The sequence below is a fragment of the Aeromonas piscicola genome, from assembly GCF_000820005.1.
Lineage (GTDB): Bacteria > Pseudomonadota > Gammaproteobacteria > Enterobacterales > Aeromonadaceae > Aeromonas > Aeromonas piscicola.
Genome location: NZ_CDBL01000055.1, coordinates 48,935 through 106,605, shown reverse-complemented (window position 1 = coordinate 106,605; position 57,671 = coordinate 48,935). Strand labels below are relative to the sequence as shown.

Sequence of the window (57,671 nt, the reverse complement as noted above, 5' to 3'; positions counted from 1 at the left end):
CGTCCCCCAGCACGCCGGCCGTCTTCTTGGCAGCAACCTTGGTCATCAGCGCCACGTCATCGAGCACGCTGGCAATATCATCGAGCAGGGCCAACAAACTGGTTCCGGCCATATCAGGCATTCCTCATATCAGTGAAAACATCCCCTCGGGCACGCAGGCAATCTCGCCGGGCAGACGCCACAGGCGAATGCCGATCAGAGGGGGGTTAAAAGATGGCACAGTGTAACGAGAAGCCGTCCGTTAGGCAGCAACCACATCAGGGTCAATTGGCCTTGTTTCAGCCCGAGCCCCCCGGCTCAAAGAGTTCCCATGCAACCCTGGCAATCTCTGCTCGATTTCTGGTTTGGCGATGACGCCGCCAGCGGCACTCTGGCCCGCAGGCCCGGGCTCTCTGCCTGAAGGGCTTGTCGCTCTGGGGGCAAACAAGGCCTCTCGCCGCTGGCACGGGTCTTCTTCTACCTGCCGCTGGAGCACGCCGAATCGCGAGAGCAGCAAGTCCACAACATGACCCTGTTCGAGGCGCTGGCGGCCGAGCAGTCCGGCAGTCCGGCGCAGGCCACCTTCGAGGACTTCGCCGATTTCGCCCGTCGCCATCAGGTGATCATCGAACGCTTTGGCCGCTTCCCCCATCGCAACGCCATCCTGGGTCGCACCAGCACGCCGGAAGAGGCCGGTTGTTGCAGTAACCGGGCTCCGGTTTCTAAAACGCGCCATATAAAAATCCCCGCCAGATGACTGACGGGGAGAGAAGGTAGATAACGGCAAGTTGGATTTACTGAATACGGTAGCGGGATATCTGCTGATGGATGCTCTCAGTGGTGACATTGAGCTCCTCGGCGGCTGCCGAGGTCTCTTCGGCGGTGCTGCTGGTCTGCTGCACGACTTGGGCAATATTCTCCACCTGATGGGCAATCGACTCTGCGGCGGCACTCTGCTCGCGGATCGCATTGGTGATCTCGCCCACCTGCTCCATCACACGGTGCGATGCACTCCTGATTTCGGAGATAATGGCGCCGCTCTCCGTCGCCATGGCAACCCCCTGGCTCACCTTCTCCTCCACCAGATTCATGCGGGATACCGTATTATTGGATTCCTGCTGGATCGCCTCTACCGTGGCTGATATCTCCTGAGTGGATTGCGCCGTACGCTCTGCCAGCTTGCGCACCTCATCCGCCACCACGGCAAAGCCACGACCGGACTCACCGGCCCTCGCCGCCTCAATGGCCGCATTCAGCGCCAGTAAATTGGTTTGCCCCGCCACATCGCGGATCACGCTGACCACGCCACCAATCCGCGAAATTCCCTCACCCAACGCAATCACCTCTGCAGAAGCCTGCCTGATGGAGTCAGCAATCTCGTTAATAGCTCGGACGGTGCGATCTATGGTCTTGCCACCTTCAGTTGCTAGCTGGCCTGACTCATTGGTAATGCGGCTCGTCTCCTGAGTGCGTTGTGAGATATCTGTGATACTGACCGTCATCTCTTCGACGCCAGCTGCGATCAGACTTGTGGCATCATTTGCCTGACTGGCCGAGCTGGCAAGGTGTTGTGCCGCCTGGGAGAGTGACTCGGCTGTGCTCTTGATCTGCAAACTGCCGACGGAAAACTCGGTGAATGTTTGCTGCAACGTATCGAGCAGACGATTTACGGCATTGAGGGTCAGGCCAATCTCATCTTGCTGTTTGACATCGGCTCTGAGGGTAAAATTGAGCTCGCGCTGGATCCGGGTGAGGGTATCCATGGCAGTGCGTAGCGGGCTGGCAACCTGCATGAATAGCCAAGTAAATAATCCCAAAGTTAACAATCCGGTACCACCGGCAATAAAGATCAGGGTTTCCAGACTGTTGTCGTAGTTCTCCTTGCCTTGCGCCTTGAGTGCCAACCCTAAATCGATATTGAAGGTGACATGGAGCGCTATCGCCTTGGCGAACTGCTGATACAGCTTGATGGCCTCCGCCGCCAGCATATCTCTGGCTTCCTCGTTCTTGTTTTGGCGCGACAGCAGCAGAACCTTGTCTATCTCCTGATAATATTGCGCGACAATCCGCTGGTCATCGTCGGTCAGGCGCCGATCTTCATCGTTGGAGAGCAGCTCGCCTTTATATTTGTCCAGCAGTGAATTGATCTGTCCCCGTCTATCGGAGATGTCCGTTTCGATCTGCTGCATCTTGCCGGTGTCGGTATTGAGCACATGGGTTTGCACCAGCGAATGCAATTCATAGAAATCGGCCTGTACCTCCTTGATAAGAGTAATACTTGGCACCGTATTGTCCGTTACATAACCCAGATCCCGGTTGGCCGAATCGAGGCGGTTGATACTGAACCAGCTGAGAAAAATGAGGGCAAGGATAACCAACAGAGCTATCAGTTGAAGCCGACGAGCAATATTCATAACCATACACTCCAGATGTAAACTATCTAGCAGTGTAGACGACACATAAACAACAACGGCCCGCTTTGGCGGGCCGTTGTTGTTTATTTTTCATGACGTTGTGATCAGGCCTTGGCCGGCTAACTCTCGCCCAGCGCGTCGGTTTCACCCAGACTGTCTTCGGTCTTGGCAACCACACTGGCAGCGATGGCGGCAGGCATCAGAATAAGCTTGTTGCACCAAAGCTCGGCCAGCACACCGGATAGATGCCACACGCGGAGGCCGGCAAGAAGGGGGTCCTTATTTCAGGCAAAAGATGGCACAGTGTAACGAGAAGCCGTCCGTTAGGCCGCAACCACATCAGGGTCAATTGGCCTTGTTTCACCCCGATCCACCCGGCTCAAGGAGTTCCCATGCAACCCTGGCAATCTCTGCTCGATTTCTGGTTTGGCGATGACGCCGACGACGCCACCCGCGCCAAACGGCAAGCCCCGCTCTGGTGGGGAAAAAGCAGCGAAACCGATACGCTGATAGCCAGCCGCTTTGGGGCGCTGGCTGAAGCCGCCGCCACCGGCTCTCTGGCCCACTGGGCCGAGGTGCCCGTCGGCCGGCTGGCGCTGATCCTGCTGCTGGATCAACTGCCACGCAATATCCATCGCGCCACGCCCGGCGCCTTTGCCCAGGACCCGCTGGCCCGGGATCTCTGTCTGAAGGGCTTGTCGCTGGGGGCAGACAAGGCGCTCTCGCCGCTGGCACGGGTCTTCTTCTACCTGCCGCTGGAGCATGCCGAATCACGCGAGCAGCAAGTCCGCAGCGTGACCCTGTTCGAGGCGCTGGCGGCCGAGCAGGCCGGCGGTCCGGCGCAGGCCACCTTCGAGGGCTTCGCCGATTTTGCCCGCCGCCATCAGCTGATCATCGAACGCTTTGGCCGCTTCCCTCACCGCAACGCCATACTTGGTCGCACCAGCACGCCGGAGGAGGCCGAATTTTTGCAGCAACCGGGCTCCGGTTTCTAGGCCAGCCGCAGAGACAAAAAAACGGGCCCGATGGGCCCGTTTTGCATGCAGGGAGTGGACAAGGGGCATCACGCCGCCTCTGCCAGCTCCTCCTCTTTCTTTTGGTAGGCCTGGGGCGAGAGACCCAGCAGCTCCTGCACGGTGGAGGCGACCGTGATGGAGGAGATGGTCCCCACCAGGATGCCGGCAAACAGGGTGAAGGCGAAGCCGTAGAGGGCATCGCCGCCGAACAGCAGCAGGGCGCCCACGGTGAACAGGGTGGTGCCCGAGGTGATCATGGTGCGGCTGAAGGTCGCCTTGATCGCCACGTCCGAGCAGTCATGGATGGAGAGCTTGGTGCGTGAGCTCAAGATGTCCCGCAACCGGTCCGAGATGACGATGCTGTCGTTGAGGGAATAGCCGATCACCGCCATCAGGCCGGCGATCACGTTGAGGTCAAACTCGATGTTGAACAGCGCCAGCAACCCCATGGCCACCAGGCCGTCGTGCAGCACAGACACCAGGATGGCGATGGCCTGACGCCACTCGAAGCGCACCGCCAGGTAGGCGGAGATGGCGAGCGACGCCACCAGCACCGCCAGCATCCCCTGCTGGAACAGTTCGGCACCCACCTGAGGGCCGACTATGGTGGTGCGCAGCAGCTCCACCGGCAAGTTGAGCTGTTGACCCAGCATGACAGCCAGCTCCTCGGCCGGCCAGGGCAGCTCGTGGGGTGGCAGCTTGATGAGCCACTCCCCCGGGATGCCGGCGCCGCTCAGCTCGACCGCCCCTGCCAGCGGGGCGCTCAGCAGGGCGTTCAGTTCATGGGCCTCTTTCAGGGTCTGGATGCGAAACTCCAGCAGTATGCCGCCGGTGAAGTCGAGCCCGAGCGACAGCCCGTTGATGGCCAGCACGGCTATGCTCGCCACCGTCAGCAGCACGGAGATCCACAACCCGATGTAACGCCAGCGGGTCAGCCCCATGGCAACGATCATTCTCAACATAGTTTTATCCTCGACAACAGCTGACTCGGGCTTCCCGCTGGGAAGCGCGTGGCGCAGGCGCGGAGCAGGCTCGAACGCGCGGCGCTATGGCACAGAGTGAATGCAGGGGTCACGGTCACACCCTCAGCAGCTTGTCGCTGCGCTTGCCCCACAGGGGGTTGATGATGGCGCGGGTGCCCCAGATGCCGGTCACCATGCTGGAGATGAGACCCAGGATCAGAGTGATGGAGAAGCCCTGCAGCGGGCCCGAGCCGATGGAGTAGAGCACCACGGCGCAGATCAAGGTGGTGATGTTGGCATCGAAGATGGTGCGAAACGCAGAGCGATAGCCAAAGTCGATGGCGTTGGCAAGGCTCCCCCCCTCCCGCAGGCGGTCCTTGATCCGCTCAAAGATCAGCACATGGGTATCCACCGCCATGCCGACCGTGAGCACCAGACCGGCGATCCCCGGCAGGGTCAGCACGGCCCCCGGCAGCACGGCCAGCATGCCCACCTGCATCAGCAGGTTGGCGATGAGCGCCGTGATGGCGACCCAGCCGAACTTGCGATACCAGGCCATCATGAACAGCATCATGCCCGCCATGCCGAACGCCAGCGCGATGAAGCCCGCCTCTATGTTCTGCAAGCCGAGGGTCGGGCCGATTGAGCGCTCCTCCAGGATCTTCAGCGGCGCCGTAAGGGCACCGGCCCGCAGCAGCATGGCCAGCTCCTGGGCCTCTGGCAGACTGCCAATACCCGTGATGCGGAACTGGTTGCCAAGGGCGGTCTGGATGGTCGCAACGTTGATCACCTCGCTCTGGGCCCGCAGCTTGCCCTGGGCGTTGGTCTTGTATTCGGTGAAGACGGTAGCCATCGGCTTGCCCACGTGCTGGCGGCTGAACTGGTTCATCTTGCTGCCACCCAGGCTGTCGAGCACGATATTGACCTGGGGTTGGCCCATCTCGCCCATATTGGCGCGCGCATCAACGATGTGCTCACCGCTCAGCACCGGCTTGCGGGCCAGACCGACAGCCTGACCGCTGCGATCCGCCATGAAGAAACGGCTGTCGGCCTGGGCCTCGTAGAAGGCCAGCGATGCGGTGGCGCCTATCACTTCCTTGGCCTGCTTGGGATTGTGCACCCCGGGCAGCTCGATGCGGATGCCATCCTGGCCCTGACGCTGGACCGAGGCCTCGACGATGCCAAGCTCGTTGATCCGCTTTTTCAGGATCGACAGGTTCTGGGTCACGGCGTTGTTGGCCAGCAGGGTGCGCTCGGCCTCGCTCATCACCAGCCGCAGCTCGTTGCCGCTGCGATTGAGTTGCCACTGATCCTGCCGGGTACCGGCGGAATCCTTGATGATGTTGAGCCAGGGCGCCTGATCGGCCACCTCAGGCAGCGTGACTCTCACCTCCCCTTCGCTCACCCGGGCCACGTTGGCGCCCCGCAGGCGCGCCTCGCGGAACTGGGTACGCAGCATGTCCACCAGGTTTCTGGTCTGGTTGTCCACCACGAAGCTGAGATCGACCCCGATCAGCAGTTGGGAGCCGCCGCGCAGATCCAGCCCGAGCTTGATGGGGGCGGCGCCGAGCTGGCTGATCCAGGTCGGCGCATTGGAGTAGAACTCCAGGGTCAGGGCTGCGCTGTCATAGCCCTGCTGCTCCAGCAGCTGCTTGGCCCTCTGCTGTTCGGACTGGCTGTTGAACACCAGCTCGACCCGCTCTTTCTGTTGCACCTGTTTGACCGGCGTTATCTGGTTGTCGGCCAGCAGGGTACGCTGCGCCTCGGTCAGACTGGTCTGGCCGTGCAGGCCGAGTGACGGCTGCTCACCAAAGAAGGTGGGCAGGGAGTAAAACGCGAAGGTGAACAGCATGAGCAGCAGCAGGGCATACTGCCACATGCTCATGCGGTTCAGGGTGGTACGACTCTTTTTTCTCATGGCAAAAGCCTCTGTCAGGAGAAGGCGGCGCGCTCGCCACCCATGGCGGGGACGACACGCAAGAAAATACAAATGAGACTGGGCGCCCGTTCACGCGCGGTGAGCAGGCTTTACAGGAGACGATGAGGCAGTGCAGCAAGGCCGACCCCCATCGGGGTCATGCGAGATAACTCTGGGAGAAGCGGTATTGCAGGTGTTGGCGTTGCAACCTGTGCCGGTGAATGGTGGCAAAGCGGTCGCGGAAGCTGTTTTTTGGGTAGAAGAGCGCCGCGTAGAGCAGCAGGCCGCACAGCAGCAGCAGGATCGCCTGCTGCGACCAGCTCATGATCAGCTCGTAGACGACGCTGCCTGGCTGATGATCGCTGCGCAGAGAGTGTTCGAGCCGCAGCAGATGATTCTGGTGGGAGCCGACAAACTTGACGACACCGTCGTCGCTGTCACTGGCGCTGTGGATCACCAACACGGTATCGGACTGATCGCCCGTGCCGGCATCACTCATCACCTGGCCATGCTGGGACGCGGCCTGAGGCGCGGATGCCTTGAGCCCCTCCACCGAGATGGTAGAGAGCAACAGAGTGAGCGAGATGAGCAGTGTCATCAACGCCAGTTTCACTTTGTCCAGCAGGCTCAAAAAGTTAATTCCCAAATAATAGAAAGGGCAAACTACCACAAGCACCCAACAAGGACAAGGGCGGCAGGGCCATCAAGCCTCGCACGGCGCCCGGCCGAAAACGAAACTCACCCCTGCGACATCTGCCTGAAATCGCGGGCATAGCCCTTGAGCAGGGTGTAGAGATGGGCGCGCTGGGAGATGTCCAACGACTGGCTCAGGGCGCTCAGCCAGTTGACGGTGCGCTGGCGGGATTGATCCGTGTAACCGGTGAAACGGCCATCCATGAGTCCATCCCCCTGCTGCAACAGGGCGGTGAGCTGGGCGCCGAAGTCCGGGCTCTGGCGTTGCTGCATCAGCCTGTCCAGCTCCCTGGTCCAGGCGGTCTGAAACTCCAGCCAGGGGGCCTGCAGCTCGTATTGCCACTCCACCCACTGGGCCACCAGCGGCGCCTGGGCCGGCTTCACCTCCCCAATCCAGAACACCAGCCGCTCGTTCATCTTGCCGGTGAACTCCTTGAGCAGCTCGGCCTTGGGCTGGCGGGCAAAATCCTGCTCCCGCTCGGCCTGCCGGCTGAGCCTGTCCTTCATGAACATGGCCACCTGCTCCTCGGTCAGGGTACGCGCCAGCCGCACGGCGCGGGGAACCGTGTTCTCCAGGGTGCGGGTCAGGCTCTGCTGGGCCGCATTGAGATGAAGCGAGACCTCAGCCGGGCTCATGGGACTCGCCACCGCCTTGGCCAGCGCGTCCAGATCATCGGCGTAACGGGGCACCTCATACTGGCGATGCCAGGCCATCAGCCCCTTCACCTCGTTGTCCAGCAGCCGCTTTTGGCTGCGATCCAGCGAGAAATAGTCATCCAGCTGCCAGACGATGGCCACGTCCAGCCAGTAATAGACCACCCGGGTGGAGCAGCCCAGCAGCAGACAGATCAGCAGCAGGCTCCAGCTGCGGGGCTGACGCCAGGAAAAGGAGGTCACCATGCACTACTCCAAAGGTTGACGAGTTGATGATTCATATCGATCTGATCCTGCCCAGGCCAGCCGTTGCTGCGTAGGCGATTCGTGTCGAGCGGCGCCTGACAACCCCGCCACCGGCCTTACTCCAGCAGTTGACGATTCGTGTCGATCAGGGCCTGGTAATCGGGCCCGGGGACTTGCTCGGCCATCAGCAGCGCCCACAGCAGCCCTATGTAGTCGACCCAGGGCAAGAAGGCCTGACTCTGAAAGCCCTTTGCTCCCAGCGTCCCCCCTGCCCGTTCAAGATAGCGCTGTTCCAGCGCTGCTCGCCGCTCGTCATCCCAGCCGTGGGTGCGCTGTATGCTGGCGACCTCGAAACCGGGGTGACCGGCGGCGCCATACTCCCAGTCGATGACCCAGGGGCGCGACCCCAACAAATTAGCCGGATTGAGATCATGATGGCAAGGGAGCCTGCAATCGGCCGGCTCGCGGCTGGCGAGCAGCCCCCGCTCCAGCGCAGGCAGCCATTCAGGGATCCGGGCCAGGCGGCCGCGATAACCGGCGGCATGAGCCCGCACCGCCATCACCACGGCGGGCACCGGCAGCCGGTGCAGTCGCACCAGCACCTCGGCCAGCAGACCGGGCTGCTCGGGGGGCGGCGGGGGCGCCTCGGCCCAGTTGGGTTCATCGCACCAATCCAGCAGCATCAGGCCGCTGGCGAGATCGCTGTGATGGCAGGGCAGCGCCAGCCCCTGACCCATGGCCCCCCGATAGAGCTGCCACTCGGTCGCCCGATCGATGCCGAGCCGCGTCGGATCCGGATGACCGAGCCGCAAAAAATAACTGCGCCCCGAGGGGAGGCGCAGTCGATAGTTGCAGTTGGTCAGGCCGCTGGTCAGCGCTTCCAGCCGCCCCGAACGCCAGGGGGCCGGCAGGCTGGCCAGCAGCTCCAGCTCCGCCAGATCACCAGCCAAAGGTGGATTTCTTCGCCTGTTTGCGGATCTCTTTCTGATCGGCCCACAGCAGTTCACCGTTTTGCAGATCCATCAGGTTCATGGTCATCTGGTAGTAGACATCCTTCACCTTGCCGTTGTCCTTGACGATGCTGGCGAGGTTGCCATAGACCATGTAGCGGGCACCGGTCTGCTTGCCCAGACGCACCATGGAGGCGGGATCCACCATGCCGCTGCTCTGCTGGTATTCAAGCTGCTGCTTGACCGCCGCCACCTTGCTCATGTCGACGAAGCGGAACTTGCCGGCCCGCAGCAACTTGGTGCGAATGGTGTCCGTGATGGCCTCGGTATCTATGTGCTCCGAGGTCTTGTTGCGGATGGAGTCCATGAACATCACGGGACGACCGCCTGCGGTGATCTCGCTGGTGGCCGGCGAGGCGAGCATGGAGTCCGCCATCTTGTCGGCGATGGCCTGCAGATCCGATGAACCGTAGTCCACTGTCACCGTCTCGGTTTCGGTCGGATCGCCATAGCTGACGGTGGTGCTGGAACAGCCGCCAAGCAGCAGGGCGCCGGTCAATATCAGCAGGGCATGATTCATTTTCATCAGTAGGATTCCTCAATCACTTCGCGTACGTAAATCCGGTATCCCCGGGCGGCCGGGCTCGGCGCCAGGGCAGAGAGGGTGCGGCTCTGATAGCCGTGCAGCTTGATGGGGGTCCAACCACGACCATCGCTGGCCACCTCCTGCCCCGCCTCATCATACCAATAGAACAGATATTGCAGCTTGTTGTCGCCGCGCTGGGTACTGGCCGCCGCCACATTGACCTGCAGCAGGCCGTTTTGCTCGCGCCGGCTCAGCTCGGTCAGAGTCACATTGACATTCTGATGCTGCTCCTGCACGGGTGCCGCACCCGCCGCACCATAGAGTGCCACGCCGGACGTATTGGTGGCGCAGCCGGTCAGCAGCATAACCAACCCCAGGGCCAACCCGTATGCTTTCATCTCGATCTCCTTAGCCGGCGGCCACAGGGGCCCAACCGATCAGTCATGGGTGTCATTGTCGTTTGAGTGGGTGCCTAGAGCGGCATCACCCGGGTCGTCAGGCCTGCGCCGAGCCGCTGCACCCACACCAGGGTGGTACGCCCGCCGTGAACGGTGAGCGGCAGCGTGCGCATGGCGCTGCCCGCTCCCAGGGTGAGCTGCACCTCGCCTGCCGGCAGCATGCTCTGCCAGCTGGACGCCTGGGCCGGCAACGTAAGCCAGCTGCGGGTATCGGCCCGCTCCGAGAGGGTATTGAAGATGCCGACCAGAATATTGCCCACATCGCCCCCCTCCTTGGCGGCGGTGCGCCTCAGCTGCTCCTTGGTCACCAGCCGCAGCGCCTGACGGGTCAGCATGCCCGGCAACCGCTCCTGCAGATCCTTGGCGGCCAGCGCCTCCAGCCGCACCAGCTCGCTGGTCTGCTCAACCCGTTTGCCCACCGACACCGTCAGCGGGCCCGTGTTGCTGGCCCGGTTGTCGTAATAGGGCACGGCCACGGTAAAGGTACGAAAATCGCCGCTGGAGGTGGAGATGGGCAGCGGCAGGAACAGCTCGCGCCGTGCCGGGATCAGCCCATCTTCAAACAGCACCACCAGCTGCCCCTGATTCCTGGTTAAAGGCGGCGCCTTGCGACCCAGCTTCTTCTCGGTCTCCTTGAGCTCATCGGGAGAACCGCGCAGCCGCGCCAGGCGCAGCAAGGCATCCTGCAGGCTCTGGTTGTCCGGCGCTATCTGATAGCCGCGCTGATAGTCGACCCAGGCATCGTTGAGATCCCCGGCTGCCTCATAGAGCACGCCGGAGAAATAGAAGGTATAGGCGTTCTGGAAACCGTTTTTCACCTGGCCGATCAGCCGGTCGAGATCCGGTGCCCCGCGCGACATCAGCTGGCGCATCTCCCGCTCTGTACTGGCTTTGGCCCCTTTCTCTCTGGCTTTGCTTACCTCCCCCGCCCGCGCCTTGAGGGCCTGCTCCTGCACCTGATTGGCCCGGCGCACCTCCACCAGGGCGCCGTCGGCGTCTCCCCGCTGCAAGTAGTTGAGGGCCAGATAGTGATGCAGCATTGTGCGCTCATAATCCGGCGTCAGGTAAGCCATGCTCTGATCGTTGGTGAGCAGGCTGCCCGCCTGACCCAGCCCCTGGCTCAGCCGGTATTCGGCCTGATTGTCTTCCCACTCGAGGCGGCTGTCGGCAGCGGCAAAAGCCTGCTTGCTGCCCGCATCCTGGCCGGCCAGCCAGGCGATGCGGCCCTGCTCAAGCCGGTCCAGCACATAGGTGTCGTCCCCCAGGGTGGACTCGCGCACCTCGGGCAGCGCCTCGGCGGCGTGCCCCAGCAGCAGCTGGTTGCGCAGCGGCACCATCTGATCGGAATAGGAGACGAACATGTCCTGCCAGTGGGAGGCGCAGCCCCCCAACAGGGCACTGGCCAGCAGGAGGCCGGCCAGACGGGGAAACCGGTGCATCACAGGCAGAGCAACGGCCCGAGGGATTGACCCCCTACCAGATGCATGTGGATGTGATAGACCTCCTGCCCGCCGTGGCGATTGCAGTTCATGATCAGGCGATAGCCATCCTCGGCGATCCCGGCCTCGCTGGCCAGCTTGCGCGCCACCGTGAACATGCGACCGAGGGCCAGCTCATGTTCGGCTTCCACGTCGTTGACCGTGGGGATCAGTACGTTGGGAATGATCAGGATATGGGTCTTGGCCTTGGGCTGAATGTCCCGGAATGCGGTCACCAGATCGTCTTGATAAAGGATGTCGGCGGGGATCTCTTTACGGATGATTTTGCTGAAAATGGTTTCTTGCGCCATGGATAACTCCTTTATATGAAAAAGAAAATTCAACACCAACCTCAAGCGGCTCCCGAGGCAGCCATCAGGGCCCGTCAAGTGTGACACAAGCCGACATTTGACACAGCCGTTGTCCCATTCTCTTCAGTTATTGTTAAAAATACCGATAGCCGGAAGACGTCAGATGGCGTCGCTCGCCCAAGGTGGTAGCAGGGTATCAAATGGACGGGGTATTCAGGCAAGGGACTTTTGCATATACAGCGGGACAATAATGAAACAAACAATGTCAGACCTCTCCATCTTGCAGAGGGTCTATTTAGGCTTTGCCATTCTGGTGGCCGTGATGGCGGCCACCTCGGTACTCACCTTTCGCAGCCAGAGCGAGCTCAATCAGGCGCTGGATCAGGTCACTCGGCAATCCATGCCGCTGGTGATCGCCAGCAGTCAAACCCAGATCAGCCTGCTCAGCGCCAACAAGTGGCTCACCGACGTGCTGACCGAGCAGGATCCCAAGCAGATCCCGGCCGAGGTGGCCGAGCTGCAACAGGCCAAGGCCCAGGTCGACAAGACGCTCGCCACCCTCGCCCGGCAGGCGGCGGCACACCCTGAGCTGCAGGGGGAGATGGCGGCACTGAACAAGCTGGTCAGCGACTATCTGCAGCTGACCGGCACCCTGCCCACCGAACACCAGGCCCTCCTCACCCGCTTGCACAAGGTGAACCAAGCCAAGGGGCAGTTCCAGGTCAGTCTGCCCCAGTTCAAGAAAAACCTCGGCGACATGATGCTCACCATTGACGACAGCTTCATCAAGATGCTGTCAGAAACCCTGACCACCAAGCTCTCCGCCATCGAGCTCTCCACCATGGATGCGCTCAACCAGACCATACCCGCCCCCATCGAAGGGGCGCTCAAGCGCAACAAGATGCAGATCGAGGGGTTCAACAGCACCATCAAGGATCTGCAAGGGGAGCTCAAAAACTTCGACAATGACATGGGCCACTACGTGCACGGCTTCGTGCGCGATACCACCGCCAGCGAGGGGGTGCTCTCCCAGTACCTGGCACTGATGCAGCAGCAGGAGCAAATGCGTGAGCAGAGCAAGCAGGCCAGCAAGCTCATCGTCAGCATCCAGAGTAAACTGGAGGGGATCACTGACCAGAGCCAACAGCTGATGAACGCCAGCATACGCGCCTCCGGCAAGGTGCAGGCCCAGAGCACCCTCACCCAGGGGATCAGCATCGCCATCGCCATCCTGGTTGCCATTCTGGTGGCCTATACCCTGGGCAAAGCGATTCGCCGCCCGCTCAAGGAACTGCTGCGGGTGCTGACCGAAGTGACCCAGGGCGACATGACCCAGCGCATCGGTTTTCGCAGCAAGAACGAGTTTGGTCAGCTCGGCAGCCAGATCAACCTGCTGATCCAGCAGATGGGGGACGTGCTGACCCAGCTCTCCCAGGCCTCGACCCAGCTCAACGCCGCCGCCCACGACAACCGCCACACCACGGAATCGGTGCGGGCGGATCTGGAGACACAGCGCCAGGAGACTGCCTCGGTCGCCGCCGCCATGACCCAGATGGAAGCCTCGGTGCGTGAAGTGGCGCAAGCGGCCAACCAGACCCTGGAGCGGGTGCAGGACGTGGAGAAAGCCTCCGAGACCGGTCGCAAGGTGATGGCGGGCAACATCACCACCACCCATCAGCTGGCGGGCAAGTTGCAGCAGACCGGCAAGGTGATTGGCGATGTGAGCGCCATGAGCAACCAGATAGGCAACATACTCGATGTCATTCGCGGCATCGCCGAGCAGACCAACCTGCTGGCGCTCAATGCCGCCATCGAGGCGGCCCGGGCCGGCGAGCAGGGCCGGGGCTTTGCGGTAGTGGCCGACGAGGTGCGCAGCCTGGCGGGGCGTACCGCCCAGTCCACCAGCGAGATCCAGACCATGATCGAAAACCTGCAGCAGGGGGTCGCCAAGGCGGTGACAGTGATGCAGGAGTGCTCCCGCGAGATGGACAGCTGCGTGGATCAGAGCTCCCACGCCAACAACGCCATGGAGGAAGTGCAGGGAATAGTGGTGCTGATCAGCGACATGTCGAGCCAGATAGCCTCCGCCGCCGAGCAGCAGCAGGCCACCAGCGCCGACATTGCCACCAACCTCAACCGCATCTCGGATATCTCGGATCTCAACTATCAGGGCATAGCCCGGGTGGCCGAGACCAGCCAGCAGCTCGACTCCCTCGCCGAGCAGCAGGAGAGCCTGGTCAAGCGCTTCCGGCTCAGCGCCTGATGAGGTAGTCTGTTTTTCCATTGCCCTGACACGACAAGGCCCCGCAGATGCGGGGCCTTGCTTATTCTGGCAAGAATCGCGGGATCAGGCGTAGGCGATGGCGCCCTTGCCCACCCCTTCATAGGCCACGATTTTCACGAACTTGTCGCCCACCGCCTTCTTCACTTCCCGGGCGATATAGCAGGCCAGCAGCTCTATGGTGGTGTCGGTGTCGATCATCTCCACCTCCCCCGCCGGCATGGCAAGCTGGAACAGCCCCTGAGGTGCCACGTACTTGAAGCCGAGGTAGTGCTCGCCCGGCTGCGTGTTGGCCGCATCACTCAGGGTGCTCCGGGCCAGCTCGCTCAGGCTCAGCTCGCCGAGGGCCACCTTGTCCTCTTCGGTGCCGAGGTAAATGTCGGCCCAGCGCTCGGCCCAGTTCAGCTCCAGCTCACCGTCACGCTCACCGTCCAGGTGGATCTCGATGGGAGAGCGATGGCCGTGGGCGATGCGCTGGCAATTGCCATCGTGCTTTTTCAGGCCGTGGCTGTAGTGGTAGAAAGCGCCATCGATCTGCTCCTGGCGCAGGGTCAGCGACAGATCCTTGATGTTGCCGGGCAGCCGCTGGGCCAGCACCGCCAGCAGATAGCGAGTGACGGACTCCTTGTCGATCTGGGGCGCCGGGATGAAGGCAAAGCCCTGAGTGGGGCACCGCAGGTGAATGGAGCGACCCGGACGCAGCAGATCGACCGTGCTCTCCTCTCCCTCCAGATGGGCCACATGGACCAGAGCGCACTCGGCCGGCACCAGCAGCTTGTGATCCACCTCTTCATCGATGATCGACTTGATCAGTTTTTTCACCCGACCAAAGTCCAGCAGCATGCTCATCTCGTTGAGCTCGCCGCTCATCTCGACATCCACCAGCCAGCTCTCCCCTACCATGCCACGGCGTTCACACAGGTAGCTGGAATCGATCACGGTCAAATCTCTTACAAATAACTTCATCAGTCAGGCCTTGCTACAGAGAAAGTGCAGTTTGCGATATTATGACCCGCGATCACTGACAAAGGAACTGGACTCCCCCATGAACAAATTGCTTATCAAGAATGCCTCCCTGGTCAATGAAGGCCGCATCTATGCCTCGGATGTATTGATTGAAGGGGAACGGATCGCCCGGATCGCCCCTCACATAGAGGCGCCCGATGCCGTGGTGATAGATGCAGCCGGTCGTCACCTCATCCCCGGGATGATCGATGATCAGGTGCATTTCCGGGAGCCGGGCCTGACCCACAAGGGGACCATCGCCAGTGAATCCCGGGCCGCCGTGGCAGGAGGCACCACCAGCTTCATGGAGATGCCCAACGTCAATCCCCAGACCACCACCCTCGATGCCCTCGAAGCCAAATACCAGATAGCCGCCAACTCCTCCGCCGCCAACTACAGCTTCTATCTCGGTGCCACCAACGACAACCTCGACGAGATCAAGCGCCTCGATCCCAAGCAGTCTTGTGGGGTCAAGGTGTTCATGGGCTCCTCCACCGGCAACATGCTGGTGGACAACCAGGAGACACTGGCGGCGATTTTCCGCGAGAGCCCGGTGATGATAGTGACCCACTGCGAGGACACCCCCTCCATCAAGGTGCTGGAAGACGAGGCCCGCGCCAAGTGGGGCGAAGATGTGCCTATGCGCGAGCACGGCCGCATTCGCAATGACGAGGCCTGCTACAAGTCCTCCAGCATGGCGGTGGGTCTGGCGAAAAAGTACGGTGCCAAGTTGCACGTGCTGCATCTGACCTCCGCCAAGGAGCTGTCGCTGTTTACCGCCAGCCATGATCTCAGCGAGCTGAAAGACAAGAACATCACCGCCGAGGTGTGTGTCCACCATCTGTTCTTCAACGAGGCGGACTACGACACCCTGGGCAGCCAGATCAAGTGCAATCCGGCGGTGAAGACAGCCGCCGACCAGCACGCCCTGCTGGATGCGGTGCGCAACGACGTGCTGGACATCATAGCCACAGACCACGCCCCCCACACCTGGGAGGAGAAGCAGAACAGCTACTTCAAGGCGCCGTCCGGCATCCCCCTGGTGCAGCACTCCATGCTGGCGCTGCTGGAGCTCTACCACAACGGCGTGTTTTCGCTGGAAACCATCGTCAAGAAAACCTCCCATGCGGTGGCCGAGCGCTTCCAGGTGCAGGATCGCGGCTACATTCGCGAGGGCTACTTCGCGGATCTGGTGCTGCTGGATCTGGGCAAGCCCTATGTGGTCAACGACAGCAACCTGCTTTACCTGTGCGGCTGGTCACCCTTCAACGGCTACCGCTTCCACAGTACGGTGGAGATGACCCTGGTCAACGGCCAGATCGCCTGGCAAAACGGCCAGGTCACCGATCAGGTGCTGGGCAAGCGGCTGACCTTCAACCGCTGATCCGCTCATCGCTGATGCAAACGGCCGCCTCCAGGGCGGCCGTTTGCATGGTGGGTTGAAAAGGGCGTAGAAAAAGGCCCCTGACATGGGCCCCCGATGGCCGGAGTTAGCCGCTGCGGCGGTAGTTTGAGCGCCAATTGCTCGTAAAGCAGGCAAACAGTCTCAGAGTGGGATTTCCCCTGTTGACAGGGTCGGGTCATCTCCATAAACTCAGCCCCCGTCAGCCGAGCTGACTCCGTCGGTGTGTAGCGCAGCCAGGTAGCGCATCTGCATGGGGTGTAGAGGGTCGGAGGTTCGAATCCTCTCACACCGACCAAATTCCCCGGTAAAGGCCTTGTCAAACGACAAGGCCTTTTCTTTTATCCCCGGGCCCGACTCAGCCATAGGTCACCCGACCGGCGATTGTCTCACGGATCGGTTTGTGCTGTAGTGATGAGGTGTTTCGCCAAGCGGCCCTCACGATGCAACGTCTGCTCCCCCTCTCTTTCTGCTCCCGTCGCCATGCGGGACGATTTGCCAGTCTGTCCGGCTTTGGCACCCGTCTGCCTGAGCTGTTGCTGGCCTGCCTGCTGAGTGCCCTGCTGCTCGGCTGTGCCACCCCTTATCACAGCGAAAAATCATTCTGGAACAGCCGGACGGGGTTCTCCCACACCCGGCTTGCGCCGGACAAGTGGCAGTTGGAGTTTGTCGGCAACGAGCTGATCGATAGGGAGACGGCCCGCAAGTATGTGCTCAAGCGGGCGGGCGAGATGGCGCAGAGCCAGGGTTACGAGTGGGTGGAGGTGAACGAGCTGACCCTGTCGCGGGATGCGGTCAGAGTCACCCCCTCCCATCCGGTATTCGGCTTTGATGCGGACGAGCAGGACCCCTTTCTGGCGCAGATGCAGGTGCAGCACACCACCTCGGCCCTGCTGATCTTCACTCTGTCTCATCGGTCATTAAACGAACGATGCATGCAAGCCAATTATCTCGCCAACATTAAAATAAACAGCGATTAATATAGGTTAAATGCAAGATCCATATCACATACAACTAATGACAGAATAAAATTCTGCCACAAGGCTCTGGATTTACCCCCCCGGATTAGGCATGCTGCCAGCACACCGGCTGTCAGGAATCTACGGCCCGGATCACAAAAACGGACTGAAGTGGCACCCCTGCCACCCTAAACGCTTTGCACTTATCAAAACTGGGACCCCCCCCATGAAAATGAATAAATTGACGGTTGCCATCCTCATCGCGATGCTGGTTGGCATCCTGACTGGTCAAGGCTATCGCATGTTTGCCCCGGATCAGGCCGCTGGCTTTGCCAGTGACATCACCATACTGACCGACATCTTCCTGCGCCTGATCAAGATGATCATCGCTCCTCTGGTCTTCACCACCCTGGTGGTCGGTATCGCCAAGATGGGCGATACCCGCACCGTGGGCCGCATCGGCGCCAAGACCCTGGGCTGGTTCATGCTGGCCTCCCTGCTCTCCCTGACCCTGGGTCTGGTGATGGTCACCCTGATGCAGCCGGGTGTGGGACTCTCCCTCTCCCTGCCGGATGATGCTGCCAGTTCCGGTGTGGTCGCCAGCGCCATCTCCCTCAAGGACTTCGTCACCCACGCCATCCCGAAAAGCGTGGTTGAGGCCATGGCCACCAACGAAATCCTGCAGATAGTGGTGTTCTCCCTGTTCTTCGGGCTAGCCGCCGCCGCGCTGGGCGATGCCGCCAAACCCGTGGTCAAGCTGATGGCCAGCGCCGCCGAGATCATGCTGAAGGTGACCGGCTACGTGATGAACTTCGCGCCGTTCGCCGTGTTCGGTGCCATCGCAGCCATGGTTGCCAAGGAAGGGCTCGGCATCCTCGCCACCTATGGCACCTTCATGGCCCAGTTCTATCTGGCCCTGGCCTGCCTCTGGCTGCTGCTCATCGCCATGGGCAGCCTGTTCATTCGCCGTCGCGTGCTGACCCTGCTGGCCATGATCCGCGAGCCCATACTGCTGGCCTTCTCTACCGCCAGCTCCGAGGCTGCATATCCCAAAACGCTGGATCGGCTGGAAAAGTTTGGCTGTGACAAGCGCATCGCCAGCTTCGTGCTGCCCATGGGCTACTCCTTCAACCTGGACGGCTCCATGATGTACTGCACCTTCGCGGTCATGTTCATCGCCCAGGCCTATGGCATAGAGCTCTCCCTGGCCCAGCAGATCACCATGCTGCTGTTGCTGATGGTCACCTCCAAGGGGATGGCCGGCGTGCCGCGCGCCTCTCTGGTGGTCATAGCCGCCACCCTGAACCAGTTCCATATTCCGGAAGCAGGTATCCTGCTGCTGCTCGGCATAGACCACTTCCTCGACATGGGTCGCTCCGCCACCAACGTGCTGGGCAACGCCATCGCCGCCAGTGTGGTAGCCAAGACTGAAGACAGCCTGGGCGAAACCGAGCCGCTGGGTGAGGTGGATACCGCCAAGGCGTGATTTATCCCGCCAGCAAGATATAAAACGGCCCGCTGATGCGGGCCATTTTTTTGGCTTGTGCCTGCCCTTTCAGGCGAGTTCAGCACCAGCGGCGTACCCGCCGGCAGTACTCTGCATACGCCTCGCCGAAACGCGCCCGCAGCGCCCGCTCTTCCGGCACGATTTGGAAGCGATCGAGCCAGCCCCACAACAACAGTGGCCCAAGCCAGATGCTCGTGCCCCCCAGATAGCAGGCCAGCGCCATCATCCAGCAGACCAGCCCCAGGTACATGGGGTTGCGACTGAAACGGTATAGCCCGCCCGTCACCAGCGCGCTGGCCTGCTCCGGCCGCATCGGACTGACGGTGGTGCCCTGGCGGCGAAAACGCAACACGGCGCCAAACCCGAACAGCCCTCCCAGCAGTACCAGCAGCAGCGCCGGGACGGGCCACCCCTCCCCGGTTCCGCCCCACGCCACCATGCCCAGCACCACTATGCCGAACAACAGCACCGGCGGCACACGACACTCCAGATCTATCATCTATTGACTCCCATGACAGGTGCCACAATCGACACCTTGCGATACACTTCCCACGGGAAAAATACCGCAGGAAATTGACAAAGTTCATAACAATAACAATGCCTTGGCTACACTTTATCCCATCTGTATGACAAAGACCGAGATCAGGTCGTCATGCACCTAAACCCCAACAATAAAAAAGGAACCACCTCATGCACAAGAAGACACTGCTGGCCACCTTGATCCTGGGCCTGCTGGCCGGTCAGGCCGTCGCCGCGCCCTACCTGCCGCTGGCAAACGATCATCGCAATGGCGACGTACAAACCGCCAGCAATGCCTGGCTGGAAGTCGATCTCGGCGCCTTCGAGCACAACATCCAAACCCTCAAGGATCGCCTCGGTGACAAGGGCCCGCAGATCTGCGCCATCATGAAGGCTGACGCATATGGTCACGGCATCGACCTGCTGGTCCCCTCCGTGGTCAAGGCCAATATCCCCTGCATCGGCATTGCCAGCAACGAAGAGGCTCGCGTGGCGCGCGAGAAGGGCTTCACCGGCCGCCTGATGCGAGTGCGTTCTGCCACTCCGGACGAAGTGGAGCAGGCCCTGCCCTACAAGATGGAAGAGCTGATCGGCAGCCTGGTGAGCGCCCAGGGCATCGCCGACATCGCCCAGCGTCACCATACCAATATCCCGGTGCACATCGGTCTCAACTCCGCCGGCATGAGCCGCAACGGCATCGACCTGCGTCTGGCGGACTCCAAGGCCGATGCGCTGGCCATGCTCAAGCTCAAGGGGATCACCCCGGTCGGCATCATGACCCACTTCCCGGTGGAAGAGAAAGAGGACGTCAAGCTGGGGCTGGCCCAGTTCAAGCTGGACTCCCAGTGGCTGATCGAGGCGGGCAAGCTGGATCGCAGCAAGCTCACCATCCACGCCGCCAACTCCTTCGCCACCCTGGAAGTGCCAGACGCCTACTTTGACATGGTGCGCCCGGGCGGCCTGCTCTACGGTGACTCCATCCCCTCCTACACCGAATACAAGCGGGTCATGGCATTCAAGACCCAGGTGGCCTCGGTCAACCACTACCCGGCCGGTAACACCGTCGGTTATGACCGCACCTTCACCCTCAAGCGCGACTCCTGGCTCGCCAACCTGCCGCTGGGATACTCCGACGGCTACCGCCGTGCGCTCAGCAACAAGGCCTATGTGCTGATCCAGGGTCAGAAGGTGCCTGTGGTCGGCAAAACCTCCATGAACACCATCATGGTGGACGTGACCGATCTGAAAGGGGTGAAGCCCGGCGATGAAGTGGTGCTGTTTGGCCGTCAGGGTGAGGCCGAGGTGAAGCAGGCGGATCTGGAGGAGTACAACGGTGCCCTGCTGGCCGACATGTACACCATCTGGGGCTACACCAACCCCAAGAAACTCAAGCGCTGATAACGCGATATGAAAAAGGGCTCCCGCGGGAGCCCTTTTTATTGGTGCAGCGTTTAAGCCACTTTTTTACGGGTCACAAACAGACTCAGCCCCATGGACGCGAGCAGGATCAGGGCCACAACGCCCAATGCAATGCCGGTCGGGATCTTGAACACATCCAGCAGCAGCATCTTGACCCCGATGAACATCAGGATCAGCGCCAGACCGTATTTGAGCAGAGCGAAGCGCTCGGCCACTCCTGCCAGCAGGAAGTACATGGCACGCAGGCCCATGATGGCGAAGATGTTGGAGGTCAGCACGATGAAGGGATCCGTAGTCACCGCGAAGATGGCCGGGATACTGTCCACCGCAAAGATGAGATCGCTCACCTCCACCAGCACCAGAATGAGCAGCAGCGGGGTGGCATAGCGCACACCGTCACGCCAGACGAAGAACTTCTCCCCTTCCAGGGTCTCGGTCACCTTGAAGCGACGGCGCATCCAGCCCAGCAGCGGGTTGTTGGCAAGATCAGGCTCCTTGTCGGCCGCCCACAGCATCTTGACCCCGGTCAGCAACAGGAAGGCGCCGAACAGATAGAGGATCCAGTGGAACTGCTCGATAAGCCAGCTGCCCGCGAACACCATGCCGGCGCGCATGACGATGGCGCCCAGCACCCCGTACAGCAGTACCCGGCGCTGCAGCTCGGCTGGAATGGCAAAGTAGCCAAACAGCATCAACCAGACGAAGACGTTGTCCACCGCCAGAGCCTTCTCGATGAGATAGCCGGTGAGGAACTCCAGTCCCTTCTGGTTGGCGATCTCGCGGCCTGCACTGTGATCCAGCCAGAACCAGATGGCCAGATTGAAGAGCAGCGCCACGCTGATCCAGATGAGGGACCAGACACCGGCCTCTTTGAGGGACACCTTGTGCGCCTTGCCACCACCGACAAAGCGGATGTCAATCCATAACAGGACCAGCACTATGCTGAAGAAACCGGTCCACATCCACCATTCACCCATTTTTCACCTCTCCCAAAAACGACAAAACCCACGACCGAGAGGCGTGGGTTTGCGTTTGGAGCAGATACACCTTGCCTCTCGGCAAGGTCTCACTTACAGCTGACTTGCATCAACTGCCCGGCTGCCGGGTGCACTGCAGGATATGGGTGCACCGTAATGACGACAAACCAGCGAGAAGTTACTCCCCTTGTTGGGCGGATAGTAACAGCGACCAAAGATAACGCCAAGAGGCATCTTCACCTCTTGCCAAAATTAATCGGGGCACCACCAGGGTGCCCCGCAAACGCGTTCAACAAACCAGCATCAAAGCGGATCGGCCTTGAGGCAGGAGACCGCATGGTCGAAATTGCCCTCCAGCTGGGGCCGGGTCTTGGCACACTCGGGACCCGCCACCGGGCAGCGGGTGCGAAACACGCAGCCGGACGGCGGATTCATGGGCGATGGCAAGTCCCCTTCCAGGATCTGGATGACCTTGCTGCGCTCCAGATCCGGATCCGGAATGGGCACGGCCGACATTAGCGCCTTGGTGTAGGGATGCAGGGGGTTCGCGAAGATCTCCTTGCGAGTGCCCAGCTCCACCGCATTGCCCAGATACATCACCAGCACCCGATCCGAGATGTGTTTGACCACGGACAAGTCGTGGGCGATGAAGATGAGCGACAGCCCCATCTCCTTCTGGATAGCCTTGAGCAGGTTCACCACCTGAGCCTGGATGGAGACATCCAGCGCCGAGACAGGCTCGTCACAGATGATCATCTTGGGTTCCAGGATCAGCGCCCGGGCGATGCCGATACGCTGGCACTGGCCGCCAGAGAACTCGTGCGGATAACGGTTCACCAGGTTGGGCAAGAGGCCCACCTTGGTCATCATGGTGCGCACCTTCTCCTTCACCTGCTCTTTGGACAGGTTCGGATAGAAGGTGATGAGCGGCTCGGCGATGATGTCGCCTATGGTCATGCGCGGATTCAGGGAGGCCAGCGGATCCTGGAAGATCATCTGGATCTCCTTGCGCTTCTCCCGCAGCGCCTTCTGGTCAAGCTTGGTCAGATCGTTGCCCAGCCACACCACCTTGCCGTCGGTGGCCGGCACCAGGCCTATCAGGGCACGGGCAAAGGTGGATTTGCCACAGCCTGACTCCCCCACCACCCCCAGGGTTTCCCCCTCGTACAGGCGCAGGGTCACCCCGTCTACCGCCTTCAACGCCGAGGGCTTGGCCCAAGGCCAGGCCCTGTCACTCTTGATGCTGAAGTGGACCTTGAGGTCGGACACTTCCAGCAGCAGTTTCTTGTCAGTACCCATTTAATTCGCCCCCTTGATCATGGCATCCGATACCCAATGGCAAGCCCGCTCGCGGCCGTCGTTGCACGGCGTCAGAAGCATGGAGGATTGCTGGCCGCATATCACAGCATTCATACGCTCACCTCCTTGGCATTGATGGCATCAGACACCCAATGACAGGCCCGCTCACGGCCGTCGTTGAACGGCGTCAGAACGGGTGACTGCTGGCCGCAAATCTCGCTGACCCGGTGGCAACGCTCCTGGAAGGGGCAGCCGGTGGGCAGACGCAGCAGGTTGGGCGGATTGCCCGGAATGGTAGGCAGCTCTTCCCCTTCGGTGTCGAGGCGGGGAATGGCGCGCAGCAAACCTTCGGTATAGGGATGGCTCGGGCGATAGAAGATGTCGTTCACCCGGCCGTACTCCATGGTACGACCGGCGTACATCACCAGCACCTTGTCACAGATGCCCGCCACCACGCCAAGATCGTGGGTGATCATGATGATGGAGGTGTTGAACTCGCGCTTGAGCTCGTTCATCAGCGTCATGATCTGGGCCTGCACCGTCACGTCCAGCGCCGTGGTCGGCTCATCGGCGATGAGCAGCTGTGGCCGGCACAAGAGGGCCATGGCGATCATCACCCGTTGACGCATGCCACCGGAGAACTCGTGGGGGTACATGTTCATCCGCTTGCGCGACTCGGGGATCTTGACCGCATCCAGCATGCGTACCGACTCTTCGAACGCTTCGGCTTTGCTCACCCCCTTGTGCAGCATCAGCACTTCCATCAGCTGATCCTTCACCTTCATGTAGGGGTTCAGCGACGTCATGGGGTCCTGGAAGATCATGGCGATCTTCTCGGAGCGGATCTTGTTGAGCTTGTGCTCCGGCAGATTCAGGATCTCGTCGCCCTGAAACTTGGCCGATCCCGTGATGATGCCGTTCTTGGCCAGCAGCCCCATGATGGCAAAGGCCGTCTGGGACTTGCCGGAGCCGGACTCGCCGACGATCCCCAGGGTCTCGCCAGCCGCCAGGGAGAAGTTGAGGTCGTTGACCGCCACCACATTGCCGTCCGGGGTCTTGAACTCGACCCGCAGATCTTTTACATCCAGTAATTTCATAAAAACTCCTTATCGATCCTTAGCCGCTCTTGTTATCGATCCTTCGGATCGAGTGCGTCACGCAGACCATCCCCGAGGAAGTTGAAGCAAAACAGGGTCACCACCATGAAACCAGCGGGGAACAAGAGTTGCCAGATGGCTACTTCCATCGACTTGGAGCCTTCATCCAGCAGGGCACCCCAGCTGGTCATGGGTTCCTGGACGCCGAGGCCCAGAAAACTCAGGAAGGATTCAAACATGATCATGCCCGGCACCAGCAAGGTGGCGTAGACGGCCACGATACCGAGTACGTTCGGCACTATGTGACGGGTGATGATCTTCCACTTGGAGACGCCACAGACATGGGCCGCCTCGATAAACTCCTTGCTCTTGAGGCTCAGGGTCTGGCCTCGTACGATCCGCGCCATGTCGAGCCAGCTCACGGCCCCGATGGCGATGAAGATGAGCGCCAGATTGCGACCGAAGAAGGTCACCAGCATGATCACGAAGAACATGAAGGGGAAGGCGTTGAGGATCTCAAGAATGCGCATCATCAGGCTGTCAACCCGACCACCGATGAAGCCGGAAGCCGCGCCATACAGGGTGCCGATGACCACGGCCACCATGGCGCCCATGATGCCGACCATCAGCGAGATGCGGCCGCCCAGCAGGGTACGCACGAACAGATCTCGCCCCAGACTGTCGGTCCCGAACCAGTGGCCGGTTTCCATGTCAGGTGCGGCCTGCATGGCGCCCCAGTCCGGATCGTCAAAGGTGTATTGGGACAGGTGTGGCCCCACTATCACCGCCAGACCGATAATGGTCAAAATGATGAGGCTGGTCAGCGCCGCCTTGTTGCGCAGAAAACGGCGACGGGCATCCTTCCACAGGGAGCGTCCTTCCACCACTTCCACTTGCTGTGCGAACGCCGCTATGGCTTCGCGTTTCTCAGTTGTGACAACCATGATGTACTCCCGGCTTAGTAACGGATCTTGGGATCGATAAAGGCATAGAGAATATCGACCACGGCGTTAAAGGTGATGGTGAGGGCGCCGACCAGAATGGTCAGCCCGAGCACCATGGAGTAATCACGGTTGAGGGCACCGTTGACGAACAGTTGACCTATCCCCGGCAGGCCGAAGATGGTCTCGATCACCACGGAACCCGTGATGATGCCGACAAAGGCCGGGCCCAGATAGGAGACTACCGGCAGCATGGCCGGACGCAGCGCGTGCTTGAGAATGATGTGACGCAGCGGCAGGCCCTTGGCGCGGGCGGTGCGGATGAAGTTGGAGTTCATGGTCTCGATCATGCTGCCGCGCATGATTCGCGAGATGGCGGAGATGTAGTACATCATCATGCCAAATACCGGCAGTACCATGAATTGCACCCCTCCCCCCTGCCAACCACCGGCCGGGAACCAGCCCAGATAGATGCTGAAGAAGAGCACCAGCAGGGGTGCCAGCACGAAGCCCGGGATCACCACCCCGGCCATGGCCGACGACATCAAGAGGTAGTCGATGATGGTGTTCTGTTTCAAGGCCGCTATGGTGCCGAAAGTGACCCCCAGCAAGACGGCAAAGACGAAAGCCGCCGTCCCGATCTTGGCGGAGACCGGCAACGCCTGGCTCACCAGATCATTGACGCTGAAGTCCTTGTATTTGAATGAAGGCCCCAGATCACCCTGCACCAGGTTGCCAAGATAGGTGAGATATTGCACGCCGATGGGCTTGTCCAGGCCGTACTTGGCCTCGATGTTGGCCAACACTTCCGGCGGCAGGGAACGTTCGCTGGTGAAGGGGTTACCCGGTGCGAAACGCATCATGAAGAAGGAGACGGTGATCAAGACCAGCAGAGTCGGGATCGCTTCCAGTAGACGTTTAAGAATGAATTTCAACATAGACAATTCCTGTCCTGTACTGCTTCCAAAGGGTCGCGGTTGTAATAAAGGCCCGCCGTCCGGCGGGCCTGCTTGTTATGCGACTTGTTATTTTACTCAGTGAGCAATGATATACATGTCTTTGCTGTAGAGGTTGTCCAGCGGGTTGGCCGGGTAGCCGCCCACATAGGACTTGACCATGCGGGAGGTCACGTACTGGTAGATGGGGGCAATCGGCATGTCCTTGGCCAGGATCTCTTCGGCCTGGACATAGAGCTTGTTGCGGGAGGCTTCATCCACCTGATCGCGAGACTCTGTCATCAGCTTGTCAAACGCCGGGTTGGAGTACTTGCCGTCGTTGTTGCCGTGAGTGGTCTGCATCAGATCCAGCATGGAAGAGGCTTCGTTGTAGTCGGCGATCCAGCCGGCACGGCCTATGTCAAACTGACCCTGCTTCTTGGTCTCCAGGTAGGTTTTCCACTCCTGGTTCACCAGGCTCACCTGCACGCCCAGCTTCTTCCACATGGAGGCAACGGCAACCGCCACCTTCTTGTGGTTGTCATCGGTGTTGTAGAGCAGCTCGAATTTCAGCGGCTTGCTGGCATCGAAACCGGCCTCTTCCAGCAGGGCTTTGGCCTTGGTGTCACGCTCCGCCTGGGTCATCTTGGACCACTCGGGGGCCACCGGCTTGAAACCGTCCACGAAGTCAGGCACCAGCGTGTAGCCTGGCAGCTCACCCTTGCCCATTACCTTCTCGGCGATCACGTTGCGGTCGATGGCGTAGGAGAGTGCAGTCCGCACGCGCACGTCATCAAACGGCTTCTTCTTGAAGTTGTACTGGTAGTAGTAGGTACCGACGTAACCACTCACCTTCAGCTCATCGGGCTTCTCTTTTTTCATCTGCTTGAAACGTTCGATGGGCATGTTGTAGGTGAGATCCACTTCACCGGCCAGATAACGGTTCAGCTCGGCGTTGGTGGACTGGATCGGCAAGTAGGTGACGGTATTGATCACCGTCTTGGCGTTGTTCCAGTAGTTGGGGTTGCGCTCGACGTCCACCCGCTCGTTCACCACCCAGTCTTTCAGCTGATAGGCACCGTTGGATACCATGTTGCCGGGCTGGGTCCATTTGTCACCAAACTTCTCTATCACCTTCTTCGGCACAGGGTAGGTGGTGGTGTGGGAGAGCATGCTGACGAAGTAAGGGATCGCTTTTTCCAGCTGCACTTCGAAGGTGTAGTCGTCAACCGCCTTCACACCCAGGGTGTCAGACGGCTTCTTGCCGGCGATGATTTCGCTGGCATTGACTATGGTCGGGATCTCCAGATACCAGGAGTAAGGCGACGCAGTCTTGGGATCCACGGCCCGCTTGAAGGCGAACTCGAAATCGTGGGCAGTCACGGGATCCCCATTGGACCACTTGGCATCTTTGCGCAGGTGGAACACGAAGTGTTTGTTGTCCTTGGTTTCCCAAGACTCGGCCACGGCAGGGAGTACTTCTCCCTTGGGGCCTGAGGCCACGAGACCTTCGAACAGGTCACGCAGAATATTGGATTCAACCGTTCCTTCGGTTTTGTGGGGATCAAGCGTTGCCGGCTCGGAGCCATTGCCTTTCACCAACTGCTGAACATCAGCCAGCTTGGTGCCTGCGGGAACATCAGCGGCTTGCGCCACATTGACACCGCCAAACAGAGCTGCCACCAAGAGGGTATTAATCATTGTTTTTTTATGAGTCATTTCCATACTCCAACAAGAACATTCCATGCATTTGTCCATCAACGAGATAAGTACCCCGCTGCCAGCATAATTCCCTGACATTTCTGATAATGCAATAGATATCGTCAGGCAAGGCTGGACTTCATGGTTAAAAAAACAACTTTTAGCCAATTATTCAGCATTTAAATATAGCGTTGCGGACGTTTTTTATACAAACCCGCTCGATTCTAGGAAATGGCCGACAAAAAAGAAACAATAAAAAGCCGGTCACGAGGACCGGCTCCGACAAAACAGACCTGAATCACATCAATCCGGGGAAGACCCCCTTGATCCCCGCCACCATGATCTCGATGCCGAGCGACATCATGATGAGACCCATGATCCGGGTGACCACGTTGATGCCGGTGTTGCCCATCACCTTGAACAGCAAGGGAGCGGCACGGAAGATGAGCCAGGAGCAGAAGGCAAACACCATCACCACCAGCGACATGCCCAGCATTTGTGACCAGGTGCTCTGGCTGGCATAGACAATAGAAGAAGAGATGGCACCCGGGCCCGCCATCAGCGGCAGTGCCAGCGGCACCACAGCGACAGATTCCCGCGCGGCCAATTCCCCTTTCTCCTGCTTGTTATGCTTCACCTCCCCCAGCTTGCCCTGCAGCATGGACCAAGCGATCAGGGTGATGAGCGAACCGCCAGCGATGCGAAACGACGCCAGCGAGATGCCAAAACCGTCCAGGATCAGCTGCCCCATATACATGGAGACCAGCAGGATAATCATCACCGCGATATTGGCAGTGGTGTTGGTCTTCATTCGCTCTTCCGGCGTTTGATGGCCGGTCAGACTGACAAAAACCGGCAGCAATCCCAGCGGATTGATGATCGCGAACAAACCGATGAAAAACTTCAGATATAAAGAGACGTCAATTGCTGCCATAGGCGCCATCCAGAAATAAGCAAAGCCACACGGGCCACCCCGATAAACCGAGCGTAAATTTACACCATGCCCTCAACCTTCACCAATCAAATAATCTCACCCTTTTCGTGGCTTTTCAGTTAGTTCCTCTAATGTATCGCCAAAATTCAACATATTGATTTGTTAATAAACATTGTCGCCATTTAACACTCTGGTAAAATCGCTTCGAGTTTTATGCGGCCACGGAGTTTCGGCGCAATATTTCCTCTTAGCAAACAAGGATTTTGTAATGATTGATACGGACATCAAGTTGCAATGGCACCTGGATTCGCTGCCGGCAGGTACGGTTGACCCCCTGCTTGGCTTTTTTGACCGGCTGCCGCTCGATCCCTATATCCAAGGCACCTTTCGGGAGCGCCGCTATGGCCGCGTCGAGAAAGAGGGCTCACGCTTCTTCCCTCTCGACAATGGCGTCTTCTTTCAGGCAGCCGCCATCAACAAGTTCCTCGGGGATGTGCCCAGAACCTATGCCGAGCTGGATCCCGCCTTCGTTGCCCACCCCGCCTTCCAGCTGATGCTGACTCGCTTTGCCCGCCATATTGGCTTGGCGGATGGCAAGGCGATCGGCATTCACCAGATGCGCATTACCACGGGCCAGGGCGAGAGCGTGCCCCCCGCACCGGAAGGCGTCCATCAGGATGGTTTCGACTTCATCGGCGTGTTCTTTTGCGGCAGCGAGGGCGTCAGTGGCGGCGCACTTCAGCTCTATCATGGATTAAAAGAACAACCATTTTTTCAACAAGAATTAAACGCTGGTGGGTATCTGATCCTGGATGATCGCCGTTTCTATCACAATGCAGCCCCCATACTACCCCTGGCCCCTACCCGGGGACACTGGGACGTAATAGTGCTAACTGCTTGAAAAATGGTGCGTGGCGCCCTGTTCACGCACCATTCAGCTCGCTTTTGCTCCACTCTACATTCGCGTAACATCCGGAAAACATGTATTGTGAAACAAAATTTCTTTTGTTCTTTTGTTACACATGATCCAGATCAAGTTTTTCTGAGTCAGCCCCGCTCTATAATCGACTCAGAAAGCAATTTAGTAAGGCATGTAAATACCCCCTTGTAGTGATTCTCGCCTTGACAAGGCGACTATAATTGCCGGGCATTGCCAAGCTCTTACTAAACAGTTTTCAAATCATCAGGAGATAAACATGGCAGTAACCAATTTGGCTGAACTGGATGCACTGGTCGCCCGCGTCAAAGAAGCACAGCGTGAATTCGCCAGCTTCTCGCAAGAGCAGGTAGACAAGGTTTTCCGTGCCGCCGCCCTGGCCGCCAGCAATGCCCGTATCCCCCTGGCCCAGATGGCCGTGGAAGAGTCAGGTATGGGTATCATCGAAGACAAGGTTATCAAAAACCACTTCGCCTCCGAATACATCTACAACGCATACAAAGACGAGAAGACCTGCGGCATCCTGAGCCAGGATGACGAGATGGGCACCATGATCATCGCCGAGCCGGTAGGTATCATCTGCGGTATCGTTCCGACCACCAACCCGACCGCTACCGCGATCTTCAAATCTTTGATCTCCCTGAAGACCCGCAACGCCATCATCTTCTCCCCGCACCCCCGCGCCAAGAATTCCACCAATACCGCTGCCAAGCTGGTACTGGATGCAGCCGTTGCGGCTGGCGCACCGAAAGACATCATCGGCTGGATCGACCAACCGTCTGTTGAGCTGTCCAATGCGCTGATGAAGCACAACGACATCAACCTGATCCTGGCCACCGGTGGCCCGGGCATGGTGAAAGCCGCTTACTCTTCCGGTAAGCCTGCTATCGGTGTAGGTGCCGGTAACGTGCCGATCGTCATCGACGAAACCGCCGATGTGAAACGTGCCGTCGCCTCCATTCTGATGTCCAAGACCTTCGACAACGGTGTGGTTTGTGCTTCCGAGCAAGCTGTTATCGTCGTGGACGCCATCTACAACCAGGTGAAAGAGCGTTTCTCCAACCACGATGGCTACATCCTGTCCAAAGATGAAGCGGACAAGGTACGTAAAGTGCTGCTGATCAACGGTGCGCTGAACGCAGATATCGTCGGCCAGCCGGCCACCAAGATCGCCGCCATGGCTGGCGTGACAGTGCCTGCCACCACCAAGATCCTGATCGGTGAAGGCCTGGAACTGTGCGCTGAAGATGAGTTCGCTCACGAGAAGCTCTCTCCGACTCTGGGTATGTTCCGCGCCAAGAACTTCGAAGAAGCCGTCGAGATGGCCTGCACCATGGTCAACATCGGTGGTATCGGCCACACCTCTGGTCTGTACACCGATCAGGATCGCAACCAGGACCGTATCAGATACTTCGGCGACAAGATGAAGACCGCCCGAATCCTGATCAACACCCCCTCCACCCAGGGTGGTATCGGTGACCTGTACAACTTCGCTCTTGCTCCTTCCCTGACCCTGGGTTGCGGCTCCTGGAGTGGTAACTCCATCTCCGAGAACGTCGGTCCCAAGCACCTGATCAACAAGAAGACAGTCGCAAAACGGGCAGAAAATATGCTGTGGCACAAACTTCCGAAATCCATCTATTTCCGTCGTGGCTCCCTGCCGATCGCCCTGGGCGACCTGGAAGGCAAAAAGCGTGCAATGGTCGTCACCGACCGCTTCCTGTTCAACAACGGCTATGCCGACGACGTGGTTCGTCTGCTCAAGAAACTGAACATGGAAGTGGAAGTATTCTACGAAGTAGAAGCTGACCCGACTCTGTCCATCGTCCGCAAGGGCGCCGAGATGGCGAACTCCTTCAAGCCTGACGTCATCATCGCGCTGGGTGGTGGTTCACCCATGGATGCGGCCAAGATCATGTGGGTCATGTACGAGCACCCGGATACTGCGTTCGAAGACCTGGCCATGCGCTTCATGGACATCCGCAAGCGTATCTACAAGTTCCCGAAAATGGGTGTGAAAGCCGAACTGGTCTGTATCACCACCACGTCCGGTACCGGTTCTGAAGTCACCCCGTTTGCGGTCGTGACCGACGACGCCACCGGCATGAAGTACCCGCTGGCCGACTACGAGCTGACCCCGAACATGGCCATCGTCGATGCCAACCTGGTCATGAACATGCCCAAGTCCCTGTGCGCCTTCGGTGGTGTGGATGCGGTCACTCACGCCATGGAAGCCTACGTTTCCGTACTGGCCAACGAGTACTCCGACGGTCAGGCGCTGCAAGCCCTGAAACTGCTGAAAGAGTACCTGCCGTCCAGCTACCAGAATGGTGCCAACGACCCGGTTGCTCGCGAGAAGGTGCACAATGCTGCCACCATCGCCGGTATCGCATTCGCCAACGCCTTCCTGGGTGTGTGCCACTCCATGGCTCACAAACTGGGTGCTGAATTCCACATTCCGCACGGTCTGGCCAACGCCCTGCTGATCAGCAACGTGATCCGCTACAACGCCAACGACAACCCGACCAAGCAGACTGCGTTCTCCCAGTACGACCGTCCGCAAGCTCGCCGTCGTTATGCCGAAGTGGCTGACCATCTGGGTCTGAGCGCAGCCGGTGACCGTACCGCAGCCAAGATCGAGAAGCTGCTGACCTGGCTGGACGAGCTGAAAGCCACTCTGGGCATCCCGGCCTCCATCCGTGAAGCTGGCGTGAACGAAGCCGACTTCCTGGCCAAGGTTGACCAGCTGGCGCTGGAAGCCTTCGATGACCAGTGCACCGGTGCCAACCCGCGCTACCCGCTGATCACCGAGCTCAAAGCCATCCTGATGGATACCTACTACGGCCGCCCCTTTACCGAGGAAGCGCGAGTAGCAACCAAGGTGGAAGCCAAGGTTGAGACCAAGGTGGACAACAAGAAAAAATCCAAGGCCTGATAATCGGACTTGAAGTAGAGAGCCCGCGCACATGCGCGGGCTTTTTTGTTTGTCTATCTCTCTAATTTTGCTAGCTTGTTGTTAGGCATTCATGAAATGCGAGTTAGCACATGGCGCTAATACAAGCCTCGATAGAACAGTTACGGATCGGCCACTACATCCATCTCCCCACGGGATGGACCAACCACCCTTTTATGTTCAATGCCTTCAAGATCAAGGATCAGCAGCAACTCGATATCATTCGCCATCTCGACCTCAATCTGTTGATGGTGGATCCAGACAAGAGCGATCTGCCCATAGAGCCTATCTTGCGCGGCGATATTCCCTCAGCCGGCCCCGATCTGTCGATCATCGACGAGGTCATAGACACGGGCCCGCCTCCCTTCGACGAAAAAGCCTTCCGCCGCTCCATGCGCGCTGCCGACAAGGCCTTTGGCCAATCCATGTCCGAGCTGCGCGATGCGCTGGGCGCCCTCAATCTCAAACCTGACGAGGGGCTGGCCAATACGGCGCAGATAGTGCGCAACGCCGCCGCCCGCATCAGCGAACACCAAGGGCCACTCGGCCTGCATCTCATTCGCAGTCCACACACCGACATATTGCTGCAGCACAGTCTGAACGTGGCCTTCATCGCCATGCTGATGGCTCGCGAATTGGGCATGAATCCCATCGAGATCGAGGAGATGGGGCTGGCAGGTCTGGTGCATGATATTGGAGAGCTGAAAATACCGAGCCAGATCACCCAGAAACGGGGGGATCTCAACAAATCAGAGCAGAACTTTCTCAACATGCATCCCCAATACGGGCTGGAGATGCTGACCCAGTTGCAGGCATTTGAGCCCAAGATCCGCCAGGTGGCCCATCTGCATCACGAGCGGCTCGATGGCAGTGGCTTCCCCCTCGGCATCAAGGGCGGCGAGATCCCGCCACTGGCACGGATTATCGGACTGGTGGACTACTATGACGAGCTGCTGCACCCGCGCAGCAGCGCTACCCCGGCGGCCCCAAGCCAGGCCATCAGCCAGCTCTACAAGCTGTCCCAGAAGAAGTTCGATCAGGATCTGGTCAAGCTGCTGATCAAGGTCTTGGGTGTCTATCCCCCAGGTTCGCTGGTACAGCTCTCCGACGACTCTGTGGCACTGGTGCTCTCCACCGAACCCACCATGCCCCTCAAACCCAAGGTACTGCCCTACATCAAGGCACAGCGACCGGAAGGGGTAGCCATGCTGGATCTGCGGGAGGATGAGCGCACCATCAAGTCATTTATCAAGCAAGAAGACCTGGATGAGGGACAAAGGCTGTTTTTCAACCTGACCCGGCGCTTCTGTTACTATTTTGCCTTCTGAGTTATCCCCAGAAGCTGGGGATAACTCATTGGACAAACCTGAATAATTGTCCAATTACCCTCAAAACGGTCCACTGCCGACCATGGATAAAAAACGCCCAGCCAGGGGGCTGGGCGGAGCATGCCACCTCCGTGTGGCGTATCCAGCGGATACATTCATGCTCCATCCAGCAATACCAACCCTTGGGCGATTACACAAATATCAATTTAACATGCTGATTTGATATGGTTTTATTGCACGTTTCTGGCAAACTTCGCCCGCAATCGAGCGCACGCCGCTCGCAGAACAAGATCCTGATCACACTTATTCATGCCTGCCGCTTTTTTCGGCTCGGACTCTGAGGAACGTTTTTTATGCAGTTGGTCCTCTCCCTGCTTCAACAGATGAGCGTCAGTCTGGTGATCGCCTATCTCTTCTCCAAGAGTCCGCTGCTGCGCCCCCTGGCCAACTATTCCGTCAGACTTCCTCACAAGATACTGATATACATCATTTTTTCTTGTTTTTGCATCCTGGGCACCTATGTGGGGCTGGATATCGACGATGCCATCGCCAATACCCGGGCCGTCGGGGCCGTGCTGGGGGGACTGCTGGGGGGGCCGCTGGTGGGATTTCTGGTGGGACTGACCGGCGGCATGCACCGCTACACGCTAGGGGGATTTACCGACCTCGCCTGCGCCATCTCGACCACCTGCGAAGGGCTGCTCGGCGGGTTGGTGCACTGGCGCCTGATGCGCTCCGGCAGGATGAACGCACTGTTCGAACCCAGGATCGCCTTCTTCACCACCCTCTACGCCGAGATATTGCAGATGGTCATCATACTGCTGGTGGCGACCCCGTTCGATCAGTCCCTGCTGCTGGTACGCACCATAGCCACCCCCATGATCCTGGCCAACTCCTGTGGCGCGGCCCTGTTCATCAGCATGATCCGCGATCAGCAGCAGATGTATGAGAAGTTCTCCCGGGTCTTCTCTGCCAAGGCGCTCACCATCGCCAATCGCACCGTCGGCATCATGAGCCAGGGCTTCACCCCCGAGGCCAGCAACAAGATTGCCCACATCATTCAGGAAGAGACGGGGGTCGGCGCCGTCGCCATCACGGATACCGACAAGATCCTCGCCTTCATCGGTACCGGAGAAGATCACCACAAGCCGGGTACCCCCATCACCTCGGCCATCACCCTGCAGGCCATCGCCCGCAACAAGGTGCTGTTTGCCGATGGCAACAGTCAGCCCTATCGCTGCAGCATCTCGCCCCAGTGCCAGCTGGGCTCGGTGCTGGTGATCCCGCTGCACGGCGACGAGGGGGTCATCGGCACCATCAAGCTGTATGAACCCAAGAAACGGTTGTTTCTCAAGATCAACCACACCCTGGGGGAAGGGATAGCCAACCTGCTGTCACAGCAATTGCTGACCGGGCGACTGGAGCAGCAGCAGCGCCTGCTGGTGCAATCCGAGCTCAAGCTCATCCAGGCCCAGATCAACCCCCATTTCCTGTTCAATACCCTCAACACCATCAGCGCCATCACCCGGCGGGAGCCCGAGCGGGCACGTCAGCTGCTGTTGCACCTCTCCTTGTTCTTTCGCAAGAACCTCAAGCGCCAGAGCGGGCTGGCCACCCTGCAGGAAGAGCAGGAACACTGCCAATCCTATCTCGAGATAGAGCTGGCCCGCTTTGGCGATCGGCTGACCGTCATCAACGAGATCCCGTCCCATCTGGCCGGCCTGACACTGCCGAGTTTTACCCTGCAGCCCCTCATCGAGAATGCCATCAAGCACGGCATCTCCACCCTGCTGGATCAGGGCAGAATCCGTCTTTATGCCGAAGAGAGCCAGGAGAGCGTGACCATCTGCGTGGAGGACAATGCCGGCACCTGGCAGGAGGGACCGGCGGGGGACGGGCTCGGCATGACCATAGTGGATCGGCGCCTCAAGAGCGCCTTCGGTAGCCGGTATGGCATCCGCGTCAGCTGCGAACCAGAGTGCTGGACCAGGGTAGCGTTCACCCTGCCCAGGGAGGCGCCATGACGAGAGGCCACCCCTCGCCCCTGATGACCCGCCCGGCCGACCCCTTGCATTTCCATACCGCGCCGTTCACGCACCATCACGATGTTCAGGAGATTGCATGATCCGCACACTCATAGTCGATGACGAACCCTATGCCCGCGAGGAGCTGGCCCAGCACCTGGCTGGCGATCCCGATATCGAGATTCTGGGGCTGGCGGCCAACGCCATCGAGGCGCTGCCGCTGATCCAGCGGCTCAAACCTGACGTGGTGTTTCTCGACATCCAGATGCCCAAGCTGAGCGGCATGGAGCTGGTGGCCATGCTCGATCCCCTGCCCCGCATCGTGTTTGTCACCGCCTTCGACGAGTACGCCATTCAGGCATTCGAGGAGAACGCCTTCGACTACCTGCTCAAACCGGTGGAACCGGCACGGCTGGCCAAAACGCTGGCTCGCCTCAAGCAGGATCTCACCCCGCAGCCCATCGCCTCGCTGGCGCCGGCCATCCGCCACATTCCCGGCTATCTGCACAACCGGGTGCGGCTGCTGCCCATCGAGCAGGTGGAGTACGCCTTCTCCGATCTCGGCGGGGTACACGTCGCCTGCCAGGGTGAGCTGTTTCACACCCAGCTCACCCTGAAATCCCTGGAAGAGAAGACGCCCCTGCTGCGCTGCCACCGCCAATATCTGGTGGCGCCGGGGGCCATCTTCGAGATCCAGCTGCTGGAGAACCAGCTGGCAGAGATAGTCACCCCGAGCGGTGCCCGGCTGCCGGTCAGCCGGCGTTACCTCAAGGAGCTCAAAGACGAACTGGGGCTCGAATAACGGCGCGGAATTGTGCGCGGGATCACAGCCGGCGACCGCTCGGGTCGCCATGGCACCGCTCGCCACGTTTCACCTGCCCTTCGGGAGCGCCCCCTCTAGACTCGCTACGCACACCATAAAAAAACAATGATGGAGCGTAACAATGATCTGGTTCTTCCTCTGTGTCGGCTTGCTGATCGCCGGCTACTTTATCTACGGCAAGTTCATCGAGCGGATATTCGGCCCGAAACCCGAACGCGCTACCCCCGCCATTACCATGGCTGACGGGGTGGACTATGTGCCCATGTCGGACAAGAAAGTCTACCTGGTACAACTGCTCAACATCGCCGGCGTCGGCCCCATCTTCGGCCCCATACTGGGTGCCCTCTACGGTCCGGTAGCCATGCTCTGGATCGTATTTGGCTGCATCTTCGCCGGCGCGGTACACGACTATTTCTCCGGTATGCTGTCGGTACGCGCCAAGGGCGCCTCGGTGCCGACCGTGGTCGGCGAGCACCTGGGCACAGCCGCCAAGCACTTCATGAACCTGTTCGCCGTAGTGCTCTTGATGCTGGTGGGCGTGGTCTTCGTACTGAGTCCGGCGGGCCTGCTGGCCAACCTCACTTCCATCGATCTGGTCTACTGGATAGTGGCTATCTTTGCCTACTACATACTCGCGACCATAGTGCCCATCGACAAGATCATCGGCCGCTTCTACCCCATCTTCGGCGCCTTGCTGGTATTCATGTCGGTCGGTCTCATCATAGGGCTCATCGTCTCCGGCAAAGGCTTCTACAACACAGGGATGGATTTCTCCAACCTGCACCCGACCGAGCTGCCGCTGTGGCCGCTGTTGTTCATCACCATCGCCTGTGGCGCCGTGTCGGGTTTTCATGCCACCCAGTCCCCGCTGATGGCGCGCTGCATGCAAAACGAGAAGTCCGGCCGCTTTATCTTCTACGGCGCCATGATAGGTGAAGGCGTCATCGCCCTCATCTGGTGCACCCTGGGCCTCTCCTTCTACGACAGCACGGAAGCGCTCAACGCCACCATGGCCAGCGGTGGCCCGGCAGCCGTAGTGCACGAAGTCTCCACCAGCCTGCTCGGCACGGTCGGCGGCATACTGGCCATTCTCGGTGTGGTGATCCTGCCCATCACCTCCGGTGATACGGCGTTTCGCAGTGCCCGCCTCATAGTGGCCGACTTCCTGCATCTGACCCAGAAGCCCATGGCCAAACGCCTGCTGATCGCCGTGCCCATGTTCATCCTCGGCTTCCTCATCTCCAAGGCGGAATTTGGCATCATCTGGCGCTATTTTGGCTGGGCCAACCAGACCACGGCCGTCATCATGCTGTGGACTGCGGCGGCCTATCTGGCCAAAGAGGGCAAGCTGCACTGGGTCTGCACCCTGCCTGCCATGTTCATGACGGCCGTGGTGTTTACCTATCTCGCCAACGCCCCCATAGGTTTCGGGCTGGAGATGGGCATCTCCACCATCATAGGTCTCACCTGCACTCTGGTGACGACGGTGGCCTTCCTGGTGAAATTCAGACCGGCACTGGTGAGCAGCACCAGCGAAAGCTAGCCTGCTCAAAAATTGAAAAAGGGAGCCACATCGGCTCCCTTTTCTCTGCTCATTTCACGCCAGTGGTGCCATACTTCTCCCGTAAGTCCTTGTCATAGATACGACTTTTAGGACTTGCGACGAACGGCACACCATCATGTTTGACGATTTCAGGCTGACTTAAGCTCCAGTACAACAATATTGCTTAAGATGCCGTGCTAAAAACCGATAAACACGTGATTCCCAATTGCTTTATAAAAAATTGAATCCAATGATTGGTTGTACATCAAACCTCTGGAGACCCCCATGTTCCTTGATTATTTTGCCCTTGGCCTGCTCTTCTTCGTCGGGCTGGTCATGTTCTACGGGATCATAGTGATCCACGACATTCCGTATGAAATAGCCAAACACCGCCAGCACCCCCATCAGGACGCCATCCACGTGGCGGGATGGGTCAGTCTGTTTACCCTGCACGTACTCTGGCCCTTCCTCTGGATCTGGGCCACCCTCTATCGTCCCGAGCGGGGATGGGGCTTCAACCAGCGTCTGCAGCAGGATGAGGACGAGATACAACTGCTCAAGCAGGAACTCGCCGATCTCAAGACGCGCATCAATACCATCGAACAGACTGAACAACAGGGATAACTCATGGACCTGCTACTGATCCTGACCTACACGGCACTGTGCGTGGCCGTGTTCAAGATTTTCCGCATTCCACTCAACAAATGGACAGTGCCCACGGCAGCGCTGGGCGGGGTGCTCATCATAGGCACCCTGATCATATTGATGAACTACAACCACCCCTACTCCGAGATGGCGCGCAACTACTACATCTCCACCCCCATAGTGCCACTGGTCAAGGGCCGGGTCGTTGACGTCCCGGTGCAGGCCAACCAGCCGGTGAAAAAAGGGGATGTGCTGTTTCGCATCGATGACGAGCCGTTCCGCCTGAAAGTGGAGAGCCTCACCGCACGGGTCGAATCCAACCGCGAGCACCTCAAATCCATCGACGCGCGACTGCGCTCCGCCAGGCTGGATCGGGATCGCGCCAGCGACCTGATGCGCCGCGGCGTGGGCAAGCAGCGCGACCTCGATGTGACCCAGGCCAACGTGGACGACATCGTGGCACAGATTGACCAGCAGAAAGCCACCCTGAACGATCTGCAAGCCCAGTTGCTGGAAGCCAAGTATCAGCAGTCCCAAACCGTGGTCTATGCCCCGAGTGATGGTCATGTGGTGCAGCTCGCCCTGCGCCCCGGCATGATCGCCACCCCCTACATGTACCGTCCGGTGATGACCTTCATCCACAAGGATGACACAGCCTACGTCGGCTGGTTCTGGCAGAACAGCATGCAGCGTCTGGCGGTGGGCGACGAGGCCGAAGTGGTGATCGATGGCGTGCCCGGCAAGATCTTCAAGGGCAAGGTGACTGCTGTTGTTCCGGCCATTGCCGCCGGTAACGTGCAGGCCAACCTGGGACTGCTGGATCAGACGACCGCGGTGCGTCCGGGTCGTCTGCCGGTGGTCATCTCCATCACGGATCCCGAGTGGGCCAAGTATCAGGTGATTGCCGGCTCCAGCGGGCAGGCCGCTGTCTATACCCACTACTTCCACCATGTCTCCGTGATGCGGAAAATACTGCTGCGCATGGCAAGCTGGATGAACTACATCTTCCCGTTCCATTAATCAGCACCTCACCCCCCAGCGGGCCGGCATCATGCCGGCCCGCTGTTTTTGTGGCAGCAAGATCCCTATAATGGCGCCATCCTGCACCACAGCCGTTCCCCATGTTCGTTCTCAGACCCTATCAAACCGATGCCGTCAATGCCGTGATCAGCCACTTTCGCCAGCACCCGGATCCCGCCGTGGTGGTGCTGCCCACCGGCGCCGGCAAGAGCCTGGTGATCGCCGAGCTGGCCCGCAAGGCCCGTGGCCGCGTGCTGGTGCTGGCTCACGTCAAGGAGCTGGTGGAGCAGAACCACGCCAAGTACGAGGCCTGGGATCTCAAGGCGGACATCTTCGCCGCCGGCCTTGCCCGCAAGGAGGCCAATGCCCAAGTGGTGTTCGGCTCGGTGCAGTCGGTAGCCCGCAATCTGGAGGCCTTCGATGGCGCCTTCTCGCTGCTCATCATAGACGAGTGCCACCGGGTCTCACTTGATGACGACAGCCAGTACCATCAGGTGATCGACCATCTCAAAGCCACCAATCCGGCCCTCAAGATCCTAGGCCTCACCGCCACGCCGTATCGGTTGGGTCTGGGCTGGATCTACCGGCGCCACTACCACGGCATGGTGAAGAGCCACGGCGAGCGGCTGTTTGGCGACTGCGTGTTCGAACTGCCCCTGCGTTTCATGGTCAAAAACGGCTACCTGACGCCGCCGCGCATGGTGGATGCCCCCATAGTCCACTACGACTTCAGCAAGCTGGTGGCGCGGGAGAACGGCCTGTTCAGCGAGGCGGATCTCAACGGCGAGCTCAAACGCCAGCAGCGGGTCACCCCCCATATCCTGAGCCAGGTACTGGAGTATGCCGCCGATCGGCAGGGAGTGATGATCTTCGCCGCCACCGTCGAGCATGCCCACGAGATCCACGGTCTGCTCGGCGCCAAAGGAGAGAAAGCAGCCCTGATCACCGGCGAGACGCCCGGCCCGGAGCGCGACGCCCTCATCCATGCCTTCAAGGCACGAGAGCTCAAGTTTCTGGTCAACGTGGCCGTGCTCACCACCGGCTTCGATGCCCCCCACGTCGATCTTATCGTGATGCTGCGCCCCACCGAGTCGGTGTCGCTCTATCAGCAGATTGTCGGCCGCGGCCTGCGTCTCTCGCCGGGCAAGACCGATTGTCTGGTGCTCGACTATGCGGGCAACAACTTCAATCTGTTTGCCCCAGAGGTGGGGGAACCCAGGCCTCACGCCGGCACCGAGCCGGTGCAGGTGCCCTGCCCCGCCTGCGGCTTTGCCAACACCTTCTGGGGCAAGACCAACGAGGATGGCAAGGTGATCGAGCACTACGGCCGCCGCTGTCAGGGCTTGTTTGAGGATGACGAGGGCCACCGCGAGGAGTGCGACTATCGCTTTCGGTCAAAAATTTGCCCCGCCTGCGGCGCCGAAAACGACATCGCCGCCCGCCGCTGCCAGAGCTGCGATCAGTTGCTGGTGGATCCGGACGACAAGCTCAAGGAGGCGCTCAATCTCAAGGATTGCATGGTCATTCGCTGCGCGGGGCTGACCCTCACCGCAGGACGCGGCAAACAGGGGGAGCGGCTGGAAGTGACCTACCACGACGAGGACGGACTCACCCTGATGGAGTACTTCGGCTTTCACTCCCCGGGTGCAAGGCGCTTGTTTCAACAGGTCTTTGTGCGTCATCATTGGCCCGCCCCGGGCCTGGAGCCCGAATTCGCCACTCTGGCGAGCGTGCTGGCCGTATCAAGCCAGTTTCGTCACCCGGATTTTGTCATCGCCCGCAAGTCGGGTCGCTTCTGGCAGGTGAAAGAGAAAATTTTTGATTATGTCGGCCGGTATCGCACCGCCAACGCCTCTGGCTAGAGGCAGGCCCTGCAGCCGGCTGGTGAAAGAGAACAGATTGGATCATGTCGGCCGGTATCGTACCGCCAACGCCTCTGGCTAGAGGCAGGCACTGCGGTCGGCAGGTGAAAGAGAGAATGGTTGGTTATCAGGGCCGGCACCACTGCCGGGCCCTTCGTCACGTTAGAGGATGTTATGCAGCGGCTGTTGATTGGTTTTTGTGCTCTGTTTTCCATGGTGGCTCAGGCCGCCCCGCTGACCCCACCCAAGGGGGGCCAGTACGCCATCATAGTGCAGGGCAATGGCGGGGTGGAATTCGCCCGCCACGCCGATGACATGATAGCGCCCGCCTCCACCATGAAGGTGCTGACTGCCCTGGCCGCTCGCCTCGAGCTCGGCGCCGACTTCCGCTTTGCCACCGACATCCAAGCCCAGCCGGGCGCCAGACAGGGTGACGCCATCAAGGGCGACATCTGGATCAACTTTGTTGGCGATCCCACCCTGTCACGGATGGATCTGCTGGCCCTGTTCAAGCAGCTCGGGGTCAACCGCATCCAGGGCAATGTCTACGTCAATACCGGCGCCTACAACGGCTATGAACGCGGCAACGGCTGGTCATGGGGGGATCAGACCCTCTGCTTCGCCGCCCCGGTCTCGTCTGTCATCATCGACAAAAACTGCGCCTACGGCACCATCACCGCCACCCAGATTGGCAAACCCGCCACCGGCAACGTAGCTACCGGCGTGCCCATCGGCATAGGCGCCGACAACGTGGAAGTGATGAGCTATGGCGACATGGCGCGCCAGTTCTGCGCCCTGGAAGTGGACATGGCCAAGGGCAACTTCTACGAGCTCAAGGGCTGCATCACCCCGAACAAGGAGCCGCAGGGTCTGCGTTTTGCCATTCACGACGTGGAAGCCTGGGGCTGGGACAACATTCGCTGGGCCATGGACAGAGCCGGCATCAAGCATGAGGGGCTGCTGCGGGTAACCCACAAGGCACCGGAAGGGGCCGAGACCCTGGGCACCCACTATTCGGTCTCATTGCCCATCATGCTCTCCAAGATGCTCAAAAAATCCGACAACCTCTACGCCGATACCTTCCTCAAAACCGTGGGTCGCCATTACTACAACAAGCCGGGCAGCTATCGCAGCGGCACCATGGCGGTGCGCGCCATCCTGACCAAGAATGGCATAGACCTTGGCAACGCCACCCTGGCCGACGGCTCCGGCCTCTCTGCTCACAATCTCATCAGCGCCCGTCAGATGCTGTCGGTGCTGAACTTTATCCAGAAAAATGATGCCGAGCTTGGCCTGATCAAGCTGCTGCCGAGCTCCCAGGTGGATGGCACCCTGGCGTGGCGACGCAGTGTCACCGCTCCCATGATGAAAAACAAGGTGCATGCCAAGACAGGCACCATCACCGGCACCTCCAACCTGGCCGGCTTCATCGATACCGCCGGGGGCCAGCGCAAGGCTTTCGTGATGTTCCAGCGCGGTCTGTCGCAGGATCCCGCCACCCACGAGCGCTACCGTGCCAGCAAGGCCGTCTGGCCCTGGACAGTGTTCGAAAAGGGCGTGCTGGAGAGCATCTATCAGCAACAGCCGATCCAGATTGCCGACCAGTAATGAGTCGACTCAGCGGATCGATGACGGATGCCTGTCTCAGCCACGGCCACTGCGCTCACCGAGCGGCCATGCATCGGCCCATCGGATATGGCGAACGGCCGTATCGACAATTTCCACTTTGACTAGCCACGAGGCGGGGCTATGCTGTGCCCTGCTTCATATCAACGGAGAGAGAACATGTTTGCAGTGATTTTTGGTCGTCCCGGTTGCCCCTATTGTGTCCGTGCCAAGCAGATCGCCGAGCAGCTGGTTGAACAGCGTGACGATTTCAAATTCCGCTACGTGGACATCCACGCCGAAGGCATCACCAAGGAAGATCTGGCCAAGAGCGCCGGCAAGCCGGTCAATACAGTGCCGCAAATCTTCCTGGACGAGCAGCACATTGGTGGCTGCACCGATTTCGAAGCCTATGCCAAAGAGAACCTGGGTCTCTACCAGTAAGCTCTCCCGCATAAAAAAAGGCGCCCGATGGCGCCTTTTTTTATGATGCAAACCGCCGCTCAGCCCGCAGTCGGGGTGAAGCGGCTCACCAACTGCCCCTGATACTCAATCCACTCCATGAACATAGCGACGGGACGGGCATAGACCTGACCATCCTGCTCGGATTGATAGATCACCAGCTGCTCCTGGGTTTCGGTGTGCAGGGCCAGGGTGAGCACCTGATAATAGCCTCCCTTGAAGTGACGATAACGGCCTGGCGCGGGTGCGTGCATGGAGATACCTCAACAGATGACAAAAATGGGCAAAGCGACGACGTGCCAAAGCCCGACGAGGGGGACAGGCCACGATTTTTTACGCAAGCCAATCGTGCCATTGGATGCGAATATTTCAACACAGTCGGGTAGCTTTGTTAATCAGCCCCTCATCTTTCACTAGTGAACCTCGGTTCACACAAACGATCATGCTGAATTTAACGTTTCAGCAACCCTGTTTTAGGGCTAAAAATCAGGGAATTCTACTAAAAAGAAGATTGTTCTAGCATTCAATTCTGTGAAGAATAGGGGAAAAGAAATTTGATACTAAAAATCGCCTTTTTCGCCAACGCGTCCCCACGGGGAAGGAAGCACACTCACCATGTTCACTATCGACAAGTCGCACAAGCTCGACGATGTCTGCTATGACATTCGCGGCCCGGTGCATAAAGAGGCTCGCCGTCTCGAAGACGAAGGCCACCGCATCATCAAGCTCAATATCGGCAACCCGGCCCCGTTCGGTTTCGATGCGCCGGAAGAGATCATCAAGGATGTGATCCTCAACATGCCGCTGAGCCAGGGCTACTGCGACTCCAAGGGGCTCTTCTCGGCCCGCAAGGCAGTGATGCAGTACTACCAGCAAAAAGGGATGCGCAAGGTCGATATCGATGACATCTACATCGGCAATGGCGCCAGCGAACTGATCGTGATGGCCATGCAGGCGCTGCTCAACAACGGCGACGAGATGCTGGTGCCCTCCCCCGACTATCCGCTCTGGACCGCCGCCGTCACCCTCTCCGGTGGCCATGCGGTGCACTACCGCTGCGACGAAGGGGCCGACTGGTATCCGGATCTGGACGACATCCGCGCCCGCATCACACCGCGCACCCGCGGCCTGGTGCTGATCAACCCCAACAACCCGACCGGCGCCGTCTACGGCAGCGAGTTCCTGCTGGAGGTGATCGAGATAGCCCGCCAGCACAACCTCATCATCTTCGCCGACGAGATCTACGACAAGATCCTCTACGACGACATCTCCCACACCAGCGTCTGCACCCTGTGCGACGATGTGATGGTGGTGACCTTCAACGGCCTCTCCAAGGCCTATCGTGCCTGTGGTTTCCGCCAGGGCTGGATGGTCATTACCGGGCCCAAGGGGCGCGCCAAGGGGTATATCGAGGGGCTGGAGATGCTGGCCTCCATGCGACTGTGTGCCAACGTGCCGATGCAGCACGCCATCCAGACCGCGCTCGGCGGCTACCAGAGCATCAACGAGCTGATCCTGCCGGGCGGCCGCCTGCGCAAGCAGCGGGACAAGGCGTGGGAGCTCTTGAACGAGATCCCCGGCGTTTCCTGTGTCAAGCCCAAGGGGGCGCTCTACATGTTCCCGCGCCTGGATCCCAAGGTGTACGACATTCGCGACGACCAGAAGATGGTGTTCGACCTGTTGCAGCAAGAGAAACTGCTGCTGGTGCAGGGCACAGGCTTCAACTGGCCGGCGCCGGATCACTTCCGGCTGGTGTTCCTGCCCCGTGAAGAGGAGCTGGAAGAGGCCATAGGCCGTCTCGCCCGCTTCCTCAAGGGCTACAAGCAGTAAGCACGGCTCATGAAAAAGGCTCCCTCGGGAGCCTTTTTGCTATCTGTCGTTTGCAGCTGAATCATCAGCCGTGCAGCAAAGTGCCAGCCACCAGCACAGCCATGGTGATGAGGGCCACCCCGACGATGAAGGGCAGCACCCAGCGCACGAAGCGATCGTAGGGGATTTTGGCGAGCGCCAGCCCGGCCACCAGATGGGCGGCGGTGGGGGCGAACAGGTTGATCCAGCCGGAGGCGGATTGATAGGCGGTGATCACCAGATCCCGGGAGATGCCGGAGAAATCCGCCAGCGGCCCCATCAGCGGCATGGAGACGGTCGCCAGCCCCGAGGTTGAGGGAATAAAAAAGCTAAGAATGATGTGCACCAGATAGGCCATCAGGATGAAGACCGACGAGGAGAGGCCGGTCACCAGCCCCTCGGCCCAGTGCAAAATGGTGTCGATGATAACGCCCTGCTCCATCACCACATAGATGCCGCGCGCCACCGCCACCACCAGCGCCACGCCGATCAGATCCCGGGCCCCGTTAAGGAAGGTCGCCACATAATTGGACTCCGGCATCCGGTTAATCAGCGCAATCAGAATGGAGGCGCTGAAGAAGAGGGTGGAGAGCTCGTCAAACCACCAGCCAAAGGTGGGCAGCAGATCGATGCCCAGATCAGACCAGGGCACCACTGCGTAGATCATCAGCAGGAAGGTGCCGAAAAACACCAGCATGGTGAGCTTCTGCTTGCCGGTGAAGGCCGAGTCGCTGCGCTTCATCTGGGAGAATTCGTCGTCATAGGCGATGTCCGCCAGCACGGAGCGGGATTTGTCCTGCTGTACCTGCTTGGCATAACGCATCACGAACCAGGAGGCGAAGATCACCAGCAACAGCCACTGGATGACCCGCAGGCCAATCCCCTCACCGATGGGAATGCCGGCAAAACCGGAGGCGATGCCAGTGGCAAAGGGGTTGACGGTGGAGGCGAGCACACCGACGCCGGAGCCAAGCAGGATGATCCCCGCCGCCACCATGCGATCGAAGCCTGCCGCCATCATGACGGGCACGATCAGCGCCCAGAAGGCCACCGTCTCCTCCGCCATGCCGAAGGTGGAGCCGCCGAGGGCAAACAGAGCGATCAGCACAGGGATCAGCAGCCGCTCGCGCCCGGCGAAGGCGCGTACTATGGCCCCCACACCCGCATCAAGCGCCCCGCTTTGCATGGTCACCGCCAGAAAGCCGCCGATGATGAGCACGAACAGCGCCACGTCGGCCGCCTTGTGAAAGCCCTGAATGGGGGCCTTGAGCACCTCGAACACCCCTTGCGGGTGGGAGGGCAGCTCGGTGTAGCTGCCGGGCACAGGCAGCAATCGCTCGTCGCCGCTGTAGTCGGCCACGGCCGCCGCCGCAACCGGCTGCTGGGTCTTGGCGGTGACATAGTTGTATTTGCCCGCTGGCAGCACCCAGGTGAGGGCCGCCATCAGGGCGATGATGATGAAAAGCAGGGTATAGACTGTGGGGAGTTGGCGCTTCTTGGGCGCCTCGTTTGGAGTGGTCATAGCTTCCGTTCCTCGGCAATGCCGTCTGTGATCCGATCAGCGCAAGACTAGCGGGTTTGATATGGGAAAAAGGTGATCGCTGATAATAAAATTCCGCAACTTAGCGGAATTTTTGATAAAAAAACAGGGCCCCGCAGGGCCCTGTCTGCACTTGGGTCAGGATCAGAGCTCGACCACGTCGAATTTCACGTCCGGATTCACATCCGCCTCGTAATCCACCTCGGCCAGGCCGAAACCGAACAGGCGCAGGAACTCCTGCTTGTAGCCGGTGTAGTCGGTAAGCTCGGAGAGGTTCTCGGTGGTGATGGAAGGCCAGAGATCGCGGCAGGTCTGCTGCACGTCTTCACGCAGTTCCCAGTCATCCATGCGGATGCGGGCCTGCTCGTCCAGCGCCAGCTCTTCGCCATAGAGGCGGGTGCGCATCATGCGATAGACCTGCTCCATGCAACCTTCGTGAATACCCTTCTCCTTCATGATCTTGAAGGCCATGGAGATGTAGAGCGGCATCACCGGAATGGCAGAAGAGGCCTGGGTCACCACGGATTTGAGCACGGCCACGTGGGCGGTGCCGCCCTTGGCGGCCAGATCGCCACGAATGGCGGTGGCGGCGCGGTCCAAATCTTCCTTGGCGCGGCCCAGGGTACCGTGCCAGTAGATTGGCCAGGTCAGGTCGGTGCCGATATAGGAGTAAGCCACGGACTTGGCGCCGTCAGCCAGCACGCCTGCATCGCGCAGGGCAGCCATCCACAGTTCCCAATCCTGGCCGCCCATGACGGTGATGGTGTTCTGGATCTCTTCCTCGTTCGCCGGCTCGACGGTGGCGGTGATGATCTGATCCTTGTTGGTATCGATGGCGGTGGTGGTGTAGGTCTCGCCGATCGGTTTCAGGGCAGAGCGCACCACTTCACCTGTCTCCGGCATCTTGCGTACCGGCGAGGCCAGGGAGTAGACCACCAGATCGATCTGGCCCAGATCGGCCTTGATGAGCTCGATCACCTTGGCGCGGCACTCGTTGGAGAAGGCATCGCCATTGACGCTTTTCGCATACAGACCCGCCTCTTTGGCAGCCTTGTCGAATGCTGCTGAGTTGTACCAGCCCGCAGTCGCCGTCTTGGTTTCGCTACCGGCTTTTTCGAAGAAGACGCCTATGGTGGCAGCACCGCTACCGAAGGCAGTGGCAATCCGGGAAGCCAGACCATAACCGGTGGAAGCGCCTATCACCAGCACCCGCTTGGGGCCATTGGCAATCATGCCCTGCTCCTGGGTGTAAGCAATCTGGCGACGAACATTGGCCTCACAGCCAACCGGGTGAGTGGTGGTGCAGATAAAGCCGCGAACCTTGGGTTTGATAATCATATGGGGTCTCGGATCCGTTAAATGGATGAAATCGGGGCATAAGATACCTCATCTTGCCGCCCTAGGGTGCTCTGATGTGTTGGACTGCGGGGAAAATGAACAGATTTGTGTAACCAGCCGCGGAAAATGCAAAATCTTTCTACCTAAAACGAGAAACCGTGCCCTTGGTACTTTTATCAAACTTGATGGCACAGGAATCGCCGAGTTTGATAAGCCCGTTACACCAGCATTAAACCTCGATCTCATAGGTCGGTATACACTGTGTCCCTCCTGCCCACTCATCCCTCCCTCTAAAATGCTCCGATAAACAGGTGCAGCCAGTTTCATGCTGGATGGTTTGCTAAGGGTTTATGACGGGTTACAGAATCGCCAAGAGATCAAGGGTTCCGGATTTACCGATGAGCAACATAGTTTGAGTCAGGCTGAACACTTAACCTGTCTGAATCAAACTCACTTACCCAAAACTGAAACTGCTCGGCAGGCATTGGCTTCGCGATGAGATATCCTTGAGCATAGTCACAGCCTAGCGCTTTCAACTGTTGCAGCACAGCCAAGGACTCAACCCCTTCTGCTACAGTTTTTCGCCCCAATCCTTTCACCAGTTCGATAGTTGACTGGACAATCAATGCTGAACCATCGTTGTCCGACATATTGGTGACAAATGACTGATCAATTTTTATATAGTCCACAGGAAGTTGTTGTAGATATTTGAGAGATGAGTAGCCAGTACCGTAATCGTCTATATAGAGGGAGAGCCCATTATCTTTCATTGCCTGTAACAATGATAATGACTGCTCGGGTTCCTCCATCACTGAGCTTTCAGTAATCTCCAACTCGAGAAGTCCCGAGTACACACCCCGCTCAATCTGCCATGCCGATATCTTGTTGGGGAGCTCTTCATCCCGAAGATTCCGAGCAGACAAGTTCACGGCAATAGGCATTTCCAAGTTTTGCACAAGCCACCGCTGTAGTAGGTCAAGGGCGGCTTGGAGGATCCACTCCGTCAAAGGCTTTATCAAACCCGTTTTCTCTGCCAAGTTGATAAAGCTCCCTGGTCCCAGAAGGCCTAACTCAGGATGCGCCCAGCGGATCAATACCTCAGCCCCGCAAACACTCATGTTGTGAAGTGCCAGCTTGGGTTGTAAATAAAGACGAAACTCATTATTTTCGATCGCACGGCGTAGTTCACCTACCATTGCCAGTTTGGCTGCTTCAGTTTGAGGTTGGCCGGGATCGTAGATGGATACATCAACGCCCATTTTCTTCGCTTGATTTACAGCTTTGCTCATATTACGCAATAGCTCTGCTGCTGTAGCACCATGTAGGGGGAACAGCGCAATACCAACCTTGGCTGTCACTTCAATAGAGATACCGGCGATCTGATATGCAGGTAATAACTTTTGGAGAATTTCATCGACATGTCTCAATGCGGCATGAGTATCACAACCATCCAATATGATGGCAAATTCATCTCCTCTTATACGGGCAACAAAAGAGGCACCAGGTGCACCTTGCAGTAATCGTCGGGAAAAATCACAAAGTACTTCGTCACCATGCCTGATCCCCAACACATCATTTATTTCACTCAATCGCTCTATGTTGAACTGCAATGTGCTCAGTGGCTTTTCTTCGTGCATGCAAACTGCGAGTTTTTCTGTCAGCATTTGCTCAAATAGCAAGACATTTCCTAGCCCTGTGAGTGGGTCATGCCTTAAGATATATTGCATCGCATTCCTTGTATTTTCGTGCTCCATTTGAGATCGCAGTATAGATATACCAAATGCCAGATCCTCACTGGATTCGGTCAACAAGTTGATTTCATCCTGACTGAACGCATTTTTTTCTATATCATAAATTGTCAATGTGCCTATGGTACTTCCTTCTACGGTCAAGGGGCATGACAAACTGGAAGTCGTACCATGTAACTGGTCTCGCCATTGTGAAAAATCTTTATCGTCAGCCATATTATGAGAAACTTGAATTTCCCCTGTTCGTATAGCTAATGGAGTAACACTATTTCCTCGACTTCCCTCAACCAGCCGTTCCTTTAATATCGTGAGTGCTTCCATCCCCCCTGGGAAACCGCTCTGTGCAACGGGATATATAAGTGTGTCACTCCCTTCGACCCGGTACCAAATGATCGCCATCTTATAGTGACCGACTTGCACGATCGCTTGGCACATGCTTTCAAGTAACTCTTGCTCATGACTGGCTCGAAGCATTGCTCTATTGCCAGCACTAAGCGTTCGTAGAGCACGTGATACATGCTCCAGCTCCTTGACTCGCTGAGCCAGTTCTTCGTTCAGTGTCTGAATCCTGAGTTCAGATAATTTCTGCATCGTAATGTCAGCGCCCAAAACGTAATAACCAACGACCTCATCTTTCATATCCCGCTTTGGAAAGTAGTTTATTTGTTGCCACACTCCTGGAAAAGGTTGCCAGTCATAACATTGAGCAACTCCCCTCAAGGCTTTAGTAATCAATGGTTCTGCAATGACGTAGCGTTCATCACCCAAGACCTCTTGGACTGAGTGATTGGTGATGTCTTGCCAGTCAGGTGCAAAACGAGCGCGATATTGTTGGTTTACATATACATATCGACGGTTTGAATTCACATATGCAATCATCATTGGAACAGAGGTAAGCACATCACGTAAGTGTGTTTCGCTTTCATGCCATTGGTGCGTAGTCTCATGAACGTTCTGCTCTAGTTGAGCATTCTGAGCAAGGATAGCTCTTTCTGCTTGGCGCTGTGTCGCCACATCTCGTAGAACCAGCACAATCCCACTGGCCACCTTCCGTGGTTGAGAGATGGGCGCCGTACTATCACTCACAGGGACTTCGTTTCCTTCACGCGAGATAAGCAGAAGATGCCGCGCTGGTGTCTGGACAACGCCAGTAGCCAAAGCAGCTGCAATAGGTAGATCCACAGATTCGTGGGTATCTTCATCAACAAGGATAATAATATCTTCCAGTTGCTTTCCTATTGCATCGGTAGCTGGCCACCCGGTCATCGACTCAGCCATCCGATTCAATCTGGTTATCTGGCCGGAAACGTCTGTCACAATGACTGCATCACCTATAGAGCTCAATATAGAAATCAAGTTATTTTCACTGGCCACGCGAACATTCTGCTCATCTCTGACAATTTTCAGCTGTCTTATAACCAGCACTAAAATACTCAACAATAATAAGCAGACAGATATAGCTATGATTATCTCTAAAAAAAGGAGTGTTCGATTAAGCTTTCTTAGCTCAATTTGGCGCCTTTCAAGCAACATCCTTTCTTCATTATCCATTTCATCCAGCAGTTTGTAGATACTTGTTCTCGTTGCTCTTAGAGGTGCACTTTTAACATAGGTGCTGGCAGCATTTTCTCCTTGAGTTCTTCGTAGTCTTTCGATCTCTCGCGCTATTGACAGGCGCTGATCAACCACTTTTCGTAACTGCTCCCATCTATCCCTTTGACGTGGATTGTCGCCAATCGATTTTTTAATAAGTATCAGATTCCTTTCCCTTCCGAGAATGGCTGCGTCACGTTCAACCAAGTTTGCCTCATCCCCAGTTAGACGATAACCCTGAGTTGCCAATTCGGTTTGCAATGTGTAGCCGCGAGTTCGGGCAAGTAAATGCAGCAGTTCATGAGTGTGGGATACCCATTGGGCCGCTTGGGAAGAATCGTTCAACACCCGCCAAGTCGTGAAGGATAGAGCAATAACAGCCAAGACAGTGAGCAAGGCGGTACCTAACAATCGAGCTTCAAAACTTCGTCCCAATGTCGTACTCCTTTTGCTCCCGAAACGCTCATCCATTGAGTTGTACTGATCACTTCCGACAAGAATAGGTAAATCTAAGGTGTTATTCGAATACTATTCTCCGCCACTGTGATAACCATTCGGTTTTTTTGGCTGTACCGTCCCCATCAGCGGTAAAGTACGTTTGCTCGGTCTGCATTGGCGTTCGTCCAAAAGAGAGAGTGCCGACATAGTTCTGTCGACAACTCGAACATTGATACTGAAGCTGCGTTTAATGCTGTTTAAGACGATGCTCAAGGACCTGGATGCATCGTGCCGATCCGTATTCCTTGAAGAATGCAATGGGGTATAGCGCGTTACAGGCGTTAGGGTATGAGATAGCTATAACAGCGTATCCAGCACGCTTTTCTGATCTTCCTCTGATGGCTCTCAAATAGAGCTCTGCTGGCAAATTGATCTCGGGGCGGCCGAACTGGTGGGCAGTACCGTATTCGAGCAGGGTACCAAAGTAGAGAATCTGCGGCTCGTCCTAATAGTTGGGGGTATCGCGCAGATCGTCATGGAGACGCAGCGCTTCATCAGTATGGTGGGGCTTACGGGCGAGGTATTTGTTCTAGGCTGGGGCCTAAGGCTCTTTCTGCCAGATAACGGCGGGTTTCTATCGACAGCGAGCAGATGTGGTACTCAGTGCCTGCAACTTTGCCAGGCGTCTCGCTCGGCCTTTTTGTGTGCACCATCGGAGGTCTGCGGGCATGCCGGCCAGCACAGCTGTGTGTCAGATGCTCATTGATCGATACCCAAGCACCACAACATGTTCTGTGATAACGAGTTTTATCGGAAAAAACCAACTTCTGGAGAGATTTTGGCTTGGGAAATATCCAGTCAGGTCTCTTTATCCCCAGGGCCGTCACGGTGAAAAGATCTGGCAGGAGGCCACCTACAACCCCGACTTCAACCACGAGGGCAAGGTGATCAAAATTATCAAGCTGGCAAGCAAGGGGTGAACAGGCGCTATGCCCTCGCCCGTACCCGGCGTTCGAGATAACCAGACCCGATACTCAGCCTTCCCCCTTCATGTAATGGCGAGCCTCTTCGTCAGCCTGCATCAGGGCTGCCTCCCACAATTCAGCGATCAGCAGCCCCTCCTCTCCCACCGCTGCCTCCTCCAGCGCTTCCAGTGACCTGGCATCGTCCAGCGTAAAGGGATTATGGGTCAACAGGGCCTGTGCCCTTGTCAATAACATCATGCTGTTCATCGGCATTCTCCCGGATAAAGGCTGGCCAAGGTGATGAGCGACACACGCCCTTTGACTGTGCTGACTCTAGTCCATCGATCAGCCTCCGGGATAAATCAGCTGTCGGCGATAACCGGCTCGCGCACTTTGCGCCGAGCGGGCAGTTGTCCCACCACTATGCCTAGCAGCACGGCGCCACAGGCGAGCCACTGCAGCGACGTCAGGGTTTCCCCCAGCAGCAGATAGGCCAGCAACAAGGTAAAGACAGGAATGAGGTTCACATAGGCCGCCGCCAACGTCACCTTGACCTGGGTCACCGACCAGTTGTAGAGCAGGTAGGCTCCGAGCGTCACGAAGGCACCGAGGAAGACGATGACCGCCATGTCCTGCCAGGCCCAGGCGGTGGGCCAGGGCTCGCTGACGGCGAAGGGGGCGAAGAAGAGAGTACCGATAAAGGCCTGCAGCGCGGTCAAGGTCAGCACGCTGTAGCGGCTGGATAGCTTCTTGAATACCACCGAATAGGTGGCAGCGCACAGCATGGCCCCCATCTCCAGGCTGTTGCCAAGTAGAGCGTTGGGGGCAAACTCGTCCACCCCGCTGCCCAGCCCCAACAGGGCAATGCCGAAGATGGCGATGGCAAACCCGAGCAACTGGCGGCGACTCACCCGCTCCCTGAGCAGCACAAAGGCCACCAGGGCCACGATCAGCGGCAACAAGGCGCAGACCATGCCCGCCTGCCCGGCACTGGTGTAACGCAGAGCATTCACCTCCAGCAGGAAGTAGAGGCAGGGCTCCAGTCCCCCCATCAGGGCCAACCAGCGCCAGTCTCCCTTTTGATAGCGGAAATTGCCCAGGTAGCGGTAGCAGAGCAGCCAGCAGAGCGCGGCCACGCTCATGCGCATGAACAGCACCTGGCCGAAGCCCCAGATCCCCAGCACGTGCTTGAGCGCGATAAAGGAGCTGGACCAGAGCAGCATCGCCAGGGTGAGGGTAAAGATAGGTAAAGGGCGCACATTTCCTCCATGAAACTGGCCATTTGAATAATAACCATGCGGCCTTGCGGTTGTTTAAAGGCACCTAAAATCAGATAATACCGCCGCCCTCAAACCGGATAACCAACCTTCAATGACTGAGTACCTGCTTTTATTGGTCGGCACCGTGCTGATTAACAACTTCGTGCTGGTGAAGTTTCTCGGCCTGTGCCCCTTCATGGGCGTCTCTGGCAAGCTGGAGACCGCCATCGGCATGGGGCTGGCCACCACCTTCGTGATGACGCTGGCCAGCGCCTGTTCCTATCTGATGGAACACTATATCCTGATCCCGTTGAACATCGCCTACCTGCGCACGCTCGCCTTCATTCTTGTGATCGCCGTCGTGGTTCAGTTCACCGAGATGGTTATCCGCAAGAGCAGCCCGACCCTCTATCGCCTGCTGGGCATCTTCCTGCCGCTCATCACCACCAACTGTGCCGTGCTGGGGGTGGCGCTGCTGAGCATCAATGAGCGTCACAACTTCATTCAGAGCATCATCTACGGTTTTGGTGCAGCCTGCGGCTTCTCGCTGGTGCTTATCCTGTTTGCCGCCATGCGTGAGCGCCTGGTGGCGGCAGATGTTCCCACTCCGTTTCGCGGCGTCTCCATCGCCATGATCACCGCCGGCCTGATGTCGCTGGCCTTTATGGGCTTTACCGGCCTCATCAAGATATAGCGCTATGACTCACATACTCTTTGCCGTTCTGGTGTTGGCGCTGCTGGCCCTGGCCTTCGGCATCATTCTGGGCTTTGCCGCCGTCAAGTTTCATGTGGAAGCCGATCCCATCGTCGATCAGCTCGATGCCCTGTTGCCGCAGACCCAGTGCGGCCAGTGCGGCTACCCGGGCTGCAAGCCCTACGCCGAGGCGCTGGCCAACGGCGATCAGATCAACAAGTGCGTGCCCGGTGGCGATGCCACCATACGCAAGATTGCCGACCTCATGGGGGTAGAACCCCAGCCGCTGGGCGGTGGTGAAGCCGCCGTCCCGGTAAAAAAAGTCGCCTTCATCCATGAAGATCAATGCATCGGCTGCACCAAGTGCATCCAGGCCTGTCCGGTCGATGCCATCGTCGGTGCCACCAAGGCGATGCACACCGTCATCGCAGACGAGTGCACCGGCTGCGATCTCTGTGTTGATCCCTGCCCAACCGACTGTATCGAAATGATCCCTGTGCCGACCACGGTCGACAACTGGAAGTGGGATCTGGCCAGCGTCGCCATTCCGGTCAAGATAGTGGAATAAACAGCGGAGTAACCATGCAGTCCTTACTCGAACGCATCAAAGCAGGCACCCTGTGGGATTTTCACGGCGGCATTCATCCTCCCGAGAACAAAGATCAATCCAGCCTGACCCCGGTGGTGGACGCGGGCCTGCCGCCCCAGCTCATCATACCGGTGCGCCAGCACGCGGGCCCGGCTGGCGATCTGCTGGTGCAGGTCGGCGACAAGGTCAAGAAGGGTCAGCCGCTGACCCGCTATGACAAGGGTCGCATAGTGCCGGTGCACGCCTCCACCTCGGGCACCATCACCGCCATCGGCCACCACACGGTAGCGCACCCCTCCGGCCTCGATGATCTCTGCATCACCCTCACCCCGGATGAGGAAGATGCCTGGGGTGAGCGCCAGGGCCGCAGCGACTACTGGAATCTGGAGCGGGGCGAGCTGCTGGAACGTATCCAGCAGGCCGGCATCGCGGGCCTCGGCGGCGCCGTGTTCCCGACCCACAGCAAGCTGGACGGGCGCGGTCAACTGACCGAGATCCTGATCGTCAACGGACTGGAGTGCGAGCCCTACATCAGCACCGACGATCGGCTGATGCAGGAGTATGCCGACGAGATCATGGACGGCATCCGGGTGCTCAAGCATCTGCTCAAGCCCAAGCTGACCCTGATCGGGGTGGAAGACAACAAGCCGGCCGCCATCGGCGAGCTGACCCGTCACGCCACCGATGAGGACGTGCTGGTCAAGACGGTGCCGACCAAGTACCCCTCGGGCGGCGCCAAGCAGACCATAGAGCTGCTCACTGGCCGTCAGGTACCCAAGGGAGGCCGGGCGGTGGACATGGGCATCATGGTGCTCAACGTGGCCACCGTATTTGCCATCAAGCGCGCCATCATCGACGGCGAGCCGCTCATCTCCCGCATCGTCACCCTCACCGGCGACGCTTTCAAAAAGCCCGGCAACGCCTGGGTGCTGCTGGGCACCCCGGTGCGCTGGCTGTTGCAGCGTTTCGAGCTGCAACCCGAAGCGGATCAGCGGGTCATCATGGGGGGCCCCATGATGGGCTTCACCCTGCCCCATGCCATGGTGCCCGTGGTCAAGGCCACCAACTGCCTGCTCTCCCCGACCCGGGCCGAGCTGCCGCCCCCCGGCCCTGAACAGGCCTGCATCCGCTGCAGCGCCTGCGCCGATGCCTGCCCGGCCAATTTGCTGCCCCAGGAGCTCTACTGGTACAGCCGTGCCAAGGAGTACGACAAGGCCGACGGGCTCAGCCTGTTCGATTGCATCGAGTGCGGTGCCTGCGCCTGGGTCTGCCCGAGCGAGATCCCCCTGGTGCAGTACTACAAGATTGCCAAGGATGATATCCGCGAGGCCCGTGCCGAGGCCGAAAAGGCCGAGCGTGCCAAGCAGCGTTTCGAGGCCAAGCAGGCCCGCTTCGAGCGGGAAAAAGCGGCCCGCGAGGCTCGCCACGCCGAGGCAGCGGCCCAGCGCCGCCAGGCCATGACGGCCGCCGGTGGCGAAGATCCGGTCGCCGCCGCCCTGGCCCGTATCAAGGCCAAGCAGGAGGCAACCGCCAGCGGGGCGGCTGATCAGCCCGACAACAGCGCCATGATTGCCGCCCGCGAGGCGCGCAAGCAGGAAGCCATCGCTCGGCGCGCCGCCAAGGCAGCCAGCGGCGATGAGCACACCGATGTTGCGCCAACACCCGCGGCACAGGATCCGAAAAAAGCAGCCATCGCTGCAGCCTTGGCCCGTGCCAAGGCCAAAAAGGCCGCTCAAGCTGCGGATGACAAGGTCACCGAGCCCGGGGCTATCGCTGTCGAAGCCGAGCCGGCCATCGGATCCGCCCCGGCTGCCGC

At 58.9% G+C, this 57,671-nt stretch carries 49 protein-coding genes, 1 tRNA gene and 1 pseudogene (1 of these 51 cut by a window edge); 23 read left to right on the top strand and 28 right to left on the bottom strand.

The features are described from left to right. Positions 1-112: the start of a DUF808 domain-containing protein gene (locus BN1128_RS13800; RefSeq protein WP_042869719.1), read on the bottom strand. 806 nt of this gene lie to the left of the window's left edge; only the first 112 of its 918 coding nucleotides appear in the window; its start codon is at positions 110-112; the stop codon falls past the left edge of the window. Between the two features lie 266 nt (positions 113-378). Here BN1128_RS13800 and BN1128_RS13795 point away from each other — a divergent pair. Next, positions 379-705 (top strand): annotated as a pseudogene (locus BN1128_RS13795) (DUF924 family protein); the annotation flags it as partial. A 68-nt stretch (positions 706-773) separates the two neighbouring features. On the opposite strand, the gene BN1128_RS13790 reads toward BN1128_RS13795, so the two are convergent. Beyond that, positions 774-2,393, bottom strand: a complete 1,620-nt coding sequence (locus BN1128_RS13790) for a methyl-accepting chemotaxis protein (RefSeq protein WP_042869717.1) — start codon at positions 2,391-2,393, stop codon at positions 774-776. A gap of 119 nt (positions 2,394-2,512) precedes the next feature. Then, entirely contained in the window at positions 2,513-2,647 is a 135-nt protein-coding gene (locus tag BN1128_RS26445; protein WP_276325065.1) for a hypothetical protein, read from the bottom strand. A gap of 138 nt (positions 2,648-2,785) precedes the next feature. Here BN1128_RS26445 and BN1128_RS13785 point away from each other — a divergent pair, with 138 nt between their 5' ends. After that, positions 2,786-3,388 (top strand): DUF924 family protein, encoded by a 603-nt coding sequence (locus BN1128_RS13785; protein ID WP_042869715.1) that lies wholly within the window; start codon positions 2,786-2,788, stop codon positions 3,386-3,388. 68 nt (positions 3,389-3,456) lie between these two features. On the opposite strand, the gene secF is transcribed toward BN1128_RS13785, so the two are convergent. The 9 genes from secF to hinT all read right to left on the bottom strand — a co-directional run bounded on the left by secF (position 3,457) and on the right by hinT (position 11,665). Beyond that, positions 3,457-4,371, bottom strand: coding sequence for a protein translocase subunit SecF (gene secF, locus BN1128_RS13780; RefSeq protein ID WP_209428573.1), 915 nt, complete (start codon positions 4,369-4,371; stop codon positions 3,457-3,459). A gap of 115 nt (positions 4,372-4,486) precedes the next feature. Continuing rightward, the gene (gene secD, locus BN1128_RS13775; protein ID WP_042869709.1) at positions 4,487-6,289 is read right to left on the bottom strand and encodes a protein translocase subunit SecD; all 1,803 of its coding nucleotides are present in this window, start codon (positions 6,287-6,289) and stop codon (positions 4,487-4,489) included. Between the two features lie 157 nt (positions 6,290-6,446). Then, positions 6,447-6,920 carry a hypothetical protein gene (locus BN1128_RS13770; protein WP_042869707.1) on the bottom strand — a complete coding sequence of 158 codons (474 nt, stop codon included), beginning with the start codon at positions 6,918-6,920 and terminating at the stop codon, positions 6,447-6,449. 107 nt (positions 6,921-7,027) lie between these two features. After that, positions 7,028-7,882, bottom strand: coding sequence for a DUF6279 family lipoprotein (locus tag BN1128_RS13765; protein WP_042869704.1), 855 nt, complete (start codon positions 7,880-7,882; stop codon positions 7,028-7,030). A gap of 116 nt (positions 7,883-7,998) precedes the next feature. Further along, entirely contained in the window at positions 7,999-8,832 is an 834-nt protein-coding gene (locus tag BN1128_RS13760) for a phosphotransferase (RefSeq protein WP_042869702.1), read from the bottom strand. Further along, on the bottom strand, positions 8,822-9,418 hold the full coding sequence (lpoB, locus tag BN1128_RS13755) for a penicillin-binding protein activator LpoB (RefSeq protein WP_005302153.1): 597 nt from the start codon (positions 9,416-9,418) through the stop codon (positions 8,822-8,824). Before lpoB ends, BN1128_RS13760 begins: the two co-directional genes overlap by 11 nt. After that, positions 9,418-9,816, bottom strand: a complete 399-nt coding sequence (locus BN1128_RS13750) for a YcfL family putative periplasmic lipoprotein (RefSeq protein WP_042869699.1) — start codon at positions 9,814-9,816, stop codon at positions 9,418-9,420. The genes lpoB and BN1128_RS13750 overlap by 1 nt, the downstream gene beginning before the upstream one ends. A 74-nt stretch (positions 9,817-9,890) precedes the next feature. Beyond that, positions 9,891-11,315, bottom strand: a complete 1,425-nt coding sequence (locus BN1128_RS13745; RefSeq protein WP_042869697.1) for a COG3014 family protein — start codon at positions 11,313-11,315, stop codon at positions 9,891-9,893. Beyond that, positions 11,315-11,665, bottom strand: a complete 351-nt coding sequence (hinT, locus tag BN1128_RS13740) for a purine nucleoside phosphoramidase (RefSeq protein ID WP_042869695.1) — start codon at positions 11,663-11,665, stop codon at positions 11,315-11,317. Before hinT ends, BN1128_RS13745 begins: the two co-directional genes overlap by 1 nt. Positions 11,666-11,915: 250 nt before the next feature. Between hinT and BN1128_RS13735 the strand changes: the two genes are divergently transcribed. After that, positions 11,916-13,928 (top strand): methyl-accepting chemotaxis protein, encoded by a 2,013-nt coding sequence (locus BN1128_RS13735; protein WP_042869693.1) that lies wholly within the window; start codon positions 11,916-11,918, stop codon positions 13,926-13,928. An 84-nt stretch (positions 13,929-14,012) separates the two neighbouring features. Here BN1128_RS13735 and BN1128_RS13730 read toward each other — a convergent pair whose 3' ends face one another. Beyond that, positions 14,013-14,912, bottom strand: a complete 900-nt coding sequence (locus tag BN1128_RS13730; RefSeq protein ID WP_042869692.1) for a 6-pyruvoyl trahydropterin synthase family protein — start codon at positions 14,910-14,912, stop codon at positions 14,013-14,015. Positions 14,913-14,991: 79 nt separating this feature from the next. Between BN1128_RS13730 and BN1128_RS13725 the strand changes: the two genes are divergently transcribed. The 4 genes from BN1128_RS13725 (at position 14,992) to BN1128_RS13710 (ending at position 18,798) form a co-directional block, all read left to right on the top strand. Continuing rightward, positions 14,992-16,335: a dihydroorotase gene (locus BN1128_RS13725; RefSeq protein ID WP_042869690.1), complete on the top strand. Its 1,344-nt coding sequence runs from the start codon at positions 14,992-14,994 to the stop codon at positions 16,333-16,335. A 239-nt stretch (positions 16,336-16,574) separates the two neighbouring features. Then, positions 16,575-16,651: transfer RNA gene (locus tag BN1128_RS13720), tRNA-Pro, on the top strand. A gap of 145 nt (positions 16,652-16,796) precedes the next feature. Next, entirely contained in the window at positions 16,797-17,333 is a 537-nt protein-coding gene (locus BN1128_RS13715) for a CC0125/CC1285 family lipoprotein (RefSeq protein ID WP_244464592.1), read from the top strand. 205 nt (positions 17,334-17,538) lie between these two features. Further along, positions 17,539-18,798 (top strand): dicarboxylate/amino acid:cation symporter, encoded by a 1,260-nt coding sequence (locus BN1128_RS13710; RefSeq protein WP_042869686.1) that lies wholly within the window; start codon positions 17,539-17,541, stop codon positions 18,796-18,798. A gap of 79 nt (positions 18,799-18,877) precedes the next feature. On the opposite strand, the gene BN1128_RS13705 is transcribed toward BN1128_RS13710, so the two are convergent. Continuing rightward, positions 18,878-19,318: a methyltransferase family protein gene (locus tag BN1128_RS13705; RefSeq protein ID WP_042869684.1), complete on the bottom strand. Its 441-nt coding sequence runs from the start codon at positions 19,316-19,318 to the stop codon at positions 18,878-18,880. A 191-nt stretch (positions 19,319-19,509) separates the two neighbouring features. Between BN1128_RS13705 and alr the strand changes: the two genes are divergently transcribed. Beyond that, positions 19,510-20,736 (top strand): alanine racemase, encoded by a 1,227-nt coding sequence (alr, locus tag BN1128_RS13700; RefSeq protein WP_042869682.1) that lies wholly within the window; start codon positions 19,510-19,512, stop codon positions 20,734-20,736. A 53-nt stretch (positions 20,737-20,789) separates the two neighbouring features. Here the strand turns inward: alr and BN1128_RS13695 are convergent, their stop codons facing one another. The 8 genes from BN1128_RS13695 to BN1128_RS13660 form a co-directional block, all read right to left on the bottom strand. Beyond that, positions 20,790-21,734 (bottom strand): TerC family protein, encoded by a 945-nt coding sequence (locus BN1128_RS13695; RefSeq protein ID WP_042869679.1) that lies wholly within the window; start codon positions 21,732-21,734, stop codon positions 20,790-20,792. A 303-nt stretch (positions 21,735-22,037) separates the two neighbouring features. After that, positions 22,038-23,033: a murein tripeptide/oligopeptide ABC transporter ATP binding protein OppF gene (gene oppF / locus BN1128_RS13690; protein ID WP_042468189.1), complete on the bottom strand. Its 996-nt coding sequence runs from the start codon at positions 23,031-23,033 to the stop codon at positions 22,038-22,040. Beyond that, positions 23,034-23,147 carry a hypothetical protein gene (locus BN1128_RS13685; RefSeq protein WP_005314835.1) on the bottom strand — a complete coding sequence of 38 codons (114 nt, stop codon included), beginning with the start codon at positions 23,145-23,147 and terminating at the stop codon, positions 23,034-23,036. Beyond that, positions 23,144-24,130 carry an ABC transporter ATP-binding protein gene (gene oppD / locus BN1128_RS13680; protein WP_042869676.1) on the bottom strand — a complete coding sequence of 329 codons (987 nt, stop codon included), beginning with the start codon at positions 24,128-24,130 and terminating at the stop codon, positions 23,144-23,146. Before oppD ends, BN1128_RS13685 begins: the two co-directional genes overlap by 4 nt. 32 nt (positions 24,131-24,162) lie before the next feature. Then, positions 24,163-25,074 (bottom strand): oligopeptide ABC transporter permease OppC, encoded by a 912-nt coding sequence (gene oppC, locus BN1128_RS13675; protein WP_042869674.1) that lies wholly within the window; start codon positions 25,072-25,074, stop codon positions 24,163-24,165. Positions 25,075-25,088: 14 nt separating this feature from the next. Beyond that, complete coding sequence (gene oppB, locus BN1128_RS13670) at positions 25,089-26,009, bottom strand: oligopeptide ABC transporter permease OppB (protein WP_042869672.1); 921 nt, start codon at positions 26,007-26,009, stop codon at positions 25,089-25,091. Positions 26,010-26,105: 96 nt separating this feature from the next. Continuing rightward, a complete protein-coding gene (locus BN1128_RS13665) occupies positions 26,106-27,725 on the bottom strand; it encodes an ABC transporter substrate-binding protein (protein WP_042869671.1) in 1,620 nt (539 codons plus the stop codon). Positions 27,726-28,005: 280 nt separating this feature from the next. After that, positions 28,006-28,641, bottom strand: a complete 636-nt coding sequence (locus BN1128_RS13660; protein WP_042869670.1) for a YchE family NAAT transporter — start codon at positions 28,639-28,641, stop codon at positions 28,006-28,008. Positions 28,642-28,909: 268 nt separating this feature from the next. Here BN1128_RS13660 and BN1128_RS13655 point away from each other — a divergent pair, with 268 nt between their 5' ends. The 11 genes from BN1128_RS13655 (at position 28,910) to BN1128_RS13605 (ending at position 43,825) form a co-directional block, all read left to right on the top strand. Next, positions 28,910-29,542 carry a 2OG-Fe dioxygenase family protein gene (locus BN1128_RS13655; protein WP_042869669.1) on the top strand — a complete coding sequence of 211 codons (633 nt, stop codon included), beginning with the start codon at positions 28,910-28,912 and terminating at the stop codon, positions 29,540-29,542. Positions 29,543-29,837: 295 nt separating this feature from the next. Further along, a complete protein-coding gene (adhE, locus tag BN1128_RS13650; protein WP_042869667.1) occupies positions 29,838-32,513 on the top strand; it encodes a bifunctional acetaldehyde-CoA/alcohol dehydrogenase in 2,676 nt (891 codons plus the stop codon). Positions 32,514-32,623: 110 nt separating this feature from the next. Further along, positions 32,624-33,859, top strand: a complete 1,236-nt coding sequence (locus BN1128_RS13645) for an HD-GYP domain-containing protein (protein WP_042869664.1) — start codon at positions 32,624-32,626, stop codon at positions 33,857-33,859. Positions 33,860-34,212: 353 nt separating this feature from the next. Next, positions 34,213-35,883: a sensor histidine kinase gene (locus BN1128_RS13640; RefSeq protein ID WP_042869662.1), complete on the top strand. Its 1,671-nt coding sequence runs from the start codon at positions 34,213-34,215 to the stop codon at positions 35,881-35,883. 97 nt (positions 35,884-35,980) lie between these two features. Further along, a complete protein-coding gene (gene btsR / locus BN1128_RS13635; RefSeq protein ID WP_042869661.1) occupies positions 35,981-36,685 on the top strand; it encodes a two-component system response regulator BtsR in 705 nt (234 codons plus the stop codon). Positions 36,686-36,827: 142 nt separating this feature from the next. Continuing rightward, positions 36,828-38,249, top strand: a complete 1,422-nt coding sequence (locus BN1128_RS13630; protein ID WP_042869659.1) for a carbon starvation CstA family protein — start codon at positions 36,828-36,830, stop codon at positions 38,247-38,249. Positions 38,250-38,534: 285 nt separating this feature from the next. Next, positions 38,535-38,873, top strand: a complete 339-nt coding sequence (locus BN1128_RS13625; protein ID WP_042869880.1) for a DUF3302 domain-containing protein — start codon at positions 38,535-38,537, stop codon at positions 38,871-38,873. A 3-nt stretch (positions 38,874-38,876) separates the two neighbouring features. After that, positions 38,877-39,914: an HlyD family secretion protein gene (locus BN1128_RS13620; protein WP_042869656.1), complete on the top strand. Its 1,038-nt coding sequence runs from the start codon at positions 38,877-38,879 to the stop codon at positions 39,912-39,914. Between the two features lie 101 nt (positions 39,915-40,015). Next, positions 40,016-41,776, top strand: coding sequence for a DNA repair helicase RadD (radD, locus tag BN1128_RS13615; RefSeq protein WP_042869654.1), 1,761 nt, complete (start codon positions 40,016-40,018; stop codon positions 41,774-41,776). Between the two features lie 174 nt (positions 41,777-41,950). Next, the gene (dacB, locus tag BN1128_RS13610; RefSeq protein ID WP_042869653.1) at positions 41,951-43,384 is read left to right on the top strand and encodes a D-alanyl-D-alanine carboxypeptidase/D-alanyl-D-alanine endopeptidase; all 1,434 of its coding nucleotides are present in this window, start codon (positions 41,951-41,953) and stop codon (positions 43,382-43,384) included. Between the two features lie 177 nt (positions 43,385-43,561). Further along, positions 43,562-43,825 carry a GrxA family glutaredoxin gene (locus BN1128_RS13605; RefSeq protein ID WP_010633640.1) on the top strand — a complete coding sequence of 88 codons (264 nt, stop codon included), beginning with the start codon at positions 43,562-43,564 and terminating at the stop codon, positions 43,823-43,825. A 59-nt stretch (positions 43,826-43,884) separates the two neighbouring features. Here BN1128_RS13605 and BN1128_RS13600 read toward each other — a convergent pair whose 3' ends face one another. After that, on the bottom strand, positions 43,885-44,097 hold the full coding sequence (locus BN1128_RS13600; protein ID WP_042869651.1) for a DUF1653 domain-containing protein: 213 nt from the start codon (positions 44,095-44,097) through the stop codon (positions 43,885-43,887). A 361-nt stretch (positions 44,098-44,458) separates the two neighbouring features. Here BN1128_RS13600 and BN1128_RS13595 point away from each other — a divergent pair, with 361 nt between their 5' ends. Continuing rightward, positions 44,459-45,673, top strand: a complete 1,215-nt coding sequence (locus tag BN1128_RS13595; protein WP_005314784.1) for a pyridoxal phosphate-dependent aminotransferase — start codon at positions 44,459-44,461, stop codon at positions 45,671-45,673. A gap of 64 nt (positions 45,674-45,737) precedes the next feature. Here BN1128_RS13595 and BN1128_RS13590 read toward each other — a convergent pair whose 3' ends face one another. The 5 genes from BN1128_RS13590 to BN1128_RS13565 all read right to left on the bottom strand — a co-directional run bounded on the left by BN1128_RS13590 (position 45,738) and on the right by BN1128_RS13565 (position 54,572). Next, on the bottom strand, positions 45,738-47,213 hold the full coding sequence (locus BN1128_RS13590; protein WP_042869649.1) for a YfcC family protein: 1,476 nt from the start codon (positions 47,211-47,213) through the stop codon (positions 45,738-45,740). A 162-nt stretch (positions 47,214-47,375) separates the two neighbouring features. Beyond that, positions 47,376-48,569 carry an enoyl-ACP reductase FabV gene (gene fabV / locus BN1128_RS13585; protein WP_005314774.1) on the bottom strand — a complete coding sequence of 398 codons (1,194 nt, stop codon included), beginning with the start codon at positions 48,567-48,569 and terminating at the stop codon, positions 47,376-47,378. Between the two features lie 392 nt (positions 48,570-48,961). Then, positions 48,962-52,345: an EAL domain-containing protein gene (locus tag BN1128_RS13580; RefSeq protein WP_209428572.1), complete on the bottom strand. Its 3,384-nt coding sequence runs from the start codon at positions 52,343-52,345 to the stop codon at positions 48,962-48,964. A gap of 1,037 nt (positions 52,346-53,382) precedes the next feature. Continuing rightward, entirely contained in the window at positions 53,383-53,580 is a 198-nt protein-coding gene (locus BN1128_RS13570) for a hypothetical protein (protein ID WP_042869641.1), read from the bottom strand. 95 nt (positions 53,581-53,675) lie between these two features. After that, positions 53,676-54,572, bottom strand: coding sequence for a DMT family transporter (locus tag BN1128_RS13565; protein ID WP_042869639.1), 897 nt, complete (start codon positions 54,570-54,572; stop codon positions 53,676-53,678). Between the two features lie 112 nt (positions 54,573-54,684). Between BN1128_RS13565 and rsxA the strand changes: the two genes are divergently transcribed. The 3 genes from rsxA to rsxC all read left to right on the top strand — a co-directional run. Then, entirely contained in the window at positions 54,685-55,266 is a 582-nt protein-coding gene (rsxA, locus tag BN1128_RS13560) for an electron transport complex subunit RsxA (protein ID WP_042869638.1), read from the top strand. Positions 55,267-55,270: 4 nt separating this feature from the next. After that, complete coding sequence (gene rsxB / locus BN1128_RS13555; RefSeq protein WP_042869636.1) at positions 55,271-55,834, top strand: electron transport complex subunit RsxB; 564 nt, start codon at positions 55,271-55,273, stop codon at positions 55,832-55,834. A gap of 14 nt (positions 55,835-55,848) precedes the next feature. After that, a partial coding sequence (rsxC, locus tag BN1128_RS13550; protein WP_042869878.1) for an electron transport complex subunit RsxC occupies positions 55,849-57,671 on the top strand: 1,823 nt, incomplete at its 3' end.

Coding starts and splice junctions, on each gene's coding strand:
- BN1128_RS13790 (WP_042869717.1), bottom strand. CDS start 2,393: ATGAATATTGCTCGTCGGCTTCAACTGATAGCTCTGTTGGTTATCCTT.
- BN1128_RS13785 (WP_042869715.1), top strand. CDS start 2,786: ATGCAACCCTGGCAATCTCTGCTCGATTTCTGGTTTGGCGATGACGCC.
- secF (WP_209428573.1), bottom strand. CDS start 4,371: ATGTTGAGAATGATCGTTGCCATGGGGCTGACCCGCTGGCGTTACATC.
- secD (WP_042869709.1), bottom strand. CDS start 6,289: ATGAGAAAAAAGAGTCGTACCACCCTGAACCGCATGAGCATGTGGCAG.
- BN1128_RS13765 (WP_042869704.1), bottom strand. CDS start 7,882: ATGGTGACCTCCTTTTCCTGGCGTCAGCCCCGCAGCTGGAGCCTGCTG.
- lpoB (WP_005302153.1), bottom strand. CDS start 9,418: ATGAAAATGAATCATGCCCTGCTGATATTGACCGGCGCCCTGCTGCTT.
- BN1128_RS13750 (WP_042869699.1), bottom strand. CDS start 9,816: ATGAAAGCATACGGGTTGGCCCTGGGGTTGGTTATGCTGCTGACCGGC.
- BN1128_RS13745 (WP_042869697.1), bottom strand. CDS start 11,315: ATGCACCGGTTTCCCCGTCTGGCCGGCCTCCTGCTGGCCAGTGCCCTG.
- hinT (WP_042869695.1), bottom strand. CDS start 11,665: ATGGCGCAAGAAACCATTTTCAGCAAAATCATCCGTAAAGAGATCCCC.
- BN1128_RS13735 (WP_042869693.1), top strand. CDS start 11,916: ATGAAACAAACAATGTCAGACCTCTCCATCTTGCAGAGGGTCTATTTA.
- BN1128_RS13730 (WP_042869692.1), bottom strand. CDS start 14,912: ATGAAGTTATTTGTAAGAGATTTGACCGTGATCGATTCCAGCTACCTG.
- BN1128_RS13725 (WP_042869690.1), top strand. CDS start 14,992: ATGAACAAATTGCTTATCAAGAATGCCTCCCTGGTCAATGAAGGCCGC.
- BN1128_RS13715 (WP_244464592.1), top strand. CDS start 16,797: ATGCAACGTCTGCTCCCCCTCTCTTTCTGCTCCCGTCGCCATGCGGGA.
- BN1128_RS13710 (WP_042869686.1), top strand. CDS start 17,539: ATGAAAATGAATAAATTGACGGTTGCCATCCTCATCGCGATGCTGGTT.
- BN1128_RS13705 (WP_042869684.1), bottom strand. CDS start 19,318: ATGATAGATCTGGAGTGTCGTGTGCCGCCGGTGCTGTTGTTCGGCATA.
- alr (WP_042869682.1), top strand. CDS start 19,510: ATGCACAAGAAGACACTGCTGGCCACCTTGATCCTGGGCCTGCTGGCC.
- BN1128_RS13695 (WP_042869679.1), bottom strand. CDS start 21,734: ATGGGTGAATGGTGGATGTGGACCGGTTTCTTCAGCATAGTGCTGGTC.
- oppF (WP_042468189.1), bottom strand. CDS start 23,033: ATGGGTACTGACAAGAAACTGCTGCTGGAAGTGTCCGACCTCAAGGTC.
- BN1128_RS13685 (WP_005314835.1), bottom strand. CDS start 23,147: ATGAATGCTGTGATATGCGGCCAGCAATCCTCCATGCTTCTGACGCCG.
- oppD (WP_042869676.1), bottom strand. CDS start 24,130: ATGAAATTACTGGATGTAAAAGATCTGCGGGTCGAGTTCAAGACCCCG.
- oppC (WP_042869674.1), bottom strand. CDS start 25,074: ATGGTTGTCACAACTGAGAAACGCGAAGCCATAGCGGCGTTCGCACAG.
- oppB (WP_042869672.1), bottom strand. CDS start 26,009: ATGTTGAAATTCATTCTTAAACGTCTACTGGAAGCGATCCCGACTCTG.
- BN1128_RS13665 (WP_042869671.1), bottom strand. CDS start 27,725: ATGACTCATAAAAAAACAATGATTAATACCCTCTTGGTGGCAGCTCTG.
- BN1128_RS13660 (WP_042869670.1), bottom strand. CDS start 28,641: ATGGCAGCAATTGACGTCTCTTTATATCTGAAGTTTTTCATCGGTTTG.
- BN1128_RS13655 (WP_042869669.1), top strand. CDS start 28,910: ATGATTGATACGGACATCAAGTTGCAATGGCACCTGGATTCGCTGCCG.
- adhE (WP_042869667.1), top strand. CDS start 29,838: ATGGCAGTAACCAATTTGGCTGAACTGGATGCACTGGTCGCCCGCGTC.
- BN1128_RS13645 (WP_042869664.1), top strand. CDS start 32,624: ATGGCGCTAATACAAGCCTCGATAGAACAGTTACGGATCGGCCACTAC.
- BN1128_RS13640 (WP_042869662.1), top strand. CDS start 34,213: ATGCAGTTGGTCCTCTCCCTGCTTCAACAGATGAGCGTCAGTCTGGTG.
- btsR (WP_042869661.1), top strand. CDS start 35,981: ATGATCCGCACACTCATAGTCGATGACGAACCCTATGCCCGCGAGGAG.
- BN1128_RS13630 (WP_042869659.1), top strand. CDS start 36,828: ATGATCTGGTTCTTCCTCTGTGTCGGCTTGCTGATCGCCGGCTACTTT.
- BN1128_RS13625 (WP_042869880.1), top strand. CDS start 38,535: ATGTTCCTTGATTATTTTGCCCTTGGCCTGCTCTTCTTCGTCGGGCTG.
- BN1128_RS13620 (WP_042869656.1), top strand. CDS start 38,877: ATGGACCTGCTACTGATCCTGACCTACACGGCACTGTGCGTGGCCGTG.
- radD (WP_042869654.1), top strand. CDS start 40,016: ATGTTCGTTCTCAGACCCTATCAAACCGATGCCGTCAATGCCGTGATC.
- dacB (WP_042869653.1), top strand. CDS start 41,951: ATGCAGCGGCTGTTGATTGGTTTTTGTGCTCTGTTTTCCATGGTGGCT.
- BN1128_RS13605 (WP_010633640.1), top strand. CDS start 43,562: ATGTTTGCAGTGATTTTTGGTCGTCCCGGTTGCCCCTATTGTGTCCGT.
- BN1128_RS13600 (WP_042869651.1), bottom strand. CDS start 44,097: ATGCACGCACCCGCGCCAGGCCGTTATCGTCACTTCAAGGGAGGCTAT.
- BN1128_RS13595 (WP_005314784.1), top strand. CDS start 44,459: ATGTTCACTATCGACAAGTCGCACAAGCTCGACGATGTCTGCTATGAC.
- BN1128_RS13590 (WP_042869649.1), bottom strand. CDS start 47,213: ATGACCACTCCAAACGAGGCGCCCAAGAAGCGCCAACTCCCCACAGTC.
- fabV (WP_005314774.1), bottom strand. CDS start 48,569: ATGATTATCAAACCCAAGGTTCGCGGCTTTATCTGCACCACCACTCAC.
- BN1128_RS13570 (WP_042869641.1), bottom strand. CDS start 53,580: ATGAACAGCATGATGTTATTGACAAGGGCACAGGCCCTGTTGACCCAT.
- rsxA (WP_042869638.1), top strand. CDS start 54,685: ATGACTGAGTACCTGCTTTTATTGGTCGGCACCGTGCTGATTAACAAC.
- rsxB (WP_042869636.1), top strand. CDS start 55,271: ATGACTCACATACTCTTTGCCGTTCTGGTGTTGGCGCTGCTGGCCCTG.